We start from the raw sequence: 55,973 nt of genomic DNA, 5'->3' as shown, positions 1-55,973 counted from the left end.
CCGGATGGGCCGCTCGAGACGCGGTGGGACCGGCGGCGCTTCGAGGCCCGGCTGGTCAACCCGGCCAACCGCCGCCGCCTCACGGTCATCGTCGTGGGCACGGGCCTCGCCGGCGCCTCGGCCGCCGCGACGCTCGGCGAGGCCGGGTACCGGGTGAAGTCGTACTGCTACCAGGACAGCCCCCGCCGCGCCCACTCGATCGCGGCGCAGGGCGGCATCAACGCGGCCAAGAACTACCGCAACGACGGCGACTCCGTGCACCGCCTCTTCTACGACACGGTGAAGGGCGGCGACTTCCGCTCGCGTGAGTCCAATGTGTACCGTCTCGCCCAGGTCTCCGTCGAGATCATCGACCAGTGCGTGGCGCAGGGTGTGCCGTTCGCGCGGGAGTACGGCGGGCTGCTCGACAACCGCTCCTTCGGCGGCGCGCAGGTGTCCCGCACGTTCTACGCGCGCGGGCAGACCGGGCAGCAGCTGCTGCTCGGCGCCTACCAGGCGCTGTCCCGGCAGGTCGCCGCCGGGTCCGTCCTTTCGTTCGAACGGCACGAGATGCTCGACCTCGTCGTGGCCGACGGGCGGGCGCGCGGGATCGTGGTGCGCGACCTTGTCACCGGCGAGGTGACGACCGAGCTCGCGGACGCGGTGGTGCTCGCCACCGGTGGCTACGGCAACGTCTTCTTCCTCTCCACCAACGCCAAGGGCTGCAACGTCACCGCCACCTGGCGCGCGCACCGCCGGGGCGCGCTCTTCGCCAACCCGTGCTTCACCCAGATCCATCCCACGTGTATTCCGCAGAGCGGCCCGCACCAGTCGAAGCTGACCCTGATGAGCGAGTCGCTGCGCAACGATGGCCGCGTGTGGGTGCCGCTCCGCTCCGGCGACGGGCGCGCGCCGGGCGACATCCCCGAGGCAGAGCGCGACTACTACCTGGAGCGGATGTACCCGTCGTTCGGCAACCTCGTCCCTCGCGACATCGCCTCCCGCGCCGCCAAGAACGTGTGCGACGAGGGGCGCGGAGTCGGGCCGGGCGGCTTGGGCGTGTACCTGGACTTCGCGGACGCGATCGCGCGGCTGGGGCGGCCGGCGGTCGCCGCCCGCTACGGAAACCTCTTCGAGATGTACCAGCGGATCACCGGCGAGGACCCGTACGAGGTGCCGATGCGCATCTACCCCGCCGTGCACTACACGATGGGCGGGCTGTGGGTCGACTACGACCTCCAGTCGACGATCCCCGGCCTCTTCGTGATCGGCGAGGCCAACTTCTCCGACCACGGCGCCAACCGGCTCGGCGCTTCGGCGCTCATGCAAGGCCTGGCGGACGGCTACTTCGTGCTGCCCAACACGATCAACGACTACCTCGCCGACGGGCCCTTCCCGCCGGTGGACCCGTCGGCCGCGCTCGCCGACGTGCGGGATCGCGTGGCGCGGCTGCTCTCGGTGAACGGCGACCGCACCGTCGACTCCTTCCACCGCGAGCTGGGCCGCATCATGTGGGACCACTGCGGCATGGAACGCACGGACGCCGGCCTGCGCAAGGCGATCTCCTTGGTCAGGTCGCTGCGGGACGAGTTCTGGGCCCGCGTCCGGGTGCCGTCGTCCGCCGGGTTCAACCAGTCCCTGGAACGGGCCGGCCGGGTGGCCGACTTCCTGGAGCTGGCCGAGCTGATGTGCGTGGACGCGCTGCACCGCACCGAGTCGTGCGGCGGCCACTTCCGGGCGGAGAGCCAGACCCCGGACGGCGAGGCACTGCGCGACGACGCGCGCTTCGCGTACGTGGCGGCCTGGGAGTGGACCGGTGGGGCGCCGGTGCTGCATCGGGAGGACCTGGAGTTCGCGCACGTGACGCCGAGCCAGCGGAGCTATCGATGAGATCGTTTTTTCAGGCGGCTGCTGTGAATCTGACCTTGCGCGTCTGGCGGCACGCCAACCCGCGAGCACGCGGATCGACGAGTTCTTTTGTGAGGCGGCTGCCGTGAATCTGACCTTGCGCATCTGGCGGCAGGCCGGCCCGCGGGAGCGTGGCCGGATGGTGGCCTACGAGGTCGCCGACGTCTCGCCCGGCATGTCCTTCCTCGAGGTGCTCGACGCGCTGAACGAGCGCCTCACCCTCGACGGCGCCGAGCCGGTGGCGTTCGACCACGACTGCCGCGAGGGCATCTGCGGCGCGTGCGGCCTCGTCATCAACGGCGTCGCGCACGGCCCGGCGCCGGCGACCGCCACGTGCCAGCTCCACATGCGACACTTTCGCGACGGCGACACGATCGACGTCGAACCGTGGCGGGCGCGAGCCTTTCCCGTCGTCAAGGATCTCGTGGTCGACCGCGGCGCGCTCGACCGCGTGATCCAGGCCGGCGGCTACGTCAGCGCGCCGACCGGCAGCGCCCCCGACGCACACGCCATCCCGGTGCCCAAGGCCGACGCCGACGCCGCCTTCGAGGCCGCCACCTGCATCGGCTGCGGCGCCTGCGTGGCCGCCTGCCCGAACGGCTCCGCGATGCTCTTCACCGCCGCGAAGGTCACCCACCTCGCCCGCCTGCCACAGGGACAGCCGGAACGCCAGTCGCGCGTCCTCGACATGGTGGCGGCGCACGACGAGGCCGGCTTCGGCGGCTGCACCAACACGGGCGAGTGCACGGCCGTGTGCCCGAAGGGCATCCCGCTGGAGACCATCGGCCAGCTCAACCGCGACTACCTCCAGGCGGCCCGCCGGCGCTCTACGGGAGCGCCTCGGCCTCGGGCAAGGGGCGCTTGAGGTAGTAACGATGGACCTCCGTGGTGCCTTCGAGGTTGTTGATGTCTTCCTCGGTGGCCACGAGCTCCCAGCCGCGGGCACCGGCCCGGTTGAGGTGCGAGACCGCGGTGTCGCCGAGCGCGGACACATCCTGCCGGGTCCCGTCCGGCGAGTACCAGGTATACGACATGCGCCACTCGGACGGCCCCGACGCCTCCCGGCGACGGACCAACAACGCGTACTCCCACCTCAGCATCCGTCCATTATGGCCTCCCGCCGTCGTGTCCTCTTCGGTCGCGGGGTCGTCTTCGGGCCGTTGCACTCGCGCCGTCGGCGCTCGGCCCGGGCGGCGCTCGGGCCGGCGGCGCTCGGGCCGGCGGCGCTCGGCCCCGGCGGGTGCGCGCGGGCCTGCCAGTGCGCGCGGGTCAGTCGGGCGTTGGGCGCTCTAGGGCCAGCCTCGGCAGGATGCGGGCGACCGGGCGCGGGAGCCACCACGCGCGGGCGCCGAGCAGCTGCATCACCGCCGGCAGCACGAGGCAGCGGATGACGACCGCGTCGAGGAGGACCGCCACCGCCAGCCCCAGGCCGAACTGCTGGAGCATCCGGTCCGGGCTCAGCAGGAACGCGCCGAACACCACCACCATGATGGCCGCCGCCGCGGTGACCACCCGGCCGGTCGTGGCCAGGCCTTCGCGGACGGCCGCGGGTGCGTCGCGGCGGTGCTCCCACTCCTCGTGCATGCGGGAGAGCAGGAAGACCTCGTAGTCCATCGAGAGGCCGAACACGATCGCGAAGACCATGACGGGCACGTATGCCTCGATCGGGCCGGGCTGGACGCCGAACAGGCCGTGCTGGAAGACCAGCGTGATCACGCCCATCGAGGCGCCGACGCTGAGCAGGTTGAGCACCGCGGCCTTCACCGGGATCAACAGCGAGCGGAACACGGCCATCAGCAGCAGCGCCGACAGCCCGACCACCACGGCCACGAAGAGCGGGAGCCGGCCGGCGACCGCGTCGGCGAAGTCTTCGGTCGCCGCCACGCTGCCGCCGACCAGGAACGTCGCGCCGGTCTCCCGGGACAGCGGCGGCAGCACGTCTTCGCGCAGCCGCTGCACCAGGTCGTGGGTCTGCGCGTCCTGCGGCTTGGACGCCGGAAAGACGATGAGCGTCGCGACGTCGCCGGAGGGCGGAGGCGCCACGGTCGTGGCCACGCCGGGCACCTCGTCGAGGGCGCGGGCGGCGGGCGCCGCGGCGGCCGGGTCGCCCTCGACGACCACGATCAGCGGGCCGTTGAAGCCCGGACCGAAGCCCTGGGCCAGCAGGTCGTACGCCTGACGGCTGGTCGTGGACGGCGCGTCGTTGCCGGCGTCGGCGAAGCCGAGACGGATGCCGAACGCCGGCGCCGTGATGGCGAGCAGCGCGGCCACCGACACGAGCGCCGCGCTCCACGGGCGACGCTGCACCCAGGCCGCCCAGCGCCGCCAGCGGTCTCCCTCCGGACGGCGGGCCCGACCGGCGCGGCGCCGGACACCACGCTCGATGCGGCGGCCGAAGACGGCGAGCAGCGCCGGCAGGAGCGTCAGCGACGCGACCATGGTGACGAACACCGTCACCGCGACCGCGACGGCCACACCTTGGAGCGAGCCGAGCCCGAGCGCGACGAGCCCCATCAGCGCGATGATCACCGTGCAACCGGCGAAGAAGACCGTCCGGCCGGCCGTGTCGAGCGCGATACGCGCGGCCTCGGCCCGGTCCGCGCCTCCGCCGGTGCCGCGTCCGGGACCGGCCCCGTCCACACCTCCGCCGCCCGACGGTCCCGACCCAGGCTGCCCCAGACCGGCGACCAGCTCGGCACGGCCGGCGCCCGCCTCGCCTGACGGTCCCGGCCCAGACCGCCCTAGACCGGCGATCAGCTCGGCGCGGTATCGGGAGAAGACGAGCAGGGCGTAGTCGATGCCGACGCCGAGCCCGACCAGGATCATCAGCGGCGGGGTGAAGTCGGCGATGGTGGCCAGGTGCGAGGCGAGCACGACGAGCCCGATCGAGCTGCCCACCGCGAACACCGCGATGACGATCGGCAGGCTGGCCGCCAGCAGCGAGCCGAACAGCAGCACCAGGATCACCAGCGCGGCGAGTAGACCGATGCCCTCGGCGGCGCCGCCCTCGCTCTCCTCGGCCCCGCGCACCGCGTCGCCGCCCAGCTCGACGCGCAGGCCGCTGCCCTCGGCTGCCTGAGCCGTGTCGATGATCGCGCGGACGTCGTCGGTCGGCACGTCCTGCGCCTGGCGGTCGAGGGTGACCGTGGCGTACGCGATCGTGCCGTCCGCCGAGACCGCACCCGGCCCGCCATAAGGGCTCTGGACGTCGGCGACGTGCGGCAACGCGCGCACCCGGCCGAGCATGGCCTCGACCCGCTCGCGCGCGGCCGGCGCGGTCACGCCGCCAGCGTCCTGCACCACGATCTGGACCGTGTCGCCGGCCCGGACCGGCGCGCGCTCGCGCAGCGTGTCGACCGCGCGCTGCGACTCCGTGCCGGGCAGGGAGAAGTCGTTGTGGTACGCGCTGCCGACCGCCTGTGAACCGACCGTCACCGCGGCGAGGGCGAGCACCCACAGGGCGAGCGCCCACCACCGGTGCTCCTGGGACCAGCCGGCGAGGCGGGCCAGCCGGGATGTGCGCGTGGCGGTGGCGCGGGACGGCGCGGAAACGGGCATGCGGGACACGTTAGGAACGGCGGGCGCTCCACCGCGTCGCGCCGCGGGGCGAACCACCTGTCCCCCCGAGGGGGTACGCAACGTGCCTCCACGGGGCGATCCGGAGTGGCGTCCCCCTGGCCTAGGCTCGAAACGTGATCCGCCGCAGCGACGCCCTCGACGCGGGTCTCGCCGTGCTCGCGCTGGTCCTGTCGGTGGGCGTCCTGGCGTCAGACGGGCTGGGCACGCCCGATGCCGGGGTGCGTCACCTCGACGGCCCGGGCGTCCTGCTGGCCGCGGCGACCGCCCTGCCGCTCGCGGTCCGCCGGCGGGCGCCGATGGCGGTGTGCCTGATGACGTTCGCGGCGAGCGGCTTGCTGTACCGGTTCGGATACCCGTTCGACCTGCCGCTCGGCCCCGGCATCGCGATCTACACGCTCGGCTCGGCCTACGGCGGTGATCCGCGGCCGTGGCGCCGCCGGCTGGCGCTTCAGGTGGCGCTCGCGTTCGCGCCGCTGCTGGGGTTCGCCTACCTGCTGCGCGGGGAGGACGTCGGCGCGATCCTCGTGCCCGAGCTGCTGGGGCTCGCCCTAGTCGCCGCCACGCTCTACCTCGCCGGCGACCGTGCGCGGATGCGCCGCGAGCGGATGGCCGAGCTGGAGGAGCAGGCCCGCCGCGCCGGGCGGGAGGCCGAGCGCGAGCGGCGGCTGGCGGTGGCCGAGGAGCGCACCCGCATCGCCCGCGAGCTGCACGACTCCGCCGGTCACGCGATCAACGTGATCCTCGTCCAGGCCGGCGCCGCCCGCCTGCTGCACGGCCGCGACCCCGACGGCTCGCGGCAGGCGATCTCCGCGATCGAGGACGTCGCCCGCGGCACGATCGGCGAGATCGACCGCCTGGTCCGGGCCCTCCGCGACGACGGCCCGGTCCCACCCGCGCCCGCCGACCCCACCGCGCTGGCCGAGCTCGTCGAGCGCCACCGGGCCGGCGGCCTGGCCATCGCCGCCGAGATCCCGCCGCCGGGCCGGGCGCTGCCGCACGGCGTGGCCTGGGCGGCCTACCGGATCCTGCAAGAGGCGCTGACCAACGCGGCACGGCACGGGCGGGGCACCGCGGACGTGGCGGTGCGGTTCGCGGCGGACGCTGTCGACATCACGGTCACCAACCCGACCGCGGCCGCGGCGTCGACCGGCGGCGGCCACGGCATCGTCGGCATGCGCGAACGCGCCACCCTGCTCGGCGGCACCCTCGACGCGGCGGCCGAGCGCGGCATCTTCCGCCTGCACGCGCACCTACCCCACGGCCAGCCAGCATGACCGACCACCAGACCCCACGGCCGACCCCACCACCACCAGCAACACGGCCGACCCGACCGGCTTCATGGCCACCAGCAGCGCGGCCCACCCTGCCGGCTTCACCACCACGACCGGCACGGCTGACCGCTTCAGCGCGTCCGACCGCCGCCGCCGCCGCGCGGGCGCGCGGCGGGCCGGGAGCGGCACCGATCGGGGCGGCGGCGTGATCCGGGTGCTGGTCGTGGACGACGACGATCTCATGCGTGCGGGGCTGCGGGCGGTCCTGTCCAGCGACGAGTCCATCGACGTCGTCGGTGAGGCGGCCGATGGGCGGGCCGCGGTCGACAGCGTCCGGCGCCTCTCGCCCGACGTCGTGCTTATGGACGTGCGCATGCCTCGCCTCGACGGCATCGCGGCCACCCGCGAGCTGATCGCGGCGGCGCCGGAGACCCGAATCCTGATGTTGACGACGTTCGAGGACGACGACTACGTGTTCGGTGCGCTGAGTGCGGGTGCTTCGGGGTTTCTGCTCAAGCGCACCCGGCCGGAGCAGCTCATCGAGGCGATCCACACGATCGCGGGCGGTGAGTCGCTGCTCTCGCCGTCGGTCACCCGCACGGTGATCGACCGCATGGCTCGCCAGCCGCAGCCCGACCCGAGCGCGGGCCGCCGGCTGCGGGAGCTGACGCCGCGCGAGCGCGATGTGCTGGAGCTTGTCGCGCGCGGGCTGTCCAATGCGGAGATCGCAAAGTCGCTGATCGTCGAGGAGTCGACGGTCAAGACCCACGTGAAGCGCATCCTGGCCAAGCTCGACCTGCGCGACCGCGTCCAGGCGGTCATCCTGGCCTACGAGACCGGCCTCATCCGGCCCGGCGCCTGACGGCAGGCCGCCACACCCGGACACCCCAAAGCCGCCCAGCCCCACGCCCCACACCCGGACACCCCAAGGCCACCCAGCCCCACGCCCTCCACTCGCGGAGGTGGCAAAGGCCACCCGGCCGGATTCGCGCGGCGCGGACTACCCTCTCCCCCATGGCCGTTTCGTCGTTTCTCGTGCCGTTGGGCACGCCCGCGCCGGACTTCGCTCTGCCTTCGGTCGCCGGGCCGGAGGTGAAGCTCACCGACGTGTCCGCGCCGGCGTTGCTCGTCGTCTTCCTCAGCAACCACTGCCCCTACGTGCGGCACATCGAGTCGGCGCTCGGCGCGTTCGCCGCCGAGTATGCGGGCAAGGGGCTCGCCACCGTCGCCATATGCAGCAACGACGTCGACAACTACCCGGACGACGACGTGCCGGGGCTGGCCGCGCAGGTGGAGCGGGCCGGGTTCACCTTCCCCTACCTGGTGGACAGCTCGCAGGAGGTGGCCAAGGCCTACGCCGCCGCGTGCACGCCGGACTTCTTCCTGTACGACGCGCAGCGGCGGCTTGTCTACCGGGGCGCGTTCGACGAGGCGCGGCCGAAGAACGACCTGCCGGTCACCGGCGACCTGCTGCGCGCCGCCGCGGACACCGCGCTGCGTGGCGAGGCCGTGCCGGAGCCGCACGTGCCGAGCCTCGGCTGCGGCATCAAGTGGCGCCCCGGCAATGAGCCGCCGCCGGTCAGCTTCCTGTAGAAGGCTTGCGGAGTAGCGGCCGCCGCCCGTCGTGCCCCCTACGTCGAGGCAGATTTCCCCGCCTTCGCGTCAGCTCCGGACCGTGCACCGCCCGGCCGGCGGCTCGCGGGCCGAGCCGAGATCACCGGCCGTCCACTGCCGGGGCTCGCGAGACAAGCTCCAAAGACCCCTACCTTCCGCCGCCCTCACGCCGCGTCACCAGTGGGGGTCGGAAACGTCGAGATCTAGGAGACTTTGGGTTGAAATGGCACCCTAACTCTCCTAGATCTCGAATCTCGCACCACTCACACCGCCAGAGCGGTTACTCGCGGCGACGAGACCCCGCAGCCGCCATCCGGAAGAGACATTGGGATAAAGCCCCACCCCAGGGGCAGCTCAAATCTTTCGCCCACCCACCCCTGATCAACTCCGCCAAATCCGGTGGCGGGTCAGGCGCAGCCTGAGCCGGCGCACCGGCGTTGACCGGCCAGGGCCTCCGCCAATCCGGCCGGGGGCTCCTCGCCGCCGGCCAGGCGGTTCGTCAGCTGCCAGGGGTCGGTGGTCAGGTCGTAGTACTCGCGTTCGGTCCGGCGGCCGTCCGCGTCGTAGTACTCCGTATACTGGTAGCGGCCCCACGCGAAGAGCGACGCCCAGGTCGGGAAGCTCCCGTTCGCCGGGTCGCGCCAGTACTCCATCAGGATCCGCTCCCGCCGCGACGGGCCGAGCAGCGACCGGCCGTCCACCTCGTAGCTCGGGCGCAGGCCGGCGGCGGCCAGCAGCGTCGGCGTCACGTCGACGAGGGCGGCCATCCGGGGGTCGGCGGCGCCGGCCCGCACGTGCCCGGGCCACCACAGGTAGACGGGCACGTTGACCGACTCCAGGTACGGCGTGAACTTGCCGGGCAGCCCGTGCTCGCCCCACGCCTTGCCGTTGTCCGAGAGAAGCACCACCAGCGTGTTTTCCAGCTCCCCGCGGGCGGCCAGGTGCTGCCGCACCGACTCCACGGCATCGTCCACCGACAGCAACGTGCGCAGCTGCGCCGTCCGCGTGGCACGGCCCTCTTCGAACCCCACCGAATACTTCCGCACCCACGACGGCTTGTCGCGCCGGTCCGTCTCGCGCACCGCCGGGTTGCCGTCCCACGGAAACGAGCGCTTCGCGTACCGGTCCTCCGGCGTGTAGGGGGAGTGCGGCGCGGTGAAGCCCGCGTACACGAACCACGGCCGCGCGTCGTCCGACTCGAAGCCGTCCAGGTACCGGTTGACCTGCTCGCCGATGAACGTGGTCGAGTAGCCCACCCGCCGGCTCTTCCCCTCGATCGAGAACCACGCGCCGTCGTACCCCCCGTGGGTGAGCGCCCAGTGGTCGAAGCCCGGCGGCCGTTCTTCCAGCGGCCACCGGTTGAAGAGCTTGCCCACCGCGGCGGTCCCGTAGCCGGCGGCCTTGAGGTCGTGCTGGATCGTGCGGCGGTGGTCGTAGCGGCCGATCGCGTCCTGCTGGTTGACCCCGTGGTTGTGCGTGTGGCGGCCGCTCAGCAGCGACGCGCGGCTCGGGCAGCAGCTGGGGGTGGTGGCGACGGTGTTCGGGAAGTACGTCCCGTCGCGCCGCAGCCAACCCTCCATCTTGGACATCACCTCGGTCGACCCGGTGCGCGCGTCGTCGAGGACCAGCAGCAGGATGTTCGGCCGCGGCGGCGCCGCCGCGGCCCCCGGCCGGATGAACACAAACCCCGCGACGCCCGCGAGCAGCACGGCCAGGGCCGCGCCGCCGCGAGCGCGCCACGAAAACGAATTCACCCCTAAATACCATCATTGGTACGAAAGGGTGCCCTCTCAACGCGCCGGACAAGCGCTGTGAGAAATCACTTACGGAGCCGGGCCAGCCGTCCCTGCTCGCCCGACGCCCAGCAGGTGCCGTCGGGCGCGCAGTCGACCGCGTCGAAGCTGCCGGTGTCGAAGCGGGTCCACGTACGGCCGCCGTCCCGCGAGACGTCGCTGCCGGTGGGGCCGACCGCGAGCGCGGTGTTCCACCTCCACGGCACCCAGGCGGCGCCGGAGCGGTACTCCCCCGGCACGGTCCGCGCGACCTGCCACGTGCGCCCGCCGTCGCGGCTGGTCGCGGCGCCGTCGGGGGCGGCGGTGGGTGCCGCGAAGTCGCCGCCCACCGCGATGCCGTGCCACGGGTCGCGGAAGGCGAGCGAGTAGATGCCCGCCGACGCTCCACTGGGGACCGGCGAATCGGCGGCCTTCCATCTCCGCCCGCCGTCCGGTGAGGCGAAGACCCGCGCGGTCGCGCCTCCCCCAGTCGCGAAGAAGGCGAACGGCCCGGAGGTCACCAGGCAGGTGCCGCTGGCCGCGAACGCGAACTCGCCCGCCAGGGCGTCCGGCATCCGGTCGGCGGGCAGCACCCGCCACGAGCGCCCACCATCCACTGTGGACGCGATCCGGAACCTCCCGTCGACCGGGTCGGAGAGCGCCAGCCCGCGACGGTGGTCGAAGAACGCCATGCAGTCGTAGAACGCGCGCGGGTCGTCGTTGCGGAACGCCTCGGTCCAGGTGCGGCCGCCGTCGCCGGTCGCGTACACGCGGGACGCCTCCCCCTCGCCGATCGACAGCGCGACGGCACGGTCGGCGCCGAACGCCTCGATGTCGCGGAACTGGAGGTCGGCGGTGTCCGGCGGGCCGACCTGCGCCCAGGTGCGTCCACCGTCGACGGTGCGCAGCACGGTGCCGGCCGAACCGCTGGCCCAGGCGACCTTGGCGCTGACCACGTCGAGGCCGCGGAGGCGGGCGGTGGAACCGGTCTCGGCGAGCTTCCAGGAGTACCCGTGGCCAGCCGCTTCAGCCGGTGCGGCGGTGACGGCGAGAAGGATTGCGGGGATCACGGCGAAGATCGCTCTCATACACGCAAAACATACCGTACGCACGTCAATGTGAGGATGTTAACGCTCATCGATACTGACGAACACACGCTGTGAATGATCCAATACGCCATGGTCTCCGCGTCGCTGTGGCGAGATCGCGACTTCACGCTGTTCTGGGTAGTGCAGACGCTGTCCGTCGCGGGCGACTCGTTCTCCTATGTGGCGATTCCGCTCCTGGTGCTCCGCGGCACCGGGTCGGTGTCGCAGATGGGTCTGCTCACTGGCCTCGCCGGTGCGGCGACGATCCTCACCGGCGTATTCGCCGGCGCGCTCGCCGACCGGATCGACCGGCGGGCGCTGCTGATCGTCTGCGACATTTCGCGCGCCATTTTGTACGCGCTGATTCCGATCATGTGGTTCTTCTCCCCGCAGATCTGGCTGCTCTACGCGATCGTGCCGCTCGGCGCCGGGTTCGCGATGATCTTCCGGGTGACCTACGTGGCCGCGCTGCCCAACCTCGTCGACCCCGAGCGGATCACCGAGGCGAACGCCCGCCTCTCCGCCACCTACGCCGCCGCCGCGGTGGGCGGTCCGGTGGTGGCCGGCATCCTCTCCGGCCTGTACAGCCCGACCGTCGCGGTCGCGGTCGACGCGGCCACGTTCACGGTCTCGGCGATCGGGCTCTGCTTCGTGCGGCTGCGCGTGCGCACGGCGCCCGGCGAGCCGCGCCAGCCGGACGGCATGTCGTGGCGCGACCTGGTGGTCGGCGTGCGGTTCCTGTGGCGGCATCCGGTGCTGCGCGCGCTGACCATGCTGCTGTGGTTTCTGACGTTCCTGACGCTGGGACTGACCGACATCATCGTCTACTACGTGGGGCACGAGCTGCGCCGGCCGGACGCCACCGTCGGGTACGTGCTCGCCGCGGCCGCGTTCGGCACGATCGTCGCGGCGTTCGTGGTGGTGCCGGCGCGGCGGACGTGGGGCTTCGGCGCCTGCTGGATCGGCTCGTACGCGCTCTGCGGCGTCGCCATCGCCGGCATCGGCATGACCCGCAGCGTCCCGGTGGTGGCCGCCCTCGCCACCACCGTCGTCTTCGGCATCGGTGTGGCCGGGATCTGCTCGATGTCGCTGCGCCAGGAGGTGACGCCGGATCACCTGCTGGGGCGGGTCACGTCGTCGTTCTGGACGATCCACTCGGCGCTCGGCCCGGTCGGCGCGGCGGTGCTGACCGCGTCGGCCGCCAACCACGGCGTGCCGGCCACGACCCTCGCGGCGGGCGTGGCCTGCCTCCTGGTGGCGGTGGTAGGCACCCTGACGCCCGCGCGGCAGGCCAGACCCGAGCGGCTAGCCGTGGAAGCCCCGTGATCAAAGGTCCGCTCAAGCAGCTCCAACGGCGTGTGAGGACCTTTGCGCACCCCGGCTGGGCGCCGGGGTGAAGGTGCGGTAGTGGCGCATCTGTAGCAACAGCCAGCCGACGCTGACCGCGCCGAGCACCACGTACCCGAGGATCGCCCCGATGCTGTCCCACAGCGTGTGCAGGACGATCGCGCCGGCGAGCGTACCCAGGAAAATCCAGACGCGGCGGCCGCTCGGGCGGGCGGCGAGGGCGTAGAGCGCGCCGGCCGTCAGGCCGGTCCAGGCGGTGTGGCCGGCGGGCGCGAGGAGGCCGCGCACGAAGAGGGTCTCCTCGACCGCGCCGATGTCGCCGCGGGAGGCGAGCAGCGCGGTGAACGCGTAGCCCATCGTCTCCAGCGCGGCGAAGCCCGCCCCGCAGGCCACGCCGATGACCAGGCCGTCGCTCGGCTCGCGGCGGCGCCGCCACAGCACGAACAGCAGCGCCGCCGGCACGATCAGCTTCGCGCACTCCTCGATCACCGCGACGAAGAGCATCGGCAGCGCGCCGAGGTCGCGCAGCGTGTCGTACTCGAGCTGCCCGGCCACGACCACGCCGACCACGCCGCCGAAGAACGCCGCGACGGCCAGGATCCAGGCCGGCACCTGCCACCGGCCGGAGCGCCCCGCGGCGAAGGTCAGGAACGTCGCCGGCACACCGTCGCGCCGAGCAGGATGGTGGTCGGCACGAAGTTCGGGTTGCGCGTGTCGACCATGGTGCGGAGCACGGCAAGGTAGAGCACCAGGCCCACCACCAGCACCGCGACCCACGCCCACCGCCGGTAGGCCTCGTTCATTCGATCACGGTACGTCTACACCACGGTCACCGGGTGCCGAACGATCGCACCGAACAGGTATCCCAGCGTGTTGTGCGGCACCGTGTCGGGCTGGGTCACGCCGGTGACGTCGGTGGCGCGGGCCCGCAGCGTGTACGCGCCCGGCGCGGGGTGCCACGGGTACTCCCACCGCTGCCACGCGCCGCCCGCCCCCACGCGCTCGGCCGGGCGCCAGGTGCGGCCGTCGGTGCTCACCTCGACCCGGCGGACGCGCCCGTTGCCCGACCACGAGCGGCCGCGCAGCACCTGCCGGCCGGCGGAGAGCGTGCCCTCCCACGGCAGCTCGAACGCGCTCTTGACGGTCTGCCGCCCGACCAGCTCACCCTCGGCTGGGTAGGTGGGGCCGAAGAGGCGGTAGAACTGCGTGTTCCACGGCGAGAGGAGCGGCTCGGCGGAGACCTCCAGCTGGCCCAGCCACTTGATCGACGAGATGCCGATCCAGCCGGGCACCACCACGCGCACCGGGAAGCCGTGGTCGGGCGGGAGCGGCTCGCCGTTCATCTCGTAGGCGAGCAGCACGTCGTGCAGTGCCTTGTCGATCGGGAGCGGGCGGCGCACCGGACCGAGGTTGACCCCGCCGCTCACGAAGTCCGGGTCGAGGCCGACCGGCTGCACGTCGACGGCCGTGCGGGAGAGGCCGGCGCGTTTGAGCACAGTGGACAGGCGCACGCCCGTCCAGCGGGCCACGCCGATCGCGCCGAGCTTCCAGGCGGTACCCGAGACGGTCTGACCCTGCTGGCTGGTGAAGAAGCCGCGCCCGTTGCCGGCGCACTCGATCGCCGCGGTGACCGTGTCGGACGGCAGGTGACGCAGCTCGCGGTAGGTGAGCTCGACCGGCCCGCGGCGCAGGCCACTGCCGTGGATCCGCAGCCGCCAGGCCGCCGCGTCGATCCGCGGCGTGCGCGTGTGGTTGCGCACGAAGAAGCGGTCCACGGGTACGAGCGCGCCGGTGTCGCGCAGCGCCTCCCACTTCGTCTCCGCGTTGGTGCCGAAGACGGTGAACAGCTCCGGCGGCAGCGGCTTGAGGATGGGTGGGTCGGCGGCCCGGGCGGGCGTGCCTCCGACGGCGGCGCCGGCCGCCACCCCTATGCCGGCCGCGGCCGAGAGCCGCACCAGGCTCCGGCGGGACATCTCCACCTTGTCCATATCGAGGACGTTACTCTATAGGTTTAGTAGGAATCAATCGATCAGGTTTCAAGAAGTCGCGGCGCGTGGCGGCTCCGTAGCATGAAGATCGTCTGAGAGACCGCCAGAAGGAGAGCCGCCATGCCCGCGAAGAAGGCCGCCAAGAGCACCGGCACATACGAAGGCTTCAGCGCCGAGGAACGCGACGCGATGAAGGAGCACGCCAAGGAGCTGAAGGCGCGCGGATCCAAGGCGGACGCGGAGGCCGCCGTGCTCGCGAAGATCGCCGAGATGCCCGACTCCGACCGCGTCATGGCCGAACGCATCCACGCCATCGTCACGGAGAGCGCGCCGAGCCTCTCCCCCAAGACCTGGTACGGCATGCCCGCGTACGCCAACGCGGCCGGCAAGGTGATCTGCTTCTTCACGCCGGCGGCCAAGTTCAAGGCGAGGTACGCGTCGTTCGGCTTCAACGAGGACGCCACGCTCGACGAGGGCACCATGTGGCCGACCGCCTGGGCCTTGACGAAGCTGACCGCCGCCGACGAGAAGCGGATCGCCGCGCTGGTGAAGAAGGCGGCGGGCTAGTCCTCGGCGGGCCGCAGCCGCCAGCCGACCGCCACCTTCGGCGTGGGCGGCTCGATGACCACCGGCACCACCGTGCCGCCGCGCCGGAGCATCAGCGAGAGCACGGCCGCGCCGATCGCGAGGCCGCCGGCCACGTACCAGGCCAGCGCGTAGGTGCCGAGCTGGTCGCGGACCAGGCCGGCGCCCGTGGCCGCGACCGCCGCGCCGGCCTGGTGCGAGGCGAACACCCAGCCGAAGACGACCGGGCCGCTGGCGCCGAAGTACTCGCGGCACAGCGCGACGGTCGGCGGCACCGTGGCCACCCAGTCGAGGCCGTAGAAGATGACGAACACCAGCATGCTCGGCCCCACCGAGTCGGCGAAGAGGGTGGGCAGCACGAGCAGCGAGCCGCCGCGCAGCGCGTAGTACGCGCCGAGCAGCACCCGGGGGTCCATCCGGTCGGTGAGCCAGCCGGAGGCGATCGTGCCGGCGATGTCGAAGAGGCCGACCAGCGCCAGCAGGCTGGCGGCCGTCGTCTCGGTCATGCCGTGGTCGTGTGCGGCCGGGATGAAGTGCGTGCCGACCAGGCCGTTCGTGGTCGCGCCGCAGATCGCGAAGCCGCCGGCCAGCAGCCAGAACGCCCGGGTCCGGGCCGCCGCGCGCAGCGCGCCCACGGCCCGCGCGGCCGCACCGCCGGTGGCCGGCGCCGGCGGCGGGTCGTCCCCGGCGGCGCCGTAGGCGGTCACGCCCAGGTCGGCCGGCCGGTCGCGCAGGCGCCACAGCACCAGGGGTACGACGGCGAGGGCGGCCGCCGCCACGATCAGCGCCGCGGTGCGCCACCCGTTCGACTCGACCACCGTGGCCAGGAGCGGCAGGAAGACCAGCTGGCCGGCCGCGCCGCCGGCGGTGAGCACGCCGGTGACGAGGCCGCGCCGCTTCACGAACCACCGCCCGGTGACCGTCGCCACGAACGCGAGCGCCATCGAGCCGGTGCCCAGGCCGACCAGGACGCCCCAGCAGAGGATCAGCTGCCAGCTGGCGTTCATGAACACGGTCAGCCCGCTGCCCGCCGCGACCAGCACCAGCGCCCCGGTCACCACGCGCCGCATGCCGAACTTCTCCATCAGCGCCGCCGCGAACGGTGCGGTGAGGCCGTACAGGATCAGGTTGACGGAGACGGCCGCGGAGATGGTGGCCAGCGGCCAGCGAAACTCCTCGTGCAGCGGGTGGAGCATGACCGACGGTGTGGCGCGGAAGCCGGCGGCGCCGACGAGCGCGACGAAGGCGACGACGGCCACGAGCCAGGCAGGGTGAAGACGGCGGGTCACGGTCCGAGTTTCGATCAAGGGGTACCGAACGACGAGTGGCCCGCGAGCCATCATGCGCAATAATCGGGCCATATACTCGGGTGCATGCCGATCGCACCGGACGCCCATCGCGTCGCCGTCCTCGCCCTCGACCACGTCGTCGGTCTCGACCTCGGCACACCCTCCCAGGTGCTCGGCGCCGCGCGCGACGCGGCCGGCCGCCGGCGGTATGCGGTGGACACGTGCACGCCGACCGGCGGCCCGGTCCGCTCCGCCGCCCGGTTCCAGGTCCTGCCCGACCACGGCCTGGAGCTGACCGAGACCGCCGACACCGTCGTGGTGCCCGGCATCCACGGCGGCCCGCCACTGACCGACGGCACCCTCGACCCGGCGGTCGGCGAGGCGCTGCGCGCCGCGCACGGCCGGGGCGCGCGCATCGTGTCGATCTGCACGGGCTCGTTCGTGCTCGCCGCGGCCGGACTCCTCGACGACCGCCCGGCGGCCACCCACTGGGCGCACGCCGAGACGTTCCGCACCCTGTACCCGAAGGTCAAGCTCGACCCCGACGTGCTCTTCATCGACGACGGCGAGATCCTCACGTCGGCCGGCGTGGCCGCGGGCATCGACCTGTGCCTGCACGTCATCCGCCGCGACCACGGCACCGAGGTGGCCAACCACGCCGCCCGCCGCTGCGTGGTGCCGCCGTGGCGGGAGGGCGGGCAGGCGCAGTACACCGAGCACCCCGTCCCCGAGATCGGCGTCACCGGCACCGCGCCGACCCGCGAGTGGGCCCTCGCCCGCCTGGCCGAGCCACTCACCCTGCGGGCGATGGCGGCACACGCCCGGATGAGCGTGCGCACGTTCACCCGCCGCTTCCGCGAGGAGACCGGCGCGAGCCCGGCCCGCTGGCTGCTCCAGCAACGCGTCGACCGCGCCCGGCTGCTGCTGGAGACCACCGACCTCGGCGTCGACCAGGTGGCCCGCCAGTCCGGCTTTGGCACGGCGGCCGCGCTGCGCCAGCAGTTCCAGCTGTCGATCGGCGTCCCACCGACCGCGTACCGCCGCACCTTCCGCGGCCACGTTTGATCCACTCTCTACAGTCAAGGCGTGGTGGTAGCAGCGGACTGGGGCGACGTACCCACCTGGATCTCCTCGGTCGCGACGATCATGGCGCTGATCTTCGCGGGCCTCGCCGCACTCGCCGCCCAGCGGGTGTACCGGATCGAGTCCCAGCGCGACGAGGTGGCGGCCGAGGCGCGCCGGCAGCAGGAGGCGTTCGTCCGGCGCACCCAGGCTGCGCTGGTGTCGGCGTGGTGGGGCTGGGGCCTCGACGGGTGGGGCGCGTTCGTGCGCAACGCCTCCGAGACGCCGATCTACCAGGTCAGCCTCACGGTGGTGGACATCCACGACCCCAACGTCGGCGAACGCGTCGACCTGCCGATCGTGCCGCCGGCGGCCGAGCCGATGTTCCAGTCCAGCGAGCTGGGCACCGGGCTCGTCGCGGACGGCTCGCACGCGGTCGACTACCGGGTCGAGGTGACGTTCACCGACTCGGCCGGCGTGCGGTGGATCCGCGACCAGCTTGGCCGCCTCTCCGAGCTGCGCCCCGAGGTGCTGATCTGGGCGGACGAGCGGCGGGCCAACGCGCTGCGCACGTTCGCCGCCGACTTCCTCGCCACCCACGGCGTGCGGCTGCGCTTCCACACCGAGCAGATCGAGCGGCTACAGGAGCGGCTGGTACAGGGCACCGACGGCGACGAGGTACCGGACGTGGTGGTCGGCCCACACGACTGGGTCGGCGACCTGGCGCGGCGCGGGCTGATCGAGCCGCTCGCGCTGTCCCACCGGCGGCAGGAGGCGTTCCTGCCCGAGGCGGTCGAGGCCATGACCTGGAACGGCGAGCTGTACGGCGTGCCGTACGCCCTCGACACGGCCCTGCTGCTGCGCAACACCGACCTGGCGCCGGAGCAGCCGGCGACGTTCGAGGAACTGCTCGCCTCCGGCGAGGCGCTGCGCGCGGCCGGGCGGGCCGACGAGGCGCTGGTCGTGCAGGTCGGCGCGGACGGCGACCCGTACTACATGTACCCCCTGCTGCTCGCCGCCGGCGGCTGGCTGTTCGGCCGCGGCGCGCAGGGCCGGCCCGACCCGAGCCGGCTGGGTGTGACCGCGCCGGAGACGATCCGGGCGTTCGAACGCTTCCGCGAGCTGGGCGCGCAGGGCATCGGCGTGCTCCGCCGGGAGATCGACAAGGAGCGGGCCACCGCGCTCTTCCAGGCCGGCCGCACGCCCTACCTGGTCTGCGCCTCCCGCGTGGTCAGCGACCTGCGCGAGGCCGGACTACGGTTCGCGGTGGGCCCGGTGCCACCGTACGAGGGCCAGGGTCGGGTACGGCCGTTCGTGTCGGTGCACGGCTTCTTCCTCACCCGCCGCGGCCGCAACAAGACGATCGCCCAGGACCTGGCCGCCCACTACCTGACCCGCACCGACGTGGCGCTGTCCCTCTACGACATCCAGCCCCGCCCACCCGCGCTGCGCACGGCACTGGACGAGGTGGTCGCCCGCGACCCCACGATGGCCGACTTCTACGCCGAGTGCCGCGCCGGCGACCTCATGCCGTCGCTGCCGGAGATGCGCCAGGTGTGGACCGCGCTGGCCAAGGCCGAGGTCGAGCTGGTGGCCGGCGCCGACCCGGACCCGGTGGTACGCCGCCTGGCCGCGGCCCTACAGGAGGCGCTCCCCTCCGCCGAACTCCCCGCACCGAGACGCCCGCCCGGCAACGGCGCTACAGCACGCCGCTGACCGACCACCGGTCGACCGGGCCCGCCGGCATGAACGAACGGTCAGCGGGCGGCGGGTTCGGGCCATGCCAGGTCGGCGCCGAGTGCTCCGACGAGCCGGGTGATCGCTTCGCGGGTGGTCTGGTCGTTGACGCGATCGGGGAGCCAGGCGCAGGCGATACCGGCGCCTGCCACGTCGGCGGTGGCGCAGGCGGCGGCCAGGCATTCCTCGATCTGGGTGAGGGAGGGCCCGGGGCCTGAGGGGAAGCGCAGGCCGGGCAGCTGCGCGCTGTCGACGACGTCGATGTCGAGGTGCAGGTAGACCGGCGTGCGGCCGAGCGCGTCGAGGGCGGCGGTGATCGCGGCCGGGTCGGCGGGCACGCGGCGGACCTGGCTGGCGGTCAGCGCGTCGCGCTCGGCGGGGTCGAGATCCCTGGCGTCCACGAGCACGACGCTGGTGTCGGGGACTGGTCGCGGGTCGAGCGCGTCGTCGAACAGCCCGGGTGTCCGGCCGGTTAGCATCGCGAGTGCCATGCCGCCGAGGTAGCCGCTGACCGTGATGGCCGGGGTGTTGAAGTCGCCGTGCGCGTCCAGCCATACCACTGCCAGGTCGCGGTGGCGGCGCTGAAGCCCGGCTACCGCCGCGCGGGCGGCGGGGCAGTCACCGGAGAGCAGCAGCGGCCTGGCGGCCCGGGCCACCGCGTCGGCTACCGCCTGGTGCAGCAGGCTCATCCGGGCGGGGACGGGGCCGGCCGGGAGGGCCGGGCGGATCGTCTCGGCCGCCGTGGCGGGGATCGGGAAGGCCGGGATGTGCTCGTCGAGGTGCCAGGGTGTGACGATCACATCCCAGGTGCCGGCGGTGCTGTGGTCAGTCATGAGGTGTCTCTGTTTCTTCGCGGCGGGCGAGCTGTTCGCGGCGGGCGAGCGGGTCGAGCAGCAGTCGCGGCTCGGCGGCGCCCACTCGCAGGTGCGTGGTGAGCTCGGCCATATTGTCCGACAAGGCGGTTACGGGACCACGGTGACCGGCCACTTGCCGGTCTTGACCAGGCGGATGGCGAGCGAGCCGGCGAAGCGGTGGCCGGCGCGCATCGAGGCGCCGACGATGACGCCGTCGGCGCCTACCTCGTCGGCGACGCGGACCAGTTCGGTGTACGGGTCGCCGTAGACCTCCTGGAACGAGATCTTCAGGCCGACCGACGTGGCCGCCTCCTCGGCCTGGCGGCGCAGGTCTTCGGCGAACTCGTGGTCGGCCTCGCGGGCCAGCGCCGCCGCACCCGGTGCGAGGCCGACGAAGGCGCCGGGGCGGGCGACGTACACGACGACGAGGCGGGAGCGTTGGCGGCGGGCCAGGCCGGCGGCGTAGGCGCCGGCGCGCAGTGAGGTGGTCGAGCCGTCCACCCCCACGACGAGCACCTTGGGACCGTCCATCCCGTACTCGAACTCGTGACTCACGCGCCTAAGTATCGTCGGCGGTCAGGGGATGAGCACGGCGGCTCCGTTTACCCGGTCGGCGGCCAGGTCTGCTAGAGCGGTGTCGGCGGCCTTCAGCGGGTACGGCGTGGTGGTGACGCTCAGCGGGTGGTCGGCGGCGAAGGCCAGGAAGTCGCGGCCGTCCTCGCGGGTGTTGGCGGTGACGCTGCGCAGCTGGCGTTCCTGGAAGAGGTGCCGTTCGTAGTCGAGCGGCGGGATGCCGGTGAGGTGGATGCCGGCGATGGCGAGCGTGCCACCGCGGTCGAGCGCCTCCAGTGCGACCGGCACGAGGTCGCCGACCGGGGCGAAGAGGATCGCGGCGTCGAGCGGCTCGGGTGGTCGCTCGTGAGCGCCGAGAGCTGACGCGGCGCCCAGGTCGAGGGCGAGCCGCTGGGCGGCGGCCGAACGGGTGAGCACGTGCACGGTGGCGCCCTGCGCGAGGGCGACCTGGGTGGCGAGGTGAGCGGAGGCGCCGAAGCCGTACACGCCGAGGCGGCCACCGGGCGGCAGGGCGGCGCGGCGCAGCGCGCGGAAGCCGATGATGCCGGCGCAGAGCAGCGGCGCGACCTCCGTGTCGGGGTAACGCGGCGGCAGCCGGTATACGTATGCGGCGGGCGCGACCGCGTACTCCGCGTACCCGCCGTCGGCGTCCCAACCGGTGTACCGCGACTCGGGGCACAGGTTCTCCGCGCCGCGCCGGCAGTACACGCAGCGGCCGCAGGTGTGCCGCAGCCAGGCGACGCCGACCCGCTCCCCCTCGGTGAAGCCCTCGACCGAGGGGCCGAGCGCGACCACCTCGCCGACGACCTCGTGGCCGGGGACCACGTCGGGGCGGTGCGTGGGCAGGTCGCCCTGTGCCACGTGCAGGTCGGTGCGGCAGACGGCACTCGCCCGTACCCGCAGAAGCAACTCCCCCGCCGCCGGCTCCGGGACGGGCCGGACCACCGCGCGGATCCCCGGCCGTCGCACCTCCCAGGCGAGCATGACGGCTCTGCCTCCTGATTCGCTCGCTCGTGCGGCGCTGAAGGCGACGTCTTCCTCCGCCACCCCGAAACCCCGACTTCGTCGGCGGGGCGGCTCCGTCCAGACGCCGCCGCGCCAACTCACTCGCTCATTGTCTCGCGGCGACGTGGGGCGCCGGGCCGGTAACGCCGCAATGGACCGGCACCTCGGACTCGCGTCTCACCCTCGCCGGCACCCACACCGCCGCGGCCACCGCGCCGAGCACCAGCAGGCCGGCGCAGATGAGCATCGCGTCGCGGTACACGGGTGCGAGGTCGCCCGCGTCGGTGAGGCTGCCGGTGCCGATACCCGCGGCGAGCGGCAGCGTGGCGACGGCGAGCAGGCCGGCGGCGCGGGCGACCGCGTTGTTGACGCCGCTGGCGATGCCGGCGTGCCGCTCGGGCACCGAGCCGAGCGCGGTCGCGGTGAGCGGCGCGACGGTCAGCGACAGGCCGAGGCCGAGCAGGATCGCGGCGGGCAGCACGTCGACGGCGTACGAGACGTCCGCGCCCACCCGGGACAGCAGCAGGAGCGCGCCGGCACACACGAGCGGCCCGGCGGTCATCGGGATGCGCGCGCCGATCCGCTGGCCGAGCGCGCCGGCCCGCGCGGAGAGCACGAGCATCAGCGCGGTGACCGGCAGCAGCGCGGTGCCGGCGGCGAGCGGGCTGTAGCCGGCGACCACCTGAAGGTTGAGCACGACGAGGAAGAACACCCCGCCGAGCGCCGCGTACACCGCGAACGTGACGAGGTTGGCGGCCGTGAACGGGCGGATGGCGAACAGCTCCAGCGGCAGCATCGGCTCGCTGGACCGCCGCTCCACGACCAGGAACGCGGCCAGCCCGCCCACGCCGAGCGCGAGCGCGCCGAGCACGGCCGGCGAGCCGGGGCCGTCGGCGGCCCACGCGGTGAAACCGTAGGTGAGGCCGGCGAGCCCGGCCGCGCCGGTGACCAACCCGGCGACGTCGAAACGGCGGGCCGCGGCGGGGTTGGACGACTCGGGCACGTGGCGGAGCGCGACGTAGATGACGAACGCGGCGAGCGGCACGTTGATCAGGAAGACGAGCCGCCACGAGGCCGCCTCGATCAGCCAGCCGCCGAGGAACGGGCCGATCGCGCCGGCCACGCCCGCCATGCCGGACCACGCGCCGATCGCCTTGGCCCGGTCGTCCTTCTCGAACGAGGCCTCCAGGATCGCGAGCGACCCGGGCGTCAGCAGCGCGCCGCCCACGCCCTGGAGGACGCGGGCGGCGATGAGCGTCTCCACGTTCGGCGCGATGCCGCACAGCAACGACGCGACGGCGAACCAGGCGGTGCCGATCACGAACATCCGCCGCCGGCCGAACCGGTCGCCGAGCGAGCCGCCGAGCAGGATGAGCGCGGCGAGGCTGAGCGTGTAGCCGTTGACCGTCCACTGGAGAGCGGCCGCGCCGGCGCCAAAGTCGTCGCCGATCTGGGGCAACGCGATGTTGACCACGGTGGCGTCGAGGAATGTGAGACCCGAGCCGAGCACGGTCGCGAACAGCACCCACCGGCCGGCGGCCTCCGCGTACCGCACCATGATCACATGGTACGGGCCTCCGGCTTCGACGTGTCCAGCGGAACCGCCGGGGCGCGGACCAGTCCAAGCTGGACGGTCTGGCGGGGCAGCGCGGCGTTGAGCGCCCAGTCGGCGGCGGTGCGCACCCGGTTGCCGGGCATCGACAGCAGGTGGTAGCCGGCGGTCACCGCCTTCGCCACCGGACCGCCGAGCGGGATGCCGAGCGGGTCGGCCGCCGCCTGCACGCCGCCCAGGTCGACGACGAAGCCGAGGTCGTGGTGCTTGTACGCGCGCGGCCTGCCCTTGCCGTACGAGGCGGCGATGTTGCGCGCGGCGAGCTTGCCCTGCCGCTCGGCGTGCTGGGCGGTCATCGCGGTGATCTCGCCGGGCCGGGTGAGGTCGGGCACCGCCGCCGCGTCGCCGCAGGCGAGCACCTCGGGACGGCCGGGCACCGCCAGGTACTCGTCGACGACGAGCCGCCCCTTGTTGGTGGCCAGGCCGAGGCCCTCGACGAGCGGGTCGGGGCGCACACCCACGCACCACACGAGCGTGCGGCTGGGCATGAACCCGCCGTCGCTCAGGTGCACGCCGTCGTGCGTGGCCTCCTTGACCGAGGTGCCCATCCGCACGTCCACGTCGCGCTCGCGCAGCACCCGGTCGGCGGTGCGGGAGAGGCGCTCGTCGAGCTCCGGCAGCACCCGGCCGGCCACGTCGAGCAGCAGCCACCGCACCGGGGCGTCGGCGAGGCGCGGATGGCGGGCGACGAGGTCGCGGGTGAACAGCGCGCCGTGCGCGGCCACCTCCGTGCCGGTGTAGCCGGCGCCGACCACCACGAACGTCAGCCGCGCCGCCCGCTCCGCCCGGTCGTCTGTCGCGTCGGCGAGCTCGACCTGGCGGGTGACGTGGTCGCGCAGGTACAGCGCCTCGAAGATGCCGCGGAACCCGTGCGCGTGCTCGGCCACGCCCGGGATCGGCAGCAGCTTGTTGACGCTGCCGGCGGCGAGGACCAGCCGGTCGTACGGCAGCTCGCCCGCGCCGCCCTCGGGGTCGGTGTAGCGCACCCGCCGCCCGTCGAGGTCGATCTCGGTCGCCTTGCCCAGCGCCAGCCGCACGCCCCGGCCGATCGTGCCGGGTATCGACACGGTGATCCGCCGCGCCTCCAGGCCGGCGGCGGCCACCTCCGGCAGCAGCGGCAGGTAGAGGAAGTAGTCGGTCGGATTGAGGAGCGTGATGTCGGCCGCTCCCCGCGCCAGCCGGGCAAGCTTTCGCGCGCAGTGGTAGCCGGCGAACCCGGCCCCGACGATGACGATCCGTGGACGAGCCATTGATCCGCCTCTCGTTGGTTTGACGGTGGCCTGCTCGGGTTACCTCATAGTGTGGCGCCGAACGGTCGGGCGGGCGGCTCTTCCGCCCGGTCCGACTTCCTCCCCGGGGGCGCCAGGCGGGGCCCGGTCGGCAGGGGACGCTAGAAGCGAGCCCGGGCTCCGCTTACCCGGGTGGGTGAGTGGAAAACCTCGCTACGCTCCGGGTGTGACGCACGCCAACCTCGTCTATGCCGACATCTCCGGCTACCGGCCCCTCCGCCTCGACCTGTACCTGCCCGCCGGCGAGGGCCCCTGGCCGCTTGTCGTGTGGGTGCACGGCGGCGCCTGGCGCAACGGCGACCGCAAGACCCTCCCCGAGACCTACCTGCCGCTCGGCTTCTTCGACCGGATCCAGCGCCGCGGGTACGCGGTGGCGAGCGTCGACTACCGCCTCTCGGCCGAGGCCACGTTTCCCGCCCAGCTCCACGACCTGAAGGCGGCGATCAGGTGGCTTCGGGGGCACGCCGGAGACTTCGGTCTCGATCCGGGCCGGTTCGCGCTGTGGGGCGAGTCGGCGGGCGGCCACCTCGTCGCGCTGGCCGGGCTGACCGCGGACTCCGACGATCCCCGGCTGGAAGGCGACGCCGGCGTCTCCACCGCGGTACAGGCGGTCGTCGACTGGTACGGCGTCTCGGACATGATCCACACAGTCCGCCTGAGCGACGACGACCCGGAGGTACAGCTGCTCGGCGGCCAGCCGGCCGAGCTGCGCGAGCTGGCGGCGCTGGCCAGCCCGGCCGAGCACGCCCACGCGGACGCCCCGCCGTTCCTGTGCGTGCACGGCACGGACGACAAGATCGTGCCGTACTCGCAGAGCGAACACCTGGCCGCGGTGCTGCACGCGTACGGCGTGCGCTGCGACCTCCACCCGGTGCCGGGCGCCGACCACATCTTCCGGGGGGCGCCGGACGTGGCCGCGCTGATCGAGGCGTCCATCGACTTCCTCGACGACGTGCTCAAACCCGGTCAACCCGCCGCGGTGGGGTCCTCCGGCCAGGCGTGACGGGGGTACCGGCCGCGCAGCTCGGCCCGCACCCGCGGGTACCCGGTGCGCCAGAACGACGCGAGGTCCTGGGTGACCGCGACCGGCCGGCGCGCCGGCGAGAGCAGGTGCAGCAGCACGGGCACCCGCCCGTCCGCGATCACCGGCGCCTCCCGCCACCCGAACGCCTCCTGCACGCGCAGCGCCAGCACGGGTGCCCGCGGATCGGTGTAGTCCAGCCGCGGCCGCGACCCGCCGGGTACCGGTAGGCGCTCCGGCGCGACCCGGTCCAGCGCGGCGGCCTGCGGCCAGGGCAGCAGCCGGCGCAGCGAGGCGGCGACGTCGGCGCGTTCCAGGTCGGCGCGGCGGCGGGCACCGTGCAGCTCCGGACCGAGCCACTCTTCCGCGGTGGCGAGCAGGGCTTCGTCGGACACGTCCGGCCACGGGTCGCCGAGCGCGTGCCGGCAGAACGCGAGCCGCTCGCGCAGCGCCCGCGCCTCGCGGTCCCACCGCAGCAGCGCCAGGCCCTCCCGGCGCAGGCCGTCCAGCAGCGCGCGGTCGAGCGCGGCACGGTCCGGGTCGCGCAGCGGGCGTTCGACGAGCGTCACCGCGCCGAGCCGTTCGAACGCGCGGGCCACCACGTCGCCGCCGGACCAGGCCACCTCCTCGCCGCGGGCCAGGTGGTCGGCGCCGGCCACCCGCGCGGTGGCCTCGTCGATGGCGGCGGCCATCCGGATCCGGGCGGCGGGCCGGCCCGGGTCGCGGTCCGCGGCGGCGATGGCCAGCCAGGCCGCGCCCGCCAGCGCCGACCCCGGCGCCAGGTCCGCGGCGGTCCCACCGACCATGAGGTACGCCCGGCCGCCGGCCTGCCGGGCTCGGGCGAGCCTTTCCGGGTACGCCAGGCCGACCACCAGACCGGCGGCGAGATCGTCGGGCAGGTCGGTCTCCGGCCAGTCCCCGGCTTCGGCGCGCAGGCGGCGCACCTCCGCGTTCACACCCTGCCGGCGCCACGCGGCGACCACGTCCTCCTCGCTGCCGCTCGGCTCGGTGAGCAGCGCGACGACCCGCGCGGCGCGGTCGGCGCCGACCGCCGGGGCGCCGTCGAGCAGCGCCCGGGCCAGCCGCGGGTGCGCGCCGACGGCGGCGATGGCCCGCCCGCGCGCGGTGACCCGGCCGCCGGGGTCGACGGCGCCGAGCGCGCGCAGCGTCTGCGTCGCGGCCCGCAGCGCGCCCGCCGGTGGCCGGTCCGGCAGCGCCAGCCCGGCGCCGTCCGGGTCGCCCCAGCAGGCCAGGTCGAGCGCGAAGCCGGTCAGGTCGGCCACCGCGATCTCCGGTTCCGGCTGGGCCGGCAGCCGGTCGTGCTGGGCCGGCGACCAGCAGCGGTACACCACGCCCGGCGCCTCCCGCCCGGCCCGGCCGGCCCGCTGCTCCGCGGTCGACCGGGACACCGGCACGGTGGCCAGCGTGCCCAGCCCGCGGGCGTGGTCGGTGCGCGGCACCCGGCTCAGGCCGGCGTCGACGACGACCCGGACGCCGGGTACGGTCAGGCTGCTCTCCGCGACCGCGCTGGCGAGCACCACGCGGCGGCCGGTGCCCCGCCGGAGCACGGCGTCCTGTGCGGCGGCGTCCTGGCGCCCGTGCAGGGTCTGTACGGGCGCGCCGGGCAGCCGGGAGGCGACCGCCGCGATCTCGCCCGCGCCGGGCAGGAACACCAGCACGTCGCCGTCGTGCTCGGCCAGCGCCCGGCGTACGACGGCGGCGACGTGGTCGAGCAGCCGCGGGTCGACCCGCAGCCCGTGCGGCGCGTCGACCGGCCGGGTCGGCGGCGCCCACACCACCTCCACGGGATGCAGGGCCTCTTCGGCGACGACGACCTCGTCGGTGCCCAGCGCCCGGGCCACGGTCTCGACGTCGGCGGTCGCCGAGGTGGCGAGCAGCAGCAGGTCGGGCCGGAGCGTGGCGCGCGCGTCGACGCAGAACGCGAGCGCCAGGTCGGAGTCGAGGTGGCGCTCGTGGCACTCGTCGAGGATCACCACGCCGGTGCCGGGCAGGTCGGGGTCGCGCTGGAGCCGCCGGACGAGCACCCCGGTGGTGACCACCTCCACCCTCGTCGCCGCGCCGACCCGGCGGTCGCCGCGCACGGTGTAGCCGACCCGGCCGCCCACCCGGTCGCCGAGCAGGTCGGCCATCCGGCGCGCCGCCGCGCGAGCCGCGATCCGGCGCGGCTCGGCGACCACGACGCGGCCCGGGAAGCGTTCCATGAGCGCCAGCGGCACGACCGTGGTCTTGCCGGTGCCGGGCGGGGCCACGAGCGCGGCGGCGCCGGCCCGGTCCAAGGCATCGCCGATGGCGGGCAGCACCTTCTCGACGGGCAGCACCCCGCCATCTTGTCGCACGTAGTCTGGTGCGTCCCGGACCAGAGTGTTGGAGGACGTGATGTCGGTACTTGACGCGTTTGGGCTCGCCGGAAAGGTGGCGGTCGTGACCGGCGGCAACCGGGGGCTCGGCCGGGCGTTCACCGCCGCGCTCACCCAGGCCGGCGCGCGGGTCGCGATCGTCGCCCGCGACGCGGCCAAGACCGCGGAGGTGCTCGGCGAGCTGGCGACCGTCCGGGGTTTCCAGGCCGACGTCCGCAGCCGCGCCGACGTCGACCGGGTGGTGGCGGAGATCACCGCCGAGATGGGTGGCGTGGACATCCTCGTCAACAACGCCGGCACCTGCGTACACGCGCCCGCCCTCGATGTCACCGAGGCCGACTGGGCCGACGTCATCGACACCAACGTCAACGGCGTGTGGCACTGCTGCCAGGCGTTCGGCAAGCACATGGCCGGCCGCGGCGGTGGCACCATCGTCAACGTCGGCTCGATCTCCGGGCTGATAGTCAACCGTCCACAGTGGCAGCCGGCGTACAACGCCTCCAAGGCGGCGGTGCACCAGCTGACCAAGTCGCTGGCCGCCGAGTGGGCGCCGCTGAGCATCCGGGTCAACGCCCTCGCGCCGGGGTACATCAAGACGGAGATGGCGCCGGTCGACCGGCCGGAGTTCCGCCAGCGCTGGATCGACGACGTGCCCATGCGGCGGTACGCCACGCCGGAGGAGATCGCGCCCAGCCTGATCTACCTCGCCAGCGACGCGTCGGCGTTCATGACCGGCTCTGTGCTGGTCGTCGACGGCGGCTACACCACGGTCTGACCCGCGTCGCCGGCCAGCTGGTCGCCGAGCGCGGAGCGGCGGTAGAGCACCGAGCGGCCGTGCCGGGCGCTGACCAGCAGCCCGGCGGCGTGCAGGGTGCGCAGGTGCTGGTTGACGGCCGTGGTGGTGACGCCGAGCCGGGTGGCCAGCTCGGTGGAGGACGCCGGCGTCCGGAGGTGGACGAGCAGCCCGGCCCGGGTGGCGCCGAGGATCGCGGCGAGCGTGTCCGGCGCCGGCAGCACCTGCGGCTCCCACAGGGTGGCGATGCCGCGCGCGGCGTACAGGATCATCGGTGGCTCGTCCGCGGAGATCGGCGTGGACGCGTTGGTGGTCCACAGCGTGGGCACGAGGGTGAGGCCGCCGGTGGTCGGGCGGGCATAGTCCACATTGGAGCGCAGGCGCACCTCGACCACGTTGCCGACCAGGCGCACCGTGCCGGACAGGTCGGCGAACATCGCCGCGAGCCCGTGCTGCGCGATCTGCCGTCCCCGATAGGTGACGTCCCCTTCGAGCAGTGCCCGCATCCGTGGCCAGTACGGCTCGAAGCAGCGCCGCCAGTACTCGCCGAGCGCGTCGAGCACCCGGCTCAGCACGCGCGCCGCGGACCCGCGCAGCGGCGCCGGGAGCGGCCCGGCGCCGTGCACGGCCCGCAGGTCGCGCCGCACGGTCTCCGGGTCGGTGCCGGCGATCCGGGCCAGCTCGTCGTCGACGCGGGTCAGCGGCGAGTACGGCCGCGGGTTGAGGAAGTCGGGGGTCCACAGCCGGTCGTTGGTCAGCGCGGACAGGGTGGCCTCGTCGAGGTCGCCGCGCGCCTCCCGCAGGGCGTGCAGCCAGCGCAGGTGCAGCGGATACCGGCCCGGGTCGCGCCAGGCCCGCAACGACAGCACGAGCTCGTTGAGCGGCGACACCGCGAACCGCACGTCGGCCAGGTCCATGCCGACAAGCTCGTACCGGATCATGAAGCAATACGCTACATCGTTGGTACGGCCGGCCGGTTACCTGCGACAACTGTCGGCGTGCTTCTTGTCGCGAGCCCTCCCCGGGCGGCGGGCTGGGTCCGGCGGACCCTGAGCCCCGACGACCCGGTCGCCCGGGCGCTGACCTGGTCGACGATGTCCTCCGCCCTGTCCAGGGGCGTGTTCTTCAGCGTTAGCGCGCTGTTCTTCACCCGCGTCGCAGGGCTCACCCCGACCACGGTCGGGTTCGGGCTCACGGTCGCCGGCGCGGTGGCCGTCGCGGCGTCGCTGGGCGCCGGCTACCTGGCCGCCGTCGTCGGCGCCCGCCGGGTCCTGGTCGTCGCCACCGCCGGGCAGGCCGTCGCGCTGCTCGCCTACCTCACCGTCGGCACGCCGGTCGCGTTCGTCGCCGTCGCCTGCGCGGCCGTGGGCCAGCAGGCCATGCAGCGCACCGCGCTGTCCACGATGATCGCCCAGAGCTTCACCGGCCCGGAACGGGTCGAGGTGCGGGCCCGCCTCCGCGTGGTCATGAACTGCTTCATCGGCGTCGGCACGGGGCTCGCGGCCATCGCCCTCGCGGTCGGCACAAGGCCCGCGTACATGCTGGCGATGGCGTCGACCGCGGCCCTGCTGTTCGTCTCCGCGCTGTCGCTGCGCCGGCTCAGGGTGCCCGGCCAGGTCACCCCGCCCGCGGCGGAACACACCCGCCGCTCCCCGCTCCGCGACCGCACGTACCTGGCCGCCACCGCGCTCAACGCGGTCATGACCATGCAGTTCGGCATGCTGACCGTCGGTGTACCCCTGTGGGTGGCCGGCTGGACGGCGGCGCCGCCGGTCACCGTCGCGGCGCTCCTGGCGGTCAACACCGTGCTGGTGTCCCTGCTCCAGGTCTGGGCGGCCCGCCGCGCGCACGACCTGCCGGCGGCCGGCCGCTCGGTCGCCCGCGCCGGCGCCCTGCTGGCCGTGGCCTGCGCCCTCTACTCGGCCGCCACGTCCGGCGGCGTCGCGGTCGTCGTGGCGGTGCTGGCGCTGGCCACCGTGGCGCACAGCCTCGCCGAGATCCTCTCCGAGGCGGGCAGCTGGACGCTCGCCTTCGAGCTCGCCGACCCGGACAACGCCGGCGCGTACCAGGGCGTCAGCCAGACCGGGGCGGCGCTGGGCTCGATGCTCGCCCCGCTGGTCGTCACCACGACCGCGATCGACCACGGCCGCGGCGGCTGGGCCGTGCTGGCCGCCCTCTTCCTCGCCGCCGGACTGTCCACACTGGCCCTCGCCCGCCGGGCCGCGTGACCGAGCCGGCGGCCGGCCCGCGTCAACGGCCTGGTGGCTCCGTCCCCCTCGGCCAGCCCGCGTCGGTGACCCAGCCGGGCGCCACCGTGGCCGCGTGCCGCGTCCAGGCCGCCGCACCGCCCGGCAGCGGCCAAGCCGAGCGCGCCCTCCGCGTCGATGATCGGTAGCCCCACAACCGCACTCATCCCGGCGTGTCGCACAGCTGTCGGGCTAACGATCATGGCGCGGCCCGGATACGAGCGCGGCGACCTTGTGCCATCGGCGTACATCGGTGATAGACCGGTCGTGACCGGTTGGCGACGTGGCGGAGCTGTGTCGGGCGGACGATCCGGCACAATCACGCTGACATCACCTGATAGGAGACATCATGCTTCTGCGACGCACGGCGGTGGCGCTGCTCGCGCTGGCGCTACCCCTGGCCTCGGCCACGCCAGCCGCCGCTGGGGGGACGGCGGACACCAGGCAGGACAAGGTCATCGTGCTGCCGGGGGCCACCTCGGCCGAGGGGATCGCGGCGGGCGCGGGCTCGACGTTCTACGCCGGTGACCTGTTCGCCGGTGACATCTTCCGGGGCGACATCCGCAAGGGCACCGCGGAGCGCTTCATCGACGTACCCGATGGCAGGATGGCGGTCGGCCTCAAGGCCGACACCCGCCACGGTCTGCTCTTCGTCGCCGGCGGGGCCACCGGCCAGGCGTACGTCTACAGCCTGCGCACCGGCGCGACCGTCGCCACCCGGCAGCTCGCGACCGCCAACACCAACTTCGTCAACGACGTGGCCCTCACGCGGGGCGGCGCCTGGTTCACCGACACCACGCAGGCGAAGCTCTTCTTCGTGCCGGTCGACCGGCACGGGAAGGTGGGGGCGGTGCGCACGCTCGCCGTCACCGGCCCGGCGGCCGACACGAGCGGTGACTTCAACCTCAACGGGATCGCCGCCACGCCGGACGGCAAGACACTCGTCGTCGCGCACTCCGCGAACGGCCGGCTGTACACGGTGGACGCGGCCACCGGCGCCAGCGCGCTGATCGCGGGCGTCGACGTGCCCAATGTGGACGGTATCGTGCTCGAGGGCCGGCGGCTGTGGGCGGTGCGCAACTTCGACAACCAGATCGCGCGGTACCGGCTCGCCGGCGACCTGAGCCGGGGCACGCTGGAGAAGACGATCACGAGTCCCGCGTTCGCGATCCCCACCACCGCGGCGCTGTTCGGCTACCGGCTCGCGGCCGTCAACGCGCACTTCGACACCGGCATCCCGCCGACCGCGCCGCGGTACGAGGTCGTGGTGGTCGACGCCTAGGCCCGGTCAGAAGAGCGCGCCGGCGAGCGCGACGAAGGAGCGGATGAGGGGGCTGGTGTCCGCGGTGTTCCAGGCCAGCACCAGGCGGCTCGGCGGCATGTCGACAAGCGGCACCACCGTCACGCCGTCGGTCAGGGCGTGGTCCACCGGCGCCAGCCCCAGCGTCCCGTTCCAGAGCACACCCTGAAGGCACTCCTGCATCGTCCGCACGACCGGGCCGTCGCGCCACGGGCCGCCCGGGTCCGTCGCGGTCCAGTAGGCGTGCCACACCGGGTCGGTGCCGTCCGGCAGCCGGAACCACCGCCGGCCGGCCAGGTCGTCCAGCCGCAGCGCGTCGCGGGCGGCGAGGGGGTCGTCCGCGCGCAGGACCACGCCGACCGGATCGGCGCGGAGCACCCGCGTCGTGATGCCGTTGTCGTCGAAGGGTGCGCGGGTCAGCGCGACGTCGACGAGGCCGGCCCGCAGGCCGCAGGTGGGGTCGGTGAAGTCAGCCTCGCGGATCCGCACCCGCGCCGCCGGATGCCGTTCGCGGAAGGCGGCGGCCAGGCGCGTGCCGGCCAGCTGGACGCTGTCGACGAGCGTGCCGATCGTCAGGGCCTGCTCCCCCGCCGCGCCGGCGACCCGGGCGCGGGCGCGGTCGGCCTGCTCCAGGAGGGTCCGGGACTCCTCGTACAGGGCGGTGCCGGCCGGTGTGAGCGTGACGCCCGCCGGTGAGCGGCGCAGCAGCACCGCGCCGAGGTCGGTCTCCAGCTGGCGGATCGCGCGGCTGAGCGGCGGCTGGGTCATGTGCAGGCGGGCGGCGGCCCGGCCGAAGTGGAGCTCCTCGGCGACGGCGACGAAGTAGCGCAGCGTCCGCAGCTCCATGACCGGCGACGATACCCGGCCGGTATCGGGACGCCGCAACAAGTCTTGGACGGTACCGGTGCGGCGGCGCTGGAGTGGTGGCATGACGGTCGTACAGATCAGTGGTGTCCAGGAGCTCGCGAGCGACCTGCTCGTGGTGCCCAACCGGGGTGTGCAGCTCGTGCCGAACATCGGCGTCGTCGGCGGCGCCCACTCGGTGCTCGTGGTGGAGACCGGCATGGGGCCGGCCAACGCCGAGCGGGTCCTCGCCTTCGCCGCCGAGGTGGCCAAGGGGCGCCGCATGTACCTCACCACGACGCACTTCCACCCGGAGCACGCGATGGGCGCGCAGGTGTTCGCCGGCGCGGCCACCTACCTCGTCAACCGCGCGCAGGCCGAGGACCGGCGCGGCAAGGGGCCGGGCTACCTCGAGATGTTCAAGGGGCTGGGCGAGGCGGTCGCCCGCGAGCTGGAGGGTGTGACGCTGACCGAGCCGGACGTGGTCTACGGCGACGAGTACGAGCTGGACCTCGGCGGCCGGGTCGTGCGGATGGCGGCCACCGGGCGGGCGCACAGCCGCGGCGACCAGGTGGTGACGGTGCCGGACGCCGGGGTGATGTTCACCGGCGACCTGGTGGAGGCCGGGCAGTTCGCGATCTTCCCGTGGTTTCCGCCGCACGACACCGACGTGTCCGGCACCCGCTGGCTGGCGGTAATGGAACGCCTCGCCGAGCGGGCGCCGCGCGTCGTGGTGCCGGGCCACGGCGCGGTGGGCGGTCCGGCCCTGCTCGCCGACGTGCGCGACTACCTGCGGCTGCTGCGCGACGAGACCTGGAAGCGCCGCGACTCGGCGATGGGCGAGGCCGAGATCGTCGCCGAGGTACGCGACCTGATGATCCGCCTGCACCCGGACTGGGAGGGGCAGGAGTGGATCGAGCGCGGCGTCGGCTGCCTGTGCGCGGAGCACACCGGCTGACCGACCGCGCACGCCCGCCGAGGTCGCCCGAGCGACGAGAAGATGTCACACGGCCGAGGTAAGGTCGCGATCGTGTCACATCTCGAATCGGTAACGGCGACCGCGCCAACGGTCACCGATCGGGCGGATGCCGAGGGCTATGTGGGGCGCGTCTGCTTCAAGACCGGACCACCCCGCCACCTGGGCATCGAGCTCGAATGGACCGTTCACCACTCCGAAGACCCGTCCCGACCCCTCGACCCCGCCACGCTCTGCGCGGCGCTCGGTGACCACACACCCCGCACGCTGCGGCCGGACAGTCCGCACCTCGCGTTGCCGCACGGCGGCACGGTCACCCTCGAGCCCGGCGGCCAGGTGGAGATCTCCACCCCGCCCGAGTCATCCCTTTCCCGACTGCACGCCGGCACGGCGGCCGACATCGACTACGTCGCGGCCCGCCTGGCCGGCGCCGGCCTGCGCCTCGGCGACCACGGGTGCGATCCGCACCGGCCGGCGCGGCGCGTGCTGCACACCCCGCGCTACCAGGCGATGGAACGCGCCTTCGACCGCATCGGGCCGCACGGCCGCGCGTGGATGACCGGTTCCGCCGGGCTCCAGGTCTGCCTCGACGCGGGCACCACCGAGCGGGTCGCCGCCCGCTGGACCGCTCTGCATCGGCTCGGTCCGGTCATGGTGGCCCTGTTCGCCAACTCGCCCCGCCAGGCCGGCCGGGAGACGGGTTGGGTGTCGAGCCGGGTGCGCAGCTGGTTCGCCACCGACCCGAGCCGCACCCATCCCCCGCCGCCCAGCGACGGCGCGGTGGGCTCGTGGGCCGGCCGCACGCTCGACACCCCGGTGCTCTTCGTCCGCGAGGGCGCCGAGGCACGCGACACCCCCGGACCGGTGACGTTCGCCGGCTGGATCGACGGCGTCGCGGGCGCGCCGGACCGGCCACCGACCTACGACGACCTCGACCACCACCTGTCCACGCTCTTCACGCCGGTGCGGGCCCGGGGCTACCTCGAGGTTCGCTACCTGGACGCCCAGCCGTCCGGCGACTGGCTCACCCCGGTGGCCGTACTCGCGGCGCTTTTCGCTCGTGAGGAGACGGTGGACGAGGCGTCCGCGCGGGCCCTGCCCGCCGCGGACCGATGGGTGGCGGCGGCGCGCGACGGCCTCGCGGACCCGGTGCTCGGCGCGGTCGCGCCCCGGGTCGTGGAGCTGGCGCTCGCCGCACTGTCCGACACCGACCTCACCGCCGCGCAGGTCAGCGCGGTTGCCGACCGGCTACAGGAGGCTGCGAAATGACTGATATCGATGTCCGTGCGCTTGTCGCCGCCGAGCTCGAACGCACCCGCCTGCGCAGCTCCGGCCTGACCGACGCGGTCGACGACGACGACCTGGTCCGCCAGCACTCCCCGCTCATGTCGCCGCTGGTGTGGGATCTCGCCCACGTCGGCAACCAGGAGGAGCTGTGGCTGGTCCGCGACGTGGGCGGCCGCGAGCCGGTGCGGTCCGACATCGACCACCTCTACGACGCGTTCAAGCACCCGCGCAAGGATCGCCCGCAGCTGCCGCTGCTCGGGCCGGCCGAGGCGCGGGCCTACACCCGCCAGGTACGCGACAAGGTGCTCGACCTGCTCGACCGGGTGCCGCTGGAAGGGCGGCCGCTGGTCGACCAGGGGTTCGCGTTCGGCATGATCGTGCAGCACGAGCAGCAGCACGACGAGACCATGCTCGCCACCCACCAGTTGCGGGTCGGTCCGCCGGTGCTGGAGGCCGCGCCGCCACCGCGCGCCACGGCCACCGCCGGCGGCGAGGCGCTGATCCCGGCCGGGCCCTTCACGATGGGTACCTCCGCGGAGCCCTGGGCGCTCGACAACGAGCGGCCGGCGCACACCGTCGACCTGCCGGCGTTCCTGATCGACCGCGCGCCGGTGACCAACGGGCAGTACCAGGAGTTCGTCGACGCGGGCGGCTACGCCAACCCGCGCTGGTGGAGCACCGAGGGGTGGGCGCATCGCCAGCGGGCCGGCCTGTCCGGGCCGATGCACTGGCACGGCGACGGCACGTACACCCGCTTCGGCCGGCGCGAGCCGCTGGTGCCGGACGAGCCGGTGGTGCACGTCTGCTGGTACGAGGCGGAGGCCTACGCCGCCTGGGCCGGCAAGCGCCTGCCGACCGAGGCGGAGTGGGAGAAGGCGGCCCGCTTCGACCCGGCCACCGGCCGATCGCGCCGCTACCCGTGGGGCGACGAGGATCCGGCGGAGCGGCACGCCAACCTGGGACAGCGCCACCTCTCCCCCGCGCCCGTGGGCGCCTACCCGGCGGGCGTCTCGCCGGCCGGCGTGCACCAGCTGATCGGTGACGTGTGGGAGTGGACGTCGTCCGACTTCGCCGGCTACCCGGGCTTCGCCGCGTTCCCCTACGACGAGTACTCGAAGGTGTTCTTCGGTCCGGAGTACAAGGTGCTGCGTGGCGGCTCGTTCGGCACCGACAAAGCGGCCTGCCGGGGCACGTTCCGCAACTGGGACTACCCGATCCGGCGGCAGATCTTCAGCGGCTTCCGCTGCGCGCGTGACGCCGCGCCCGGCGAGGTCGCCTAGTGTGCCGTCACCTGGCCTACCTGGGGCCGCCGGTGTCGCTGTCGGCCCTGGTGCTGGAGCCGCCGCACGCGCTGCTGCGCCAGTCCTGGGCGCCGCGCGACATGCGCGGCGGCGGCACCATCAACGCGGACGGCTTCGGCGTCGGGTGGCACACGCCCGACGGCCCCGTCCGCTATCGGCGTGCGAGTCCGATGTGGAGTGACGCGGGCTTCGTCGACCTGGCGCGCGTCACCACGTCGGGGTCGGTGCTCGCGGCGGTGCGCTCGGCGACGGTGGGGATGCCGGTGACCGAGGGCGCCTGCGCCCCGTTCCACGACGGGGTTTGGCTTTTCAGCCACAACGGCCGGGTCATGGGGTGGCCGCACAGCGTCGCCAAGCTCGCCGAGCGGCTCCCCGCGGTCGACCTGCTCACGCTCGACGCGCCCACCGACGCCGCGTTCCTGTGGGCGCTGGTGCGGCACCGGCTGCGTGGTGGCGCCGACCCGGCCGCCGCGCTCGCCGCCACCGTGTCCGAAGTGGACTCCGCCGCGCCCGGCTCGCGGCTCAACCTGCTGCTCACCGACGGCCGCCGGATCCACGCCACGACCGCCGGCCACTCGTTGTGGACCCGTCCCCACGTCGTCGCTTCCGAGCCCTTCGACGACGACCCCGCGTGGCGACCCGTGCCCGACCGTTCGCTCGTCGTGGCCGACGCGACAACGTACACAGTGGAGGATCTGTGAGGCTCGACATCCACCTGACCGAGGCCGACCTGGCCCGGGCGCTGCGCGACGACGCCCGAGCCGGCCTGACCGCGACCCCGAAGACGCTCCCGCCGAAGTGGTTCTACGACGCGTACGGCAGCGAGCTCTTCGAGCGGATCACCGAGCTGCCCGAGTACTACCCGACCCGCGCCGAGCGGGCCGCGCTCACCACGCACGCCGCCGAGATCGCCGAGACCACGGGCGCGAAGTCGCTCGTCGAGCTCGGCTCCGGCTCCTCCGACAAGACCCGGCTGCTGCTCGACGCGCTGCACCGGCACGGCACGCTGGCCCGCTTCGTGCCGCTCGACGTCTCCGAGCCGGCCCTGCGCGCGGCCGCCACCGCGATCGACGCCGACTACCCCGACCTCGACGTGCACGCGATCGCCGGCGACTTCACCCGCCACCTCGACGAGATACCGGCCGGCGACGGGCGCCTCGTCGTGTTCCTGGGCGGCACGATCGGCAACTTCGAGCCGGCCGAGCGGGCCCGCTTCCTGCACGACCTGCGGGCGGTGCTGCATCCGGGCGAGTGGTTCCTGCTCGGCACCGACCTGGTCAAGGACGAGGCGACGCTCGTCGCGGCGTACGACGACAGCGCCGGTGTCACCGCCGAGTTCAACCGCAACGTGCTGCGCGTGCTCAACCGCCAGCTCGGCGCCGACTTCGACCCGGAGTCGTTCGCGCACGTGGCGCTCTGGGACGCGAAGGAGGAGTGGATCGAGATGCGGCTCCGCGCGCTGCGGCCGATGCGGGTCCGGGTCACCGGGCTGGACCTCGACGTCTCGTTCGCCGAGGGCGAGGAGCTGTACACGGAGATCTCCGCGAAGTTCCGCCGTGACGGGATCGCGGCCGAGCTGACGACGGCGGGCTTCGAGCCGGCGCGGTGGTGGACCGACCCGGCGGGCCGTTTCGGGGTGACGCTGGCGCAAGCGTCATGATCGACGTCGAGCGGGCGCGGCGGGAGACGCCCGGCTGCGAAAACGTGGTCCACCTCAACAACGCCGGCGCCGCGCTCCCGCCCGCCGCCGTCACCGACGCGGTCGTCGGCCACCTGCGGCTGGAGGAGCGGATCGGCGGCTACGAGGCGGCCGAGGCGGCGGCGGCCGAGGTCGACCACGCGTACACGGCGATCGCCCGGCTCATCGGGTGCGCGCCGGGCGAGGTGGCGGTCGTGGAAAACGCCACCCGCGGCTGGGACATGGCGTTCTACGCGTACGACCTGCGGCCCGGCGACCGGGTCCTGACCGTCCGCACCGAGTACGCCAGCAACGTGATCGCCCTGCTCCAGGTGGCCCGCCGCACCGGGGCGGTGATCGAGGTGATCGAGACCGACGCGCACGGCCTCCCCTCGCTCGACCACCTCGCCCAGGAGCTGGAGCGGGGCGCCGCGCTCGTCGCGGTCACCCACGTGCCCACGCACAGCGGGCTGGTCAACCCTGCCGCGGAGATCGGCGCGCTGGCCCGGGCGGCCGGCGTGCCGTACCTGCTGGACGCCTGCCAGTCGGTCGGCCAGATGCCGATCGACGTAGCCGCGATCGGCTGCGACATGCTCGCCGCCACCGGCCGCAAGTTCCTGCGCGGGCCGCGCGGCACCGGCTTCCTGTACGTCTCGGAGCGGCTCGTCCAGCGCCTCGAACCACCGTTCCTCGACCTGCACGCGGCGACCTGGACCGCGCCGGACGCGTACGAGATCCGCCCCGACGCGCGCCGCTTCGAGACCTGGGAGACCAACTACGCCGGCAAGATCGGCCTCGGCGTGGCGGTCGACTACGCGCTCGGCTGGGGCCTCGACGCGATCGAGGCCCGGGTCACCGCCCTCGCGGAGGGGCTGCGCGACCGGCTCCGCGAGGTGCCCGGCGTGGCCGTGCGGGACGAGGGGACGCGGCGGTGCGGCATCGTCACGTTCACGGTCGGGGGCGTGCCGGCGGCCGACGTGCGCGGGCGGCTGCGGGCGGCGGGGATCAACACGAGCGTGTCCCCGATGGAGTACGCCCGCTTCGACCTCGCCGCCCGCGGCCTGCCCGACCTGGTCCGCGCCTCGGTGCACTACTACAACACCGAGGAGGAGCTGGACCGCCTCGCCGCCGTGCTACGGCAGTAGGACCGCACCCACCCCGGGCACCGCCTGTGCCCGCGCCTGGGCGATGAGAGCGGCCGCCGCGTCCCGGCCGTTCTCACCGGTGCGGGACATCCGGGCGGCGATCAGCCCGGCCACGATCGGCGTGGAAAACGACGTGCCGCTCCACATCGCCATGCCCGCGAACGTCTCGACCCGCGGCTGCGGCAGCGCGGGCGGGATGTTCGGGTGTTCCTGGTAGGTGAACTTCCCGTCCGGGAACGCGTTGACCAGGTCGGTGCCGGGCGCGTACACGTCGACCCAGCCGCCGAAGTTGCTGTAGTCGGCCCGGCTCCGCCAGTCGGTGTCGAGAGCGCCGACCGACACCGTGTACGACGCGGCGGCCGGCCAGAAGAAGTCGCGGTCGCCGTCGTTTCCGGCCGCCACGACGAGCGCCACGCCCTTGTGGTGGCGCAGCCGCTGCTCGTTGAAGACGTTGAACGCGAGCAGCCCGCCCGGGTAGGAGCGGGTGCCGGCGGACATGCTGATGATGTCCGGAAACTCGAACGCCAGCGCGCTGTCGAGGTTTTGCACCAGCGTCGACTCCCAGGTGGCGCCGCCGCGGTTGAAGAAGCTCAGCACGCGCACCTCGGCCCGGGGCGCGACCGCCCGCACCAGCCCGGCGATGAACGTGCCGTGCCCCGCGTACGGCTCGAGCACCCTGCCCTGCCGCACCAGCGGGTCGGTCTCGCCGGTCACCCCGTGCAGCCAGAACGGCGTGCTGCTCATCCCGTTGTCGAAGCCGGTGTCGATCACCAGGACCTTGACGCCGGCGCCGGCCGACGGGTCGGCGGCTATCGGCGGGAACGGCGAGCCACCCGGCGCGACGGGCTCCGGCTCGGTGGCCGGGCACGTCGCCGCGTCACCGGAGATGTGCACCGCGTGGTCGGGCGCGCACATCCCGGCGCCGAGGCCCGCGATGTCGAACTCCTCGCTGCCCTCCCGGATCAGGTCGAGGGCGTCGTGCGTCTCCAGGCCGCGCACCCGCAGCAGCCGGACGCCGCTGACCACCTGCTCGATCTCGTCGCGCTCGCGGGACGGCGGCGGTGTCTCGCCGTAGTCGTCGCTGCGCCGCCCACGCACGCCTTGGTCGTAACGGTCCAAGATGGACCGCACGTCGGCCACCGCCTCCTCGCGGACCAGGATAAAGCCCTTCCGGTATATGTACTGGATCTCCCCCGGCTGTCCACTGCGGAGGATGCCCGCCTCCTCCGGCCCGCCAAGCGCGCGGACCGTGTGGTCGGCCTGTATCTGCTCGGTCGATCTCGACTTGCCTGTCGGCTTGTCAGCCACGACACCCTCCCCGGTGTCTCGATCGGTTCCATGGAATTCCTACGATGTGCTGGTGGACGAGGCACTGCTCGCGCTCGCCGTCTCGCGCCCGGCCGACGCGCTCGCCGAGGCCGGGCAGGTGCTCGCCCGGCGTCCGGACGCGACCGCCGCCTCGGTCGCGCACCAAGCGCGGGCGATCGTACTGCGCGACTCCGGCCGGGTCGACGACGCCATCGCCGAACTGCGCGCCGCCCTCCGTGCCGCCCGGCGCTCCCCCTCGGCCGAGCGGGTCGTCGACGTGCAGGCCACCCTCGGCGCGACGCTCGGGTTCGCCGGGCGTACCGCACAAGGTCTGGCCATGTTGGACACCGCGGTCGCGGGCTGCGCGGGCGGGGTCCGGGCCGGCCGGGTGCTGATGCGCCGGGCCAGCCTGTTTCGCGTGCTGGGTCGGTACGACGAGGCGCTCGCCGACCTGCGCCGCGCCATCGACCTGCTGCGGCGCGGCGGCGACCCGATCTGGGAGGCCCGTTCGCGCACGCACCGTTTCCTCGTGTACGCGGCGCTCGGGCAGGCCGCCCGCGCCGACCACGACCTCGCCATCGCCCAGCGCCTCCTCGCCGACGCGGGGCAGGAGATGGAGTCGGCGATGGCCGTGCACAGCCGGGCCGACCTGGCCCTTCAGGGCGGCGACATCCCGCGCGCGCTCGGCTTCCTCGACGAAGCCGGCGAGCGGTACGCGGCGCTCGGCGTGACCCGCCCCAACCTCGCCATCGACCGCTGCGCCGTGCTGCTCGCGGCGGGCCTGGCCGCCGAGGCGGTCACCGTCGCCGACGAGGCGGTGCGCCGGGCGGGCACCGGCGGCGAGCGGACGAAGGTGGCCGAGCTCCAGCTGGTCGCCGCGCGTGCCGCGGTCGCCGCCGGCCGTCCCGCGGAGGCGATCGAACGCGCGGCCGCCGCCCGCGACCTCTTCCGCCGGCAGGGGCGGCAGTGGTGGCACGCCCGCGCGGCGTTCGTGGTGACCCAGTCGCGGTACGCGGCCGGCGAGCGCGGCGCCCGCCTGCTCGCGCAGGCCGCCGACCTGGCCCACCGGCTGGAGGCGCTGCGTGCCGAGGAGGCACCCGCCGCCCACCTGCTCGCCGGGCGGCTGGCCGCCGGGCTGGGCCGGCGCACCGACGTCGCCGAGCGCCACCTGGCCAGCGCGGCCCGCTACCGGCACCGAGGCCCGACGTTCGGCCACGCGGCCGGTTGGCTGGCCCAGGCGCTGCGCGCGCAGGGCCGCGGTGACACGGCCGCCGCGCTGGTCGCCTGCCGGCGCGGCCTCGTCGCCGCCGGCGAGCACCAGCGCACGCTCGGTGCGCCGGAGCTGCGCGCGCACGCCGCCGCGTACGGCACCGAGCTGGTCGACATCGCCCTGCGCCACGCGGTGCGGCGCGGCGACGGCCGGATGCTGCTGCGTTGGACCGAGCGGTGGCGGGCCAGCGCGCTCGCCGTGCCCCCGGCGCTGCCGCCCGACGACCCGGAGCTCGTCGCCGAGCTGGGCTCGCTGCGCGCGGTGGTACGCCGACTCGAAGCGGCCCGGGCGGAGGGCGCGCCGACCGCGCGGCTCGACCACGAGCGGGGCACGCTCGAAGCGTCGATCCGCGCGCGTACCCGGCGGGCGGCGGGCGACCCGGCCGGCGGCGGCTTCGCCGGCACCGACCTCGCCGCGCTGCTCGACGGCCTGGGCGACCACCGGCTGGCCGAGCTGACCGCGGTCGACGGCGTCCTGTACGCCACCACCGCCGTCGGCCGCCGGGTCCGCATGCACGCCGTCGGTTCGCTCGCGGGCGCCGAGCGGGAGGTGGAGCTGGCCCGGTTCATGCTGCGGCGGCTCGCACACGGCCGGGCGCCGCGCGGGGTGCTCGACCGCCTCGACCGCGCCGGGGTGGCGCTCCAGCGGGCGCTGCTCGGGCCGGCCGCCGCCGACCTCGCCGGCGACGGCCCGGTCGTCGTGGTGCCGCCGGCGCAGCTGCACGCGGTGCCGTGGGCGCTGCTCCCGGCGCTGCGCGGGACCCCGCTGGGCGTCGCGCCGTCGGCCGCCACCTGGCTGCGCGCCGGTGCCGTGCAGGCGCCGCGCCGGCACCGGGTGGCGCTGGTCGGCGGCCCGGGTCTGGACGCCAGCGCGGTCGAGCTGAAGCAGCTCGCCGCCCTGTACCCCGACGCGGTGGTGCTCAGCGAGGGCGCCGCCACGGCCGCCGCCACCCTGGCCGCGCTCGACGGGGCGTGGACCGCGCACGTCGCGGCGCACGGCACGTTCCACAGTGGAAACCCGCTCTTCTCCGCGCTGTCGCTCGACGACGGGCCGCTGATGGTGCACGACCTGGGGCGGCTGCGCCGCGCGCCGCTGCGGCTGGTGCTCTCCAGCTGCGAGTCCGGTGTGGCCGGTACGGTCGCCGCGGCCGGCGCCTCGGTGGTCGACGAGCTGCTCGGCATGGTCACCGCGCTGGTGCCGCTCGGCACGGCGAGCATCCTGGCCAGCGTCGTGCCAGTGCACGACGGCGCCACCGCCCCGCTGATGGTCGCCTTCCACGAGCGGCTGCGGGCCGGCGCCTCGTTCGCCGAGGCGCTGCTCACCGTGCGCGCCGGCACCGGCGGTGACCCGGTCGCGGTCGCGACGGCCCTGTCCTTCCTCGCCCTCGGGCGCTGAGCTCACGCGACGCCCCGGGCGCGGCTCACGGGACGAGCCACGCGGTCCGCACCAGCTGACCGATCTCGGAGCGGTAGCGCAGGCGCAGCGGGCCGGGCGAGACGTCGTCGGCCACGAAGCGGCCCAGCTCGTCGACCGCGAGCTCCAGCGCGCCGCCGTCGCCGCGCTCCACGGCGCACTCGGTCACCGGGCCGGTGAACTGCCCGATCACCCGCAGGCCGCCGCCCGTCGGCGCCAGGTCGACGTCGACCTGCACGCCGCCGCCGTCGAACGTGAGCAGCCGGCTCTCCGCCACCCCCGGCCCGCGCACCGCCTCGAAGAGCAGGCCCGACCCGGCGTCGGCCGAGTCGGCGACGAGCTCGGCGAGCTCGTGGTCGAGGTGGCGGGTGGCGATCGCGGCGCGGGCCGCCTCGACCACGCTCAGCGGCACCGGGTCGACCTCGGCCGCGATGCGGCGCAGCTCGGCCATCAGGGCGTCGTCATCAAGATCGTTCATGACAGTCCTCACGCACTCCCCGCTGACGGGGCCTCGAACGGATGTGCTCCGGCCAGCATGATCTTGCGCAGGTTGTCGAGACAGCGGCGCCTCGTCGGGCCGATGCCGCCGACCGGCATGTCGAGCGCCGCGGACACCTCGGCGTACGACGGGGCCGGCTCGGCCATGAGCATCCGCAGCAGTGACTGGCAGCGTGGCCCGAGCCCCTTGAACGCCCGCCACAGCGCCGCGTCGCGCTCCCGGCGCAGCAGCGCCTCGTCGAGCGCGGCGGTGTCGCCGGCGATCTGGTCCCAGCCCTCGGCGGCCACCACCCGCGCGCGGCGCCGCAGCACCGCCAGACACTCGCGCCGCATCGTGGTCGCCAGCCAGGAGCCGACCCGCGCCGGATCGCGCAGCGAGTCGAGCGCCTCGACCAGGCGCAGCCACGTGGTCTGTACCGCGTCGGCCGCGTCGGCCTCGCTCAGCCGCATGCTCCGTGCGACCGACCAGAGCAGGCTCACGTACCTGTCGGTGAGCTCCACCCACGCTTCGTTGTCGCCGTCTCGCACCCGCTCGACAAGATCGCGTGCATCCGCCTCCGCCAATGGGTCCATCCCGTCCCCCCGGATCGCCGGCCCCATTCTCGCGAACGGCCGCTCGGCAAGTCCACGACGCGCGCCGGGACGGTGCTGATTGGACGGGATCGATTTTGGCATCACGCAGACATGAGCGGCCCGCACGTCGCGTTGATACGCGTTGTCCGGTGTGCGATACCCGCCGCGTGTCCGTTTCGTTCAAGCCGGGGCCGGTATGGGCGCGCCAGGATGGGGCCCATGGAGACCTATCTGAACAAGGCCGCGGAGTTCCTGGCCGGCCACGCACGGCTGATCGACCGCCGGCGGTTCGACCTGGTCACCGGGGAGGGCGACGGCGTGGCGGTGCTGGCCGCCCTCGCCGCGTACCGCAACCCGGACGGCGGCTTCGGCTGGGCGCTGGAGCCCGACCTGCGGTCGCCGGAGAGCCAGCCGGCCGGCGCGCTGCACGCGTTCGAGGTGCTGGCGGAGGTGGGTGGCACGAGCGAGTTCGGCGGCCCGCTGTGCGACTGGCTCGAATCGGTGACGCTGGGTGACGGCGGCCTGCCGTTCGCGCTCCCCGTCACCCAGCCCACGGGCACCTCGCCGATCTGGACCGGGGCCGACACCACCACGTCGTCGCCGCAGATCACTTGCGCGGTCGCCGCGGCCGCGCACCAGGTCGCCCGGCACGACCCGGCGGTACGCGACCACCCGTGGCTGGCCCGCGCCGGCGCGTACTGCCGGGAGCGGATCGCCGAGCGGCGGGAGGCCGGCTTCGCGATCGAGTTCCGGTTCATGCTGTGGTTTCTCGACGCGGTGCACGACTCGTGGCCGGGCGCGGCCGCCGAGCTGCGGCGGCTCGTCGGGTTTCTGCCGGCGTCGGCGACGCTGCCGGTGGTGGGCGGCAGCGAGGGCGAGTCGATGCGGCCGCTCGACTTCGCCCCATTCCCCGGGCCGCTGCGCGACCTCATGCCACCCGGCGCGGTCCAGGCGGAGCTCGCCGAGCTGGCCGGGCGGCAGGAGGACGACGGCGGCTGGACCGTCGACTTCGCGGCCGGGTCGCCCGCGGCGGCCCTCGACTGGCGCGGCTACATCACCGTGCACACCGTCAAGATCCTGCGGGCTTCACCGCCTCGATGAGAAACCGGCGGCTGTGGGACAGAAACGACCCCTCGGCCTGGATCCGGTCGTGCACCGCCTTCAGCTGGTCGCGGTACGCCTCGACGGTGAACCCGGGCACGGTCCAGAGCACCTTGCGCAGGAAGTGCACGACCGCGCCCACGTCGAAGAACTCCACCCGCAGCGTCGCCTCCCGCAGGTCGACCACGGTCAGCCCGGCGGCCTCGGCGGCGGCGACCACCCGGCGCGGGTCGCGCGCGGTGCCGGCCGGCACCGGGCCCGTCATCGCCTCGGTCAGCTCGTGGTTGGTGCCGTCGCCGATCTGCTGCGACAGGTAGGCGCCGCCGGGCCGCAACACCCGGGCGATCTCGTCCCACAGGATCCGGGTCGGGTGGCGGCTCACGACGAGGTCGAACTCCTCCGCCGGAAACGGCAGGTCGGCGTCGTCGGCCACCTCGTACACGGTGGCGCCGAGCGGGGCGAGGTTGCGGCGGGCCACCGCCACGTTGGGCGGCCAGGACTCGGTGGCCGCGAGCCGGGGTGGTGGCGCGGGGATGGTGGCCAGCACCTCCCCGCCGCCGGTCTGCACGTCGAGGCCCGACCGGGCCTCGGCCATGCGGCGCCCCATCAGCCGGGCGTAACCCCACGGCGGTCGCTCCTCGGTCGCCCGGCCGGCGAACCAGGAGAAGTCCCACCCTTCTACGGGCGCGGCGGCGCCCTCTTCGACAAGCTCTTCGAACGTGGCCACCCGCCCAGGGTGCCGGTCCTCGCTCGCGGCCGCCGCCGAATTTCTACGAGCGCACCAGCCTCGCGATCGCGTCCGATGCCTCGCGGATCTTCTCGTCGGCCTCCGGGCCGCCGGACTGGGCCGCCTGGGCCACGCAGTGGCTGAGGTGCTCTTCGAGCAGGCCGAGCGCGACCGACTGGAGTGCCTTCGTCATCGCCGACACCTGGGTCAGGATGTCGATGCAGTACTTTTCCTCCTCGACCATGCGCTGAAGGCCGCGCGCCTGGCCCTCGATGCGCCGCAGCCGCTTGAGGTAGTCGTCCTTCTGGTGGATATATCCGTGGTGTGCGTGTGCAGTGTCGTCCATGTCATCCTCTCCCGGCCCCACATCCTACCCGGAGCAATACCCTAGGGGGGTATAGTACGGCCCATGGAACACAGCCACGACCACGTGCAAGGCCACGATAAGCACGCCGGCCACGACCCGGCGATGTTCCGGCGGAAGTTCTGGCTGAGCCTGGCGCTCACCGTCCCGGTGGTGCTGACCAGCGAGATGGTCATGGACTGGTTCGGCTACCGCCTCGACTTCCCCGGCGTCGACTGGGTCGGCCCGGTGCTCGGCTCGGTCGTGTTCTTCTACGGCGGCTGGCCGTTCCTGGTCGGCGGCGTGCGCGAGGTGCGCGACCGCGCGCCCGGCATGATGCTGCTGATCTCGATGGCGATCACCGTGGCCTACGGCGCCTCGATCGCCACCGCCGCGGGCGCCTTCGACCTGGACTTCTGGTGGGAGCTCGCCGCCCTTGTCACGATCATGCTGCTCGGCCACTGGCAGGAGATGAAGGCGATCGGCCAGGCGCAGGGCGCCCTGTCCGCGCTGGCCGCGCTGCTGCCCGACGAGGCCGAGCTGGTCAGCGGCGAGCGGGTCCCGATCGCCGACCTGAAGCCCGGCGACGTGGTCCTGGTCCGCTCCGGCGGCCGCGTCCCGGCGGACGGCCGCATCACCGACGGCGCCGCCGAGCTGGACGAGTCGATGATCACCGGCGAGTCCCGCCCGGTCCCGCGCGAGCGGGGCGACCGCGTCGTGGCCGGCACCGTCGCCACCGACTCGGCGATCCGCGTCCGGGTCGACGCCGTCGGCGAGGACACCGCGCTCGCCGGCATCCAGCGCCTCGTCGCGCAGGCCCAGGCCAGCGCCGGCCGGGCTCAGGTGCTGGCCGACCGGTTCGCCGCGATGCTCTTCTACGTGGCGACGGGCGCGGGCGTGCTCACGTTCCTGGCCTGGTGGGCATCGGGCGACCTGGACGAGGCCGTCGTCCGCACCGTGACGGTCCTGGTCATCGCCTGCCCGCACGCGCTCGGCCTGGCCATCCCGCTGGTGATCGCGCTGTCCACGGCCGTCTCCGCCCGCGCCGGCATCCTGGTCAAGGACCGCCTCGCCCTGGAGCGCATGCGCACCGTGGACGCCGTCCTCTTCGACAAGACCGGCACGCTGACCAAGGGCGCCCACAAGGTCAGCGGCGTGGCCGGCGGCGACGACGTGCTGCGCCTGGCCGCCGGCGTCGAGGCCGACAGCGAGCATCCCCTGGCCAAGGCGATCGTCGCCGCCGCGGACACCCCCGCCGAGGCGACGGACTTCCGCTCCCTGACTGGCCGCGGCGTGCGCGCCACGATCGACGGCGTCGGCTACGCGGTCGGCGGCCCGGCACTGCTCCGCGAGCTGGGCGCCGAGGTCCCCGAAGACCTGGCGAAGCAGACCGGCGAGTGGTCACGCCGCGGCGCCGCCGTCCTCCACCTGATCCGCCTCGACCCCACCTCCGCGGCGCCGGGCGGCGAGGCGAACCACGAGGGCGGCGGGTCGAGCCAGGACCGCGGCGGGTCGAGCCAGGACGGGGGCGCGGCGAGCCAGGACGGAGGCCGCCCGGAGGTGATCGGCGCGCTCGCCCTCGAAGACGAGGTCCGCCCCGAGGCCCGCGACGCGATCGCCCAGCTCCGCCGCGAGGGCGTCCGCAAGATCGCGATGATCACCGGCGACGCGAGGGCGGTTGCCGAGTCGGTCGGTGACAAGCTCGGCCTCGACGAGGTCTTCGCCGAGGTGCTCCCCGCCGACAAGGACAGCGCGGTCGCCGGCCTCCAGGAGCGCGGCCACCGGGTCGCGATGGTCGGCGACGGCGTCAACGACGCACCGGCCCTGGCCCGCGCCGACGTCGGCATCGCGATCGGCGCCGGCACCGACGTGGCCATCGAGTCGGCCGGCGTGGTGCTCGCCTCGTCCGACCCGCGCGGCGTGACCGGCGTCATCCGCCTGTCCCGCGCCTCCTACCGCAAGATGGTGCAGAACCTCGCCTGGGCGGCCGGCTACAACATCGTGGCCATCCCCTTGGCCGCCGGCGTCCTGGCCTGGGCCGGCATCACGCTGAGCCCCGCGGTCGGCGCGGTGTTGATGAGCGCCTCCACGATCGTGGTTGCCCTGAACGCCCAACTCCTCCGCCGCACCAGGCTCACCCCGCAGGAGGCGTAACACACGATGCGGATCGTGGTACCTGGCTGTAGCTGGGGCAGCAGCCGAGTACCACGATCTGAGCCGGATCTGCCCGAACGCTCGCTAGTCGTCGGGGTCCATGATGGAGACCATCGCGACCATGCTGATCAGCATGTCGGCGCCGCGGCTCAGGTCTTCGTCGTCGCCTTCGACCAACATCCCGCACGACCGCATGGTGGCCTCCAGATCCAGCTCGCCGGCGAGCACCCTCATGACGTCGGCCAGCGCGATGTGGATCCGGTCGACCTGGTCGGGGTCGGCGGTGCCCAGCGCCGCCGCGACCACCGTGACGCCGACCGCGTCCTGGCGCCGGAGCAGGCCCTCCACCGTCGCGCGGACGGCGGACGCGCCGGCGGAGCCGAGCATCAGGTGCCACAACGGCTCGCGTGCCTCGGGGATCTCGGCGAAGCTGGCCAGGCAACGGCCCGCGTCCGCCTGGTCGCGGTCGTCGAAACTCCTCGCCAGCGCGGCCAACGCCACCACCGCCGCGCGTCGCATCTCCTCGCTCATGGACCCATTCTCGCGGCCGAGCCCACCGAGCCGCCGACCCCACCGAGGGGCCAGGCCCACCGACGCCGCGCCCACCGAGCCCACCGAGCCGCCGAGCCCACCGAACGGCCGAGCCCACCGAGCCCACCGCCCGGCGGCCCGGCCGCTCACGGGCGGGGTCAGCGGCTCAGGCGCTGGTAGCGCCGCACCGCCAGCGGCGCGAAGATCGTGATGAGCAGCGCCGGCCACAGGACCGCCAGCAGCAGTGGGTGCTGGGCCACCCACGAGTCGCCGCCCGTGCCGGGGTTGCCGAAGAGCTCCCGGCTGGCCGCGACCGTCGCGGAGAGCGGGTTCCAGGCGGAGATCGTGCCGAGCCAGTGGGGCATGAGGTCGGGCGCGACGAAGACGTTCGAGAGCGCGGTCAGCGGGAACGCCACCGGAAACACGATCACCGAGACGGTGTCCGGGTTGGGCACCACCAGGCCGAGGTAGATGCCGACCCAGGTCAGCGCCAGCCGGAGCAGCAGCACCAGCCCCACGCCGGCGAGCGCGCTCAGGACGCCGTCGCGCCACTGCCAGCCCACCAGCAGGCCGCACACGACCAGCGTCGCCATCTCCAGTAGCGCGCGGAGCAGGTCGGCGCCGCTGCGGCCGACGAGCAGCGCGGAGCGGGCCATGTCGATCGAGCGGAAGCGGTCGACCACGCCGCGGCTCACGTCCACCGCGACGCCCGTGGCGGTGGCGCCCAGGCCGTACAGCATGGTCATGACGAAGACGCCGGGCAGCAGGTACTCGCGGTAGTTGCCGCCGCCCGGGACGGCCATGCCGCTGCCGAAGACGTACCCGAAGACGAGCACGAACATGATCGGCAGGCTGAAGTAGATGACGATCTCCTCGGGGGCGCGCACCACGTGCGCCATGTTGCGGCGGGTCATCGTCCACCCGTCCGCGAGGCCCCAGCGCAGCGAGGTCACCGCGACACCCCCTCGGTGGAACGGTGGCCGGTGATCCGCAGGAACGCCTCGTCGAGCGTCGGGCGACGTACCCCGACGTCCTCGACGGTGATCCGCGCGGCCTGGAGTGTCCGCATCACGTCGGAGAGCGCGGCGACGCGGTCGGTGACGGGCGCGCTCACCTTGCGCACGTCGGCGTCGACCTCGGGTGGCGCGGCCGTGACGTGGCCGACGAGGCGGGCCGCCTCCGCCAGGTCCGCCGCGTCCCGCACGACCACCTCGACCCGGTCGCCGCCGATCTTGCTCTTCAGCTGGTCGGAGGTGCCCTCGGCCACCACCCGGCCCTGGTCGACCACCGAGATGCGGTCGGCGAGCTGGTCGGCCTCCTCCAGGTACTGCGTGGTGAGCAGCACCGTCGTCCCGCCCCCGACCAGCTCGCGCACCGCGTCCCACAGCTGGTTGCGGCTGCGCGGGTCGAGGCCGGTGGTGGGCTCGTCGAGGAACAGGACCTCCGGCGTCCGGATGAGGCTGGCCGCCAGGTCGAGCCGGCGCCGCATGCCGCCGGAGTAGTCCTTGGCCGACTTGTCCGCCGCCTCCGCCAGGCCGAACCGCTCCAGCAGCTCGTCCGCCCGCCGCTTCGCCGCGCGGGGGCGCAGGTGGTGGAGGCGGCCGAACAGGACGAGGTTCTGGCGGCCGGAGAGGATGTCGTCGACCGCCGCGTACTGGCCGGTGAGGCCGATCGCGCCGCGCACCCGGCCGGGCTCGCGGACCACGTCGTGCCCGGCTACCCACGCCCGGCCGGAGTCGAAGCGGAGCAGCGTGGCGAGCACCCGCACGGCGGTGGTCTTGCCGGCGCCGTTGGGGCCGAGGACGCCGCACACGGTGCCGGCCGGCACGGTGAGGTCGAAGCCGTCGAGGGCGGTGGTCGCGCCGTACCGCTTGCGCAGGTCCTCGGCGACCACCGCGGGGGTCTGTGTCGTCATGCCAGCACGGTGGCGGGCGGCGCTGACCGGTCACGCACCGCCGGCTGACAACACCGTCAGCGCCTGTGCGCGGCTCATCGCGGCGCCGCGCTCGAAGTCCGCCAGGGAGGCCGCGCGGCCGCGGGCCGCGTCGAGCGGGACCGCCTCCAGCGCCGCCGCGGCGCCGAGCAGCAGCGACGCCTCGTCCGGCGGTGAGAGGGCGGCGAGGCCGTCGATCGCGTCGGCGACGATGGGCATCGTGCGGACGCCGGCCATCGCGGCGAGCGCGCGGCGGTACCAGGCACGGGCGGCGGCCTCGTCCCCCTCCTCGCGCGCGATGCTGCCGTGAGCCACCAGCACGCCGAAGCGGGTGGCGTCCGCGCTGAACCACCCGCTCGGGCACTCCGCCAGTGCCTCCGCGCACCACCGCCGCGCCTCGGCCAGGTCGCCGCTGCGCAGGGCCACCCCGGCGAGCCCCAGGTGGGCCGCGGCCACCATCTCGGTCACGCCGGCGCGGCGGGCGAGCGCCGCCGCACGCTCGTAGTCGGCGCGCGCCGCGGCCGGGTCGCCGGCGGCCACCCGCCCGTCGCCGCGGGTGCGCAGCAGGTCGGCCATGTCGACCCCGGAGCCCAGCTCCTCGGCCAGCCGCAGCGCCTCGCTCATCGGGGCGGCGGCCGCGGCGTGGTCACCGCGCCCGTCGGCGAACTCGGCTGTCGCCGCCAGCGACAGCATCATGCCCCACCGCTCGCCGATCGCCCGGAAGCCGGCCAGCGCGACCGCGATCTCCCGTTCGGCCTCCTCGACCCGCTGGTGGAACAGGAGCATCAGCCCCACCCCGATGGAGCCGAGCGCGTGGATCCACGGGTCCTCGCCGAAGATCGGGCCCCACCGCTCGACCATCTCGGCGATCGTGACCGGGCCGTCCGCGGGCGGGCCGAGCGCCATCGCCGACAGATACAGCACGAACGGGTGCCGCGGCGGCCGCCCCAGCGTCGGGACGATCATGTCCGCGCCCCACTGCCGCGCCGGCACGTCGGCGGTGCCGCCGAGATGAGCGGTGAGGGCGCAGGCCGCGTACTCCTCCAGCAGTCCCTCGGGCGCCTCCGGGCCGGCGGCGGCGAGCAGGCGGGCGGCGAGCGCGGCCCCCTCGGTACGCAGGCCGCGCAGCCACCAGTAGAACGACAGCGCCGCGAGCAGGCGCAGCGCGGTGGGCGGGTCGTCGTCGACGGCGCGGGCGAGCGCGGCGCGCAGGTCGTCCCGCTCGCCGTCCAGGCGCCGCAGCCATTCCAGCTGCTCGGCGCGGCGCAGGTGGGGGTCGGCCGTGCGGGCCAGGTCGAGGTAGTAGGCGGCGTGCGCGGCCCGCAGCTCCGCCGCCTCCCCGGCCTCCGCGAGCCGCTCGGCGCAGAACGCGCGGACGGTCTCCAGCATCCGGTACCGTCCGGCGGCGGCCACCACCAGCGACTTGTCCACGAGGCTGGCGAGCACGTCGAGGTCGGCGCCGCAGACGCGTTCGGCGGCGTCGAGCGTGGCCCCGCCCACGAAGACGGTCAGCCGCCGCGCCAGCCGCCGCTCGCTCTCATCGAGCAGCTCCCAGCTCCACTCGACGACCGCGCGGAGGGTCTGGTGGCGGGGCTGCGCCGCGCGGCTGCCGCGGGTGAGCAGCCGGAAACGGTCGTCGAGACGGACCGCGACCTCCGCGACCGGGAGCGCCCGCAGCCGCGCCGCCGCCAGCTCGATGGCCAACGGCAACCCATCCAGGGTACGGACGATCCGCAGCACATCGTCCACATTGGAACCATCGACGGTGAACCCGGGAACGGCGTCCGCCGCCCGGTCCGCGAACAGCCGCACGGCGGGGTAGGTGGAGGCCTGGCCGGGCGCCCGATCCGGTGTCTCGTCCGGCCTTTCCGCCGTTGTCTCGTCCGGCCTCTCCGTCGGCGGGACCGCCAGGCCGGAGACGGGGCAGAGCGCTTCGCCGGTGATGCCGAGCGGCTCACGGCTCGTGGCGAGCACCCGCACTCCCGGTGCGGCCGCGAGGATGCGCGCCGCGAGGCGGGCCGCCTCGTCGACGACGTGCTCGCAGTTGTCGAGCACGACGAGCAGCCGCCGGTCGGCGAGCGCGGCGACGAGCCGTTCGGTCGCGTCCCGCGGGTCGGCCGCCCCGCGCAGGCCGGCCTCGCGCAGGCCGAGCGCGCCGAGCACCGCCCGGGGCACGTCACCGTCCTGGCCGCGCTCACTCCCCCCGTCGGCGGCGTCCGCGGTGGCGCCGGCCCGCTCCGGCGGTCTGGGGGTGAGCGCCGCCAGCTCGACGAAGCACACCTCGCCGTCCTGCCGCCCGGCCGCCTCCACCGCGAGCCGGGTCTTGCCCGCCCCACCCGGCCCGTGCAGCGTGACAAGCCGCGCCTCGCCGAGCAGCTTGCCCACGCGGCGCAGCTCCTCCTCCCGCCCCACGAAGCTGGTCAGCTGCCCGGGCAGCGACGGCGGCTGGGCCACCTCCTCCCGCAGGATGGCCACGTGCAGCGCGGTCATCTCCGCCGACGGGTCGGTGCCCAGCTCGTCGGCGAAGACCCGCCGCGCGTCCTCGAACGCGGCGAGCGCCTCGCCCGCCCGCCCGGCCGCGTAGAGCGCCCGCATGAGCAGGGCGCGCGGCCGTTCCCGAAGCGGGTGGGCGGCCACGACGTCGCGCAGCTCGGCGACGAGCTGGCCCGGGTTGGTTTTCAAGCCCAGCTCCGCCTCGACGCGGTCCTCGACGGCGGTGAGCCGCAGCTCCTCCATGCGCGCCGCCCTCCCGGCCGCGTGGGGCGCGTCGGCCAGCGCCGGCCCCCGCCACAGGTCGAGCGCCTCGCGCAGCGCCGCGGCCGCGCCGGCCAGGTCGCCCGCGCCCAACGCCCGCTGCCCGTCGGCGGCCAGCCGCGCGAACCGGTGCGCGTCCACGCCGTCCGGCTCCACCGCCAGCCGGTACCCCGCCGGATGGAACTCGATCGGCGCGTACTCCCCCAGCGCCTGGCGCAGCCGGGACACCTGCGACTGGAGCGCGTTGGCGGCACCGGCCGGCGGGCTGTCGCCGTAGAGGCCGTCGATCAGGCGCTCGGCCGGCACGATCCGCCCCGCGTCGAGCAGCAGGAGCACGAGCAGCGCGCGGGCGCGCGGCCCACCGACGGGCACCTCGACCCCGCCGGCGCCGAGCACCTGCACCGCTCCGAGCACCCCGTACCGCACGGGTACATCCTCTCCCACGTTCTGGAAGCATCGGTGCCATGGTGGCGATCGAGGTAGTGCGCGGAGACATCACGCGCGAGAAGGTCGACGCGGTCGTGACCGCGGCGAACGAGTCGCTCCTGGGCGGCGGCGGCGTCGACTGGGCGATCCACCAGGCGGCCGGCCCGGAGCTGGCACGGGCGGGCGGGGCGATCGCGCCGTGCCCGCCCGGCGAGGCGAAGGTGACGCCCGCGTTCGGCATGGACCCGCCGGTGCGGCACGTCATCCACACCGTGGGCCCGGTGTGGGACGGCGGCGCGTACGGCGAGGACGAGGTGCTCGCCTCCTGCTACCGGCGCAGCCTGGCGGTCGCGGACGAGGTGGGCGCGCGGAGCGTGGCCTTCCCGGCGATCGCGACGGGCGTCTACGGCTTCCCGCCGGCGAGGGCCGCGCGCATCGCGGTGGCGACGATCCGGGCGACACCCACGAGGGTGGAACAGGTGCGGCTGGTCGCCTTCGACGCGGCGACCTACGACCTGCTGGCCGCGGCGCTCGCGGAGGACGCCGCCGGTCAGTAGCGGAACGAGTTCTCGAAGTCACCGTCGAAGTTGTTGTCCTCCTTGACCAGGTCGAAGTGGCCGTCGCCGTCGAGGTCGTACGACAGCCGGTCCACCGCGCCGTCGTGGTCGCGGTCCTCGGTCCGCACGTCGTACAACCCGTCGTGGTCGAGGTCGCGGCGCACGAGGTCGATCAGCCCGTCGTAGTTGGTGTCCACCTTGTGCAGATCCCAGCCCGGCCGCCCGTCGAGGTTGTAGCTGAGGTTGTCGTAGGTCCCGTCGTGGTTTCGGTCCCACGCCGCCACATCCCAGGCGCCGTCCCGGTTGAGATCCTCCAGCCGCCCGTCGACCACGCCGTCCTCGTTCGTGTCGTACTGGACGACGTCGAACCGCCCGTCGTAGTCGGTGTCCTGCTCGTACCGCTCGTAGTGCCCGTCACGGTCGTGGTCGTGCACGACGTAGTCGGTGACACCGTCGGAGTTGCCGTCGCTGTGGATCTCGGCCGGAAGCACGTGATACGGCTCGGTCGGAACATGAAAGTCCGTCATGGCACTCACGCTAGGAAAGCGCCCGTCCCGCCAAATCCCCGGAACGTGCCACCCCGCACCCCTCGCTCCGCCTGGTCTGGAGACCTTCCCGCTTCCCACTGTTTGGGGATGTGGCTCGGCACGTGGCGGCGCCATGATCGTTCGCCCGAAAACGACACGACACGCCGGGAAGCGTGCGGGTATTGGGCGAACGATCATCGGGAGAGCGCGCCCTAGAGGCCTTTCGGGGTCAGGGTGGCGCCGGTCGTGGTGTGCCTCGAGCTTGAGTTTGCCCGGGTTCGTGTCAGCTGCGGGCCGCTGCTCCCGCCGGAGTACGCGTGGGTCGGCGGCTCGCCAGG

General features: G+C 74.2%; 50 protein-coding genes (1 of these 50 running past the window's edge). 23 read left to right on the top strand and 27 right to left on the bottom strand.

Features of this window, described 5'->3' with window-relative positions; genetic code table 11:
- Together AC5L36_RS25520 and AC5L36_RS25515 are read left to right on the top strand one after the other, a co-directional pair.
- On the top strand, positions 1-1,869 hold the 3' portion of the coding sequence (locus AC5L36_RS25520; RefSeq protein ID WP_441221077.1) for a fumarate reductase/succinate dehydrogenase flavoprotein subunit. 39 nt of this gene lie to the left of the window's left edge; only the last 1,869 of its 1,908 coding nucleotides appear in the window; its start codon lies off the left edge, out of view; its stop codon occupies positions 1,867-1,869.
- A gap of 103 nt (positions 1,870-1,972) precedes the next feature.
- On the top strand, positions 1,973-2,752 hold the full coding sequence (locus AC5L36_RS25515; RefSeq protein ID WP_441221075.1) for a succinate dehydrogenase/fumarate reductase iron-sulfur subunit: 780 nt from the start codon (positions 1,973-1,975) through the stop codon (positions 2,750-2,752).
- Here AC5L36_RS25515 and AC5L36_RS25510 read toward each other — a convergent pair.
- Both AC5L36_RS25510 and AC5L36_RS25505 read right to left on the bottom strand, forming a co-directional pair.
- A complete protein-coding gene (locus AC5L36_RS25510; RefSeq protein WP_441221073.1) occupies positions 2,715-2,987 on the bottom strand; it encodes a hypothetical protein in 273 nt (90 codons plus the stop codon). The genes AC5L36_RS25515 and AC5L36_RS25510 overlap by 38 nt on opposite strands.
- A 169-nt stretch (positions 2,988-3,156) precedes the next feature.
- Positions 3,157-5,445: an MMPL family transporter gene (locus tag AC5L36_RS25505; protein WP_441221071.1), complete on the bottom strand. Its 2,289-nt coding sequence runs from the start codon at positions 5,443-5,445 to the stop codon at positions 3,157-3,159.
- A gap of 134 nt (positions 5,446-5,579) precedes the next feature.
- Between AC5L36_RS25505 and AC5L36_RS25500 the strand changes: the two genes are divergently transcribed.
- The 3 genes from AC5L36_RS25500 (at position 5,580) to AC5L36_RS25490 (ending at position 8,330) form a co-directional block, all read left to right on the top strand.
- Positions 5,580-6,740 carry a sensor histidine kinase gene (locus tag AC5L36_RS25500; protein WP_441221069.1) on the top strand — a complete coding sequence of 387 codons (1,161 nt, stop codon included), beginning with the start codon at positions 5,580-5,582 and terminating at the stop codon, positions 6,738-6,740.
- A gap of 64 nt (positions 6,741-6,804) precedes the next feature.
- Positions 6,805-7,599 carry a response regulator gene (locus tag AC5L36_RS25495; protein ID WP_441221067.1) on the top strand — a complete coding sequence of 265 codons (795 nt, stop codon included), beginning with the start codon at positions 6,805-6,807 and terminating at the stop codon, positions 7,597-7,599.
- Between the two features lie 152 nt (positions 7,600-7,751).
- A complete protein-coding gene (locus tag AC5L36_RS25490; RefSeq protein WP_441221065.1) occupies positions 7,752-8,330 on the top strand; it encodes a thioredoxin family protein in 579 nt (192 codons plus the stop codon).
- A 428-nt stretch (positions 8,331-8,758) separates the two neighbouring features.
- On the opposite strand, the gene AC5L36_RS25485 is transcribed toward AC5L36_RS25490, so the two are convergent.
- Together AC5L36_RS25485 and AC5L36_RS25480 are read right to left on the bottom strand one after the other, a co-directional pair.
- A complete protein-coding gene (locus AC5L36_RS25485; RefSeq protein WP_441221063.1) occupies positions 8,759-10,105 on the bottom strand; it encodes a sulfatase-like hydrolase/transferase in 1,347 nt (448 codons plus the stop codon).
- Between the two features lie 65 nt (positions 10,106-10,170).
- A complete protein-coding gene (locus tag AC5L36_RS25480; RefSeq protein WP_441221061.1) occupies positions 10,171-11,211 on the bottom strand; it encodes a WD40/YVTN/BNR-like repeat-containing protein in 1,041 nt (346 codons plus the stop codon).
- A 75-nt stretch (positions 11,212-11,286) separates the two neighbouring features.
- Here AC5L36_RS25480 and AC5L36_RS25475 point away from each other — a divergent pair, with 75 nt between their 5' ends.
- Positions 11,287-12,537: an MFS transporter gene (locus AC5L36_RS25475; RefSeq protein ID WP_441221059.1), complete on the top strand. Its 1,251-nt coding sequence runs from the start codon at positions 11,287-11,289 to the stop codon at positions 12,535-12,537.
- A gap of 12 nt (positions 12,538-12,549) precedes the next feature.
- Here AC5L36_RS25475 and AC5L36_RS25470 read toward each other — a convergent pair whose 3' ends face one another.
- The 3 genes from AC5L36_RS25470 to AC5L36_RS25460 are packed head-to-tail and all read right to left on the bottom strand — an operon-like array spanning position 12,550 to position 14,546.
- Positions 12,550-13,221, bottom strand: coding sequence for a PrsW family intramembrane metalloprotease (locus tag AC5L36_RS25470; protein ID WP_441221057.1), 672 nt, complete (start codon positions 13,219-13,221; stop codon positions 12,550-12,552).
- Complete coding sequence (locus AC5L36_RS25465; protein WP_441221055.1) at positions 13,203-13,361, bottom strand: hypothetical protein; 159 nt, start codon at positions 13,359-13,361, stop codon at positions 13,203-13,205. Before AC5L36_RS25465 ends, AC5L36_RS25470 begins: the two co-directional genes overlap by 19 nt.
- Before the next feature lie 15 nt (positions 13,362-13,376).
- Positions 13,377-14,546: a sulfite oxidase gene (locus tag AC5L36_RS25460; RefSeq protein ID WP_441221053.1), complete on the bottom strand. Its 1,170-nt coding sequence runs from the start codon at positions 14,544-14,546 to the stop codon at positions 13,377-13,379.
- Between the two features lie 120 nt (positions 14,547-14,666).
- Between AC5L36_RS25460 and AC5L36_RS25455 the strand changes: the two genes are divergently transcribed.
- Positions 14,667-15,113 (top strand): iron chaperone, encoded by a 447-nt coding sequence (locus AC5L36_RS25455; RefSeq protein WP_441221051.1) that lies wholly within the window; start codon positions 14,667-14,669, stop codon positions 15,111-15,113.
- Here the strand turns inward: AC5L36_RS25455 and AC5L36_RS25450 are convergent.
- A complete protein-coding gene (locus tag AC5L36_RS25450; RefSeq protein ID WP_441221049.1) occupies positions 15,110-16,420 on the bottom strand; it encodes an MFS transporter in 1,311 nt (436 codons plus the stop codon). The two genes, AC5L36_RS25455 and AC5L36_RS25450, sit on opposite strands and share 4 nt — an antisense overlap.
- A gap of 84 nt (positions 16,421-16,504) precedes the next feature.
- On the opposite strand from AC5L36_RS25450, the gene AC5L36_RS25445 reads away from it, so the two are divergent.
- Together AC5L36_RS25445 and AC5L36_RS25440 are read left to right on the top strand one after the other, a co-directional pair.
- On the top strand, positions 16,505-17,485 hold the full coding sequence (locus AC5L36_RS25445) for a GlxA family transcriptional regulator (protein ID WP_441221047.1): 981 nt from the start codon (positions 16,505-16,507) through the stop codon (positions 17,483-17,485).
- A gap of 21 nt (positions 17,486-17,506) precedes the next feature.
- Positions 17,507-19,198: a sugar ABC transporter substrate-binding protein gene (locus tag AC5L36_RS25440; protein WP_441221045.1), complete on the top strand. Its 1,692-nt coding sequence runs from the start codon at positions 17,507-17,509 to the stop codon at positions 19,196-19,198.
- A gap of 41 nt (positions 19,199-19,239) precedes the next feature.
- Here AC5L36_RS25440 and AC5L36_RS25435 read toward each other — a convergent pair whose 3' ends face one another.
- The 6 genes from AC5L36_RS25435 to AC5L36_RS25410 all read right to left on the bottom strand — a co-directional run bounded on the left by AC5L36_RS25435 (position 19,240) and on the right by AC5L36_RS25410 (position 24,513).
- The gene (locus AC5L36_RS25435; RefSeq protein WP_441221043.1) at positions 19,240-20,052 is read right to left on the bottom strand and encodes an arginase family protein; all 813 of its coding nucleotides are present in this window, start codon (positions 20,050-20,052) and stop codon (positions 19,240-19,242) included.
- Positions 20,045-20,176, bottom strand: coding sequence for a hypothetical protein (locus AC5L36_RS25430; protein WP_441221041.1), 132 nt, complete (start codon positions 20,174-20,176; stop codon positions 20,045-20,047). The genes AC5L36_RS25435 and AC5L36_RS25430 overlap by 8 nt, the downstream gene beginning before the upstream one ends.
- Before the next feature lie 5 nt (positions 20,177-20,181).
- Entirely contained in the window at positions 20,182-20,604 is a 423-nt protein-coding gene (locus AC5L36_RS25425) for a universal stress protein (RefSeq protein ID WP_441221422.1), read from the bottom strand.
- 45 nt (positions 20,605-20,649) lie between these two features.
- On the bottom strand, positions 20,650-21,630 hold the full coding sequence (locus AC5L36_RS25420) for a zinc-binding alcohol dehydrogenase family protein (protein ID WP_441221039.1): 981 nt from the start codon (positions 21,628-21,630) through the stop codon (positions 20,650-20,652).
- Between the two features lie 127 nt (positions 21,631-21,757).
- Entirely contained in the window at positions 21,758-23,209 is a 1,452-nt protein-coding gene (locus AC5L36_RS25415; RefSeq protein WP_441221037.1) for a DHA2 family efflux MFS transporter permease subunit, read from the bottom strand.
- Between the two features lie 2 nt (positions 23,210-23,211).
- Positions 23,212-24,513, bottom strand: a complete 1,302-nt coding sequence (locus tag AC5L36_RS25410) for an NAD(P)/FAD-dependent oxidoreductase (protein WP_441221035.1) — start codon at positions 24,511-24,513, stop codon at positions 23,212-23,214.
- A 205-nt stretch (positions 24,514-24,718) separates the two neighbouring features.
- Between AC5L36_RS25410 and AC5L36_RS25405 the strand changes: the two genes are divergently transcribed.
- Positions 24,719-25,555, top strand: a complete 837-nt coding sequence (locus AC5L36_RS25405; RefSeq protein WP_441221033.1) for an alpha/beta hydrolase fold domain-containing protein — start codon at positions 24,719-24,721, stop codon at positions 25,553-25,555.
- Here AC5L36_RS25405 and hrpB read toward each other — a convergent pair.
- Entirely contained in the window at positions 25,519-27,954 is a 2,436-nt protein-coding gene (gene hrpB, locus AC5L36_RS25400; protein WP_441221420.1) for an ATP-dependent helicase HrpB, read from the bottom strand. The genes AC5L36_RS25405 and hrpB overlap by 37 nt on opposite strands.
- A gap of 16 nt (positions 27,955-27,970) precedes the next feature.
- On the opposite strand from hrpB, the gene AC5L36_RS25395 reads away from it, so the two are divergent.
- Positions 27,971-28,726, top strand: coding sequence for an SDR family NAD(P)-dependent oxidoreductase (locus AC5L36_RS25395; protein ID WP_441221031.1), 756 nt, complete (start codon positions 27,971-27,973; stop codon positions 28,724-28,726).
- Here AC5L36_RS25395 and AC5L36_RS25390 read toward each other — a convergent pair.
- Positions 28,711-29,685 (bottom strand): ArsR/SmtB family transcription factor, encoded by a 975-nt coding sequence (locus tag AC5L36_RS25390; protein ID WP_441221029.1) that lies wholly within the window; start codon positions 29,683-29,685, stop codon positions 28,711-28,713. The genes AC5L36_RS25395 and AC5L36_RS25390 overlap by 16 nt on opposite strands.
- Before the next feature lie 57 nt (positions 29,686-29,742).
- Here AC5L36_RS25390 and AC5L36_RS25385 point away from each other — a divergent pair, with 57 nt between their 5' ends.
- Positions 29,743-30,972 (top strand): MFS transporter, encoded by a 1,230-nt coding sequence (locus tag AC5L36_RS25385; protein ID WP_441221027.1) that lies wholly within the window; start codon positions 29,743-29,745, stop codon positions 30,970-30,972.
- A gap of 367 nt (positions 30,973-31,339) precedes the next feature.
- Entirely contained in the window at positions 31,340-32,272 is a 933-nt protein-coding gene (locus tag AC5L36_RS25380; protein WP_441221025.1) for an SMP-30/gluconolactonase/LRE family protein, read from the top strand.
- Between the two features lie 6 nt (positions 32,273-32,278).
- Here AC5L36_RS25380 and AC5L36_RS25375 read toward each other — a convergent pair whose 3' ends face one another.
- Complete coding sequence (locus tag AC5L36_RS25375; protein WP_441221023.1) at positions 32,279-33,136, bottom strand: LysR family transcriptional regulator; 858 nt, start codon at positions 33,134-33,136, stop codon at positions 32,279-32,281.
- Positions 33,137-33,218: 82 nt separating this feature from the next.
- On the opposite strand from AC5L36_RS25375, the gene AC5L36_RS25370 reads away from it, so the two are divergent.
- The 6 genes from AC5L36_RS25370 (at position 33,219) to AC5L36_RS25345 (ending at position 39,520) form a co-directional block, all read left to right on the top strand.
- A complete protein-coding gene (locus tag AC5L36_RS25370; RefSeq protein WP_441221021.1) occupies positions 33,219-34,091 on the top strand; it encodes an MBL fold metallo-hydrolase in 873 nt (290 codons plus the stop codon).
- A 72-nt stretch (positions 34,092-34,163) separates the two neighbouring features.
- Positions 34,164-35,378 carry a glutamate-cysteine ligase family protein gene (locus tag AC5L36_RS25365; RefSeq protein WP_441221019.1) on the top strand — a complete coding sequence of 405 codons (1,215 nt, stop codon included), beginning with the start codon at positions 34,164-34,166 and terminating at the stop codon, positions 35,376-35,378.
- Complete coding sequence (gene egtB / locus AC5L36_RS25360) at positions 35,375-36,676, top strand: ergothioneine biosynthesis protein EgtB (RefSeq protein ID WP_441221017.1); 1,302 nt, start codon at positions 35,375-35,377, stop codon at positions 36,674-36,676. The genes AC5L36_RS25365 and egtB overlap by 4 nt, the downstream gene beginning before the upstream one ends.
- On the top strand, positions 36,676-37,398 hold the full coding sequence (gene egtC / locus AC5L36_RS25355) for an ergothioneine biosynthesis protein EgtC (RefSeq protein WP_441221015.1): 723 nt from the start codon (positions 36,676-36,678) through the stop codon (positions 37,396-37,398). Before egtB ends, egtC begins: the two co-directional genes overlap by 1 nt.
- Positions 37,395-38,357, top strand: a complete 963-nt coding sequence (gene egtD / locus AC5L36_RS25350) for an L-histidine N(alpha)-methyltransferase (protein WP_441221013.1) — start codon at positions 37,395-37,397, stop codon at positions 38,355-38,357. The genes egtC and egtD overlap by 4 nt, the downstream gene beginning before the upstream one ends.
- Positions 38,354-39,520 (top strand): aminotransferase class V-fold PLP-dependent enzyme, encoded by a 1,167-nt coding sequence (locus AC5L36_RS25345; RefSeq protein WP_441221012.1) that lies wholly within the window; start codon positions 38,354-38,356, stop codon positions 39,518-39,520. The genes egtD and AC5L36_RS25345 overlap by 4 nt, the downstream gene beginning before the upstream one ends.
- Here AC5L36_RS25345 and AC5L36_RS25340 read toward each other — a convergent pair.
- On the bottom strand, positions 39,509-40,828 hold the full coding sequence (locus AC5L36_RS25340; protein WP_441221010.1) for a S8 family peptidase: 1,320 nt from the start codon (positions 40,826-40,828) through the stop codon (positions 39,509-39,511). The genes AC5L36_RS25345 and AC5L36_RS25340 overlap by 12 nt on opposite strands.
- Before the next feature lie 52 nt (positions 40,829-40,880).
- On the opposite strand from AC5L36_RS25340, the gene AC5L36_RS25335 reads away from it, so the two are divergent.
- Entirely contained in the window at positions 40,881-43,493 is a 2,613-nt protein-coding gene (locus AC5L36_RS25335) for a CHAT domain-containing protein (RefSeq protein ID WP_441221008.1), read from the top strand.
- A 25-nt stretch (positions 43,494-43,518) separates the two neighbouring features.
- Here AC5L36_RS25335 and AC5L36_RS25330 read toward each other — a convergent pair whose 3' ends face one another.
- Together AC5L36_RS25330 and AC5L36_RS25325 are read right to left on the bottom strand one after the other, a co-directional pair.
- Complete coding sequence (locus AC5L36_RS25330) at positions 43,519-43,989, bottom strand: hypothetical protein (protein ID WP_441221006.1); 471 nt, start codon at positions 43,987-43,989, stop codon at positions 43,519-43,521.
- Between the two features lie 8 nt (positions 43,990-43,997).
- Positions 43,998-44,582, bottom strand: a complete 585-nt coding sequence (locus AC5L36_RS25325; protein WP_441221004.1) for an RNA polymerase sigma factor — start codon at positions 44,580-44,582, stop codon at positions 43,998-44,000.
- Positions 44,583-44,801: 219 nt separating this feature from the next.
- Here AC5L36_RS25325 and AC5L36_RS25320 point away from each other — a divergent pair, with 219 nt between their 5' ends.
- Positions 44,802-45,683 (top strand): hypothetical protein, encoded by an 882-nt coding sequence (locus AC5L36_RS25320; RefSeq protein WP_441221002.1) that lies wholly within the window; start codon positions 44,802-44,804, stop codon positions 45,681-45,683.
- Here the strand turns inward: AC5L36_RS25320 and AC5L36_RS25315 are convergent.
- Complete coding sequence (locus tag AC5L36_RS25315) at positions 45,652-46,410, bottom strand: class I SAM-dependent methyltransferase (RefSeq protein ID WP_441221000.1); 759 nt, start codon at positions 46,408-46,410, stop codon at positions 45,652-45,654. The genes AC5L36_RS25320 and AC5L36_RS25315 overlap by 32 nt on opposite strands.
- A 43-nt stretch (positions 46,411-46,453) precedes the next feature.
- The gene (locus AC5L36_RS25310; RefSeq protein WP_441220998.1) at positions 46,454-46,756 is read right to left on the bottom strand and encodes a metal-sensitive transcriptional regulator; all 303 of its coding nucleotides are present in this window, start codon (positions 46,754-46,756) and stop codon (positions 46,454-46,456) included.
- Positions 46,757-46,819: 63 nt separating this feature from the next.
- Here AC5L36_RS25310 and AC5L36_RS25305 point away from each other — a divergent pair, with 63 nt between their 5' ends.
- Complete coding sequence (locus tag AC5L36_RS25305; RefSeq protein WP_441220996.1) at positions 46,820-48,907, top strand: HAD-IC family P-type ATPase; 2,088 nt, start codon at positions 46,820-46,822, stop codon at positions 48,905-48,907.
- An 84-nt stretch (positions 48,908-48,991) separates the two neighbouring features.
- Here AC5L36_RS25305 and AC5L36_RS25300 read toward each other — a convergent pair whose 3' ends face one another.
- The 4 genes from AC5L36_RS25300 to AC5L36_RS25285 form a co-directional block, all read right to left on the bottom strand.
- Complete coding sequence (locus AC5L36_RS25300) at positions 48,992-49,438, bottom strand: hypothetical protein (RefSeq protein ID WP_441220994.1); 447 nt, start codon at positions 49,436-49,438, stop codon at positions 48,992-48,994.
- Positions 49,439-49,596: 158 nt separating this feature from the next.
- On the bottom strand, positions 49,597-50,352 hold the full coding sequence (locus AC5L36_RS25295; protein ID WP_441221418.1) for an ABC transporter permease: 756 nt from the start codon (positions 50,350-50,352) through the stop codon (positions 49,597-49,599).
- A gap of 35 nt (positions 50,353-50,387) precedes the next feature.
- The gene (locus tag AC5L36_RS25290; protein ID WP_441220992.1) at positions 50,388-51,353 is read right to left on the bottom strand and encodes an ATP-binding cassette domain-containing protein; all 966 of its coding nucleotides are present in this window, start codon (positions 51,351-51,353) and stop codon (positions 50,388-50,390) included.
- A gap of 30 nt (positions 51,354-51,383) precedes the next feature.
- A complete protein-coding gene (locus tag AC5L36_RS25285; protein ID WP_441220990.1) occupies positions 51,384-54,551 on the bottom strand; it encodes an AfsR/SARP family transcriptional regulator in 3,168 nt (1,055 codons plus the stop codon).
- A gap of 38 nt (positions 54,552-54,589) precedes the next feature.
- On the opposite strand from AC5L36_RS25285, the gene AC5L36_RS25280 reads away from it, so the two are divergent.
- Positions 54,590-55,108 (top strand): O-acetyl-ADP-ribose deacetylase, encoded by a 519-nt coding sequence (locus AC5L36_RS25280; protein ID WP_441220988.1) that lies wholly within the window; start codon positions 54,590-54,592, stop codon positions 55,106-55,108.
- Here AC5L36_RS25280 and AC5L36_RS25275 read toward each other — a convergent pair.
- Positions 55,102-55,635: a hypothetical protein gene (locus AC5L36_RS25275; RefSeq protein ID WP_441220986.1), complete on the bottom strand. Its 534-nt coding sequence runs from the start codon at positions 55,633-55,635 to the stop codon at positions 55,102-55,104. The two genes, AC5L36_RS25280 and AC5L36_RS25275, sit on opposite strands and share 7 nt — an antisense overlap.
- Positions 55,636-55,973 lie beyond the last annotated feature (338 nt).

Source organism: Phytohabitans sp. LZ39 (genome assembly GCF_059359075.1).
Note: the sequence above shows the minus strand (reverse complement) of the source record. Positions and strands in the feature narration are given on the sequence as shown.

Excerpts from the sequence above, each read along its gene's own strand:
- AC5L36_RS25280 (WP_441220988.1), top strand. The coding sequence starts at position 54,590 with ATGGTGGCGATCGAGGTAGTGCGCGGAGACATCACGCGCGAGAAGGTC.
- AC5L36_RS25480 (WP_441221061.1), bottom strand. The coding sequence starts at position 11,211 with ATGAGAGCGATCTTCGCCGTGATCCCCGCAATCCTTCTCGCCGTCACC.
- AC5L36_RS25425 (WP_441221422.1), bottom strand. The coding sequence starts at position 20,604 with ATGGACGGTCCCAAGGTGCTCGTCGTGGGGGTGGACGGCTCGACCACC.
- AC5L36_RS25410 (WP_441221035.1), bottom strand. The coding sequence starts at position 24,513 with ATGGCTCGTCCACGGATCGTCATCGTCGGGGCCGGGTTCGCCGGCTAC.
- AC5L36_RS25455 (WP_441221051.1), top strand. The coding sequence starts at position 14,667 with ATGCCCGCGAAGAAGGCCGCCAAGAGCACCGGCACATACGAAGGCTTC.
- AC5L36_RS25300 (WP_441220994.1), bottom strand. The coding sequence starts at position 49,438 with ATGAGCGAGGAGATGCGACGCGCGGCGGTGGTGGCGTTGGCCGCGCTG.
- AC5L36_RS25345 (WP_441221012.1), top strand. The coding sequence starts at position 38,354 with ATGATCGACGTCGAGCGGGCGCGGCGGGAGACGCCCGGCTGCGAAAAC.
- AC5L36_RS25490 (WP_441221065.1), top strand. The coding sequence starts at position 7,752 with ATGGCCGTTTCGTCGTTTCTCGTGCCGTTGGGCACGCCCGCGCCGGAC.
- AC5L36_RS25445 (WP_441221047.1), top strand. The coding sequence starts at position 16,505 with ATGCCGATCGCACCGGACGCCCATCGCGTCGCCGTCCTCGCCCTCGAC.
- AC5L36_RS25415 (WP_441221037.1), bottom strand. The coding sequence starts at position 23,209 with ATGGTGCGGTACGCGGAGGCCGCCGGCCGGTGGGTGCTGTTCGCGACC.
- AC5L36_RS25420 (WP_441221039.1), bottom strand. The coding sequence starts at position 21,630 with ATGCTCGCCTGGGAGGTGCGACGGCCGGGGATCCGCGCGGTGGTCCGG.
- AC5L36_RS25460 (WP_441221053.1), bottom strand. The coding sequence starts at position 14,546 with ATGGACAAGGTGGAGATGTCCCGCCGGAGCCTGGTGCGGCTCTCGGCC.
- AC5L36_RS25295 (WP_441221418.1), bottom strand. The coding sequence starts at position 50,352 with ATGACCCGCCGCAACATGGCGCACGTGGTGCGCGCCCCCGAGGAGATC.
- AC5L36_RS25465 (WP_441221055.1), bottom strand. The coding sequence starts at position 13,361 with ATGAACGAGGCCTACCGGCGGTGGGCGTGGGTCGCGGTGCTGGTGGTG.
- AC5L36_RS25435 (WP_441221043.1), bottom strand. The coding sequence starts at position 20,052 with ATGACTGACCACAGCACCGCCGGCACCTGGGATGTGATCGTCACACCC.
- AC5L36_RS25310 (WP_441220998.1), bottom strand. The coding sequence starts at position 46,756 with ATGGACGACACTGCACACGCACACCACGGATATATCCACCAGAAGGAC.
- AC5L36_RS25395 (WP_441221031.1), top strand. The coding sequence starts at position 27,971 with ATGTCGGTACTTGACGCGTTTGGGCTCGCCGGAAAGGTGGCGGTCGTG.
- AC5L36_RS25380 (WP_441221025.1), top strand. The coding sequence starts at position 31,340 with ATGCTTCTGCGACGCACGGCGGTGGCGCTGCTCGCGCTGGCGCTACCC.
- AC5L36_RS25290 (WP_441220992.1), bottom strand. The coding sequence starts at position 51,353 with ATGACGACACAGACCCCCGCGGTGGTCGCCGAGGACCTGCGCAAGCGG.
- AC5L36_RS25510 (WP_441221073.1), bottom strand. The coding sequence starts at position 2,987 with ATGCTGAGGTGGGAGTACGCGTTGTTGGTCCGTCGCCGGGAGGCGTCG.
- AC5L36_RS25305 (WP_441220996.1), top strand. The coding sequence starts at position 46,820 with ATGGAACACAGCCACGACCACGTGCAAGGCCACGATAAGCACGCCGGC.
- AC5L36_RS25375 (WP_441221023.1), bottom strand. The coding sequence starts at position 33,136 with ATGGAGCTGCGGACGCTGCGCTACTTCGTCGCCGTCGCCGAGGAGCTC.
- AC5L36_RS25475 (WP_441221059.1), top strand. The coding sequence starts at position 11,287 with ATGATCCAATACGCCATGGTCTCCGCGTCGCTGTGGCGAGATCGCGAC.
- egtB (WP_441221017.1), top strand. The coding sequence starts at position 35,375 with ATGACTGATATCGATGTCCGTGCGCTTGTCGCCGCCGAGCTCGAACGC.
- AC5L36_RS25325 (WP_441221004.1), bottom strand. The coding sequence starts at position 44,582 with ATGGACCCATTGGCGGAGGCGGATGCACGCGATCTTGTCGAGCGGGTG.
- AC5L36_RS25505 (WP_441221071.1), bottom strand. The coding sequence starts at position 5,445 with ATGCCCGTTTCCGCGCCGTCCCGCGCCACCGCCACGCGCACATCCCGG.
- AC5L36_RS25320 (WP_441221002.1), top strand. The coding sequence starts at position 44,802 with ATGGAGACCTATCTGAACAAGGCCGCGGAGTTCCTGGCCGGCCACGCA.
- AC5L36_RS25370 (WP_441221021.1), top strand. The coding sequence starts at position 33,219 with ATGACGGTCGTACAGATCAGTGGTGTCCAGGAGCTCGCGAGCGACCTG.
- AC5L36_RS25275 (WP_441220986.1), bottom strand. The coding sequence starts at position 55,635 with ATGACGGACTTTCATGTTCCGACCGAGCCGTATCACGTGCTTCCGGCC.
- AC5L36_RS25330 (WP_441221006.1), bottom strand. The coding sequence starts at position 43,989 with ATGAACGATCTTGATGACGACGCCCTGATGGCCGAGCTGCGCCGCATC.
- AC5L36_RS25390 (WP_441221029.1), bottom strand. The coding sequence starts at position 29,685 with ATGATCCGGTACGAGCTTGTCGGCATGGACCTGGCCGACGTGCGGTTC.
- AC5L36_RS25495 (WP_441221067.1), top strand. The coding sequence starts at position 6,805 with ATGGCCACCAGCAGCGCGGCCCACCCTGCCGGCTTCACCACCACGACC.